Annotated in this window: 48 protein-coding genes (1 of these 48 running past the window's edge); 20 read left to right on the forward strand and 28 right to left on the reverse strand. The window is 62.5% G+C overall.

Annotated elements, in window-relative coordinates:
• Window positions 1-127: 127 nt before the first annotated feature.
• A complete protein-coding gene (clpB, locus tag V2B23_RS15490) occupies window positions 128-2,680 on the reverse strand; it encodes an ATP-dependent chaperone ClpB (protein ID WP_430951167.1) in 2,553 nt (850 codons plus the stop codon).
• A 238-nt stretch (window positions 2,681-2,918) separates the two neighbouring features.
• On the opposite strand from clpB, the gene V2B23_RS15495 reads away from it, so the two are divergent.
• Together V2B23_RS15495 and V2B23_RS15500 are read left to right on the forward strand one after the other, a co-directional pair.
• Entirely contained in the window at window positions 2,919-4,085 is a 1,167-nt protein-coding gene (locus tag V2B23_RS15495) for an FAD-binding oxidoreductase (RefSeq protein WP_092802481.1), read from the forward strand.
• Window positions 4,086-4,101: 16 nt separating this feature from the next.
• Window positions 4,102-4,848, forward strand: coding sequence for an FAD-binding oxidoreductase (locus V2B23_RS15500; protein WP_430951168.1), 747 nt, complete (start codon window positions 4,102-4,104; stop codon window positions 4,846-4,848).
• A gap of 3 nt (window positions 4,849-4,851) precedes the next feature.
• Here V2B23_RS15500 and V2B23_RS15505 read toward each other — a convergent pair whose 3' ends face one another.
• Window positions 4,852-6,012: a globin domain-containing protein gene (locus tag V2B23_RS15505; protein WP_430951169.1), complete on the reverse strand. Its 1,161-nt coding sequence runs from the start codon at window positions 6,010-6,012 to the stop codon at window positions 4,852-4,854.
• A gap of 237 nt (window positions 6,013-6,249) precedes the next feature.
• On the opposite strand from V2B23_RS15505, the gene V2B23_RS15510 reads away from it, so the two are divergent.
• Window positions 6,250-7,434 carry a nitric oxide synthase oxygenase gene (locus V2B23_RS15510; RefSeq protein ID WP_430951170.1) on the forward strand — a complete coding sequence of 395 codons (1,185 nt, stop codon included), beginning with the start codon at window positions 6,250-6,252 and terminating at the stop codon, window positions 7,432-7,434.
• A gap of 6 nt (window positions 7,435-7,440) precedes the next feature.
• On the opposite strand, the gene V2B23_RS15515 is transcribed toward V2B23_RS15510, so the two are convergent.
• A complete protein-coding gene (locus tag V2B23_RS15515) occupies window positions 7,441-8,823 on the reverse strand; it encodes a CitMHS family transporter (protein WP_430951171.1) in 1,383 nt (460 codons plus the stop codon).
• 95 nt (window positions 8,824-8,918) lie between these two features.
• On the reverse strand, window positions 8,919-9,914 hold the full coding sequence (locus V2B23_RS15520) for a tripartite tricarboxylate transporter substrate binding protein (RefSeq protein WP_430951172.1): 996 nt from the start codon (window positions 9,912-9,914) through the stop codon (window positions 8,919-8,921).
• Window positions 9,915-10,072: 158 nt separating this feature from the next.
• Here V2B23_RS15520 and V2B23_RS15525 point away from each other — a divergent pair, with 158 nt between their 5' ends.
• A complete protein-coding gene (locus V2B23_RS15525) occupies window positions 10,073-11,716 on the forward strand; it encodes an ATP-binding protein (RefSeq protein ID WP_430951173.1) in 1,644 nt (547 codons plus the stop codon).
• Entirely contained in the window at window positions 11,713-12,381 is a 669-nt protein-coding gene (locus tag V2B23_RS15530) for a response regulator (protein WP_430951174.1), read from the forward strand. Before V2B23_RS15525 ends, V2B23_RS15530 begins: the two co-directional genes overlap by 4 nt.
• A gap of 134 nt (window positions 12,382-12,515) precedes the next feature.
• Here V2B23_RS15530 and V2B23_RS15535 read toward each other — a convergent pair whose 3' ends face one another.
• The 3 genes from V2B23_RS15535 to V2B23_RS15545 all read right to left on the reverse strand — a co-directional run bounded on the left by V2B23_RS15535 (window position 12,516) and on the right by V2B23_RS15545 (window position 17,248).
• Window positions 12,516-14,090 carry an AMP-binding protein gene (locus tag V2B23_RS15535; protein ID WP_430951175.1) on the reverse strand — a complete coding sequence of 525 codons (1,575 nt, stop codon included), beginning with the start codon at window positions 14,088-14,090 and terminating at the stop codon, window positions 12,516-12,518.
• A 108-nt stretch (window positions 14,091-14,198) separates the two neighbouring features.
• Window positions 14,199-16,412 (reverse strand): arylsulfatase, encoded by a 2,214-nt coding sequence (locus V2B23_RS15540; protein ID WP_430951176.1) that lies wholly within the window; start codon window positions 16,410-16,412, stop codon window positions 14,199-14,201.
• 11 nt (window positions 16,413-16,423) lie between these two features.
• Window positions 16,424-17,248 (reverse strand): SDR family NAD(P)-dependent oxidoreductase, encoded by an 825-nt coding sequence (locus V2B23_RS15545; protein WP_430951177.1) that lies wholly within the window; start codon window positions 17,246-17,248, stop codon window positions 16,424-16,426.
• Window positions 17,249-17,539: 291 nt separating this feature from the next.
• Here V2B23_RS15545 and V2B23_RS15550 point away from each other — a divergent pair, with 291 nt between their 5' ends.
• The 5 genes from V2B23_RS15550 (at window position 17,540) to bphC (ending at window position 22,802) form a co-directional block, all read left to right on the forward strand.
• On the forward strand, window positions 17,540-18,094 hold the full coding sequence (locus V2B23_RS15550) for a hypothetical protein (protein WP_430951178.1): 555 nt from the start codon (window positions 17,540-17,542) through the stop codon (window positions 18,092-18,094).
• Window positions 18,095-18,152: 58 nt separating this feature from the next.
• The gene (locus V2B23_RS15555; RefSeq protein WP_430951179.1) at window positions 18,153-19,340 is read left to right on the forward strand and encodes an alpha-hydroxy acid oxidase; all 1,188 of its coding nucleotides are present in this window, start codon (window positions 18,153-18,155) and stop codon (window positions 19,338-19,340) included.
• Between the two features lie 125 nt (window positions 19,341-19,465).
• The gene (locus V2B23_RS15560) at window positions 19,466-20,638 is read left to right on the forward strand and encodes a Rieske 2Fe-2S domain-containing protein (protein ID WP_430951180.1); all 1,173 of its coding nucleotides are present in this window, start codon (window positions 19,466-19,468) and stop codon (window positions 20,636-20,638) included.
• A 52-nt stretch (window positions 20,639-20,690) separates the two neighbouring features.
• On the forward strand, window positions 20,691-21,872 hold the full coding sequence (locus V2B23_RS15565) for an acyl-CoA dehydrogenase family protein (protein WP_430951181.1): 1,182 nt from the start codon (window positions 20,691-20,693) through the stop codon (window positions 21,870-21,872).
• A gap of 18 nt (window positions 21,873-21,890) precedes the next feature.
• Window positions 21,891-22,802, forward strand: a complete 912-nt coding sequence (bphC, locus tag V2B23_RS15570) for a biphenyl-2,3-diol 1,2-dioxygenase (RefSeq protein ID WP_430951182.1) — start codon at window positions 21,891-21,893, stop codon at window positions 22,800-22,802.
• 144 nt (window positions 22,803-22,946) lie between these two features.
• Here bphC and V2B23_RS15575 read toward each other — a convergent pair whose 3' ends face one another.
• The gene (locus V2B23_RS15575) at window positions 22,947-24,293 is read right to left on the reverse strand and encodes a DUF222 domain-containing protein (RefSeq protein WP_430951183.1); all 1,347 of its coding nucleotides are present in this window, start codon (window positions 24,291-24,293) and stop codon (window positions 22,947-22,949) included.
• Between the two features lie 271 nt (window positions 24,294-24,564).
• On the opposite strand from V2B23_RS15575, the gene V2B23_RS15580 reads away from it, so the two are divergent.
• The gene (locus V2B23_RS15580; protein WP_430951184.1) at window positions 24,565-25,371 is read left to right on the forward strand and encodes an IclR family transcriptional regulator; all 807 of its coding nucleotides are present in this window, start codon (window positions 24,565-24,567) and stop codon (window positions 25,369-25,371) included.
• A gap of 33 nt (window positions 25,372-25,404) precedes the next feature.
• On the opposite strand, the gene V2B23_RS15585 is transcribed toward V2B23_RS15580, so the two are convergent.
• Together V2B23_RS15585 and V2B23_RS15590 are read right to left on the reverse strand one after the other, a co-directional pair.
• The gene (locus tag V2B23_RS15585; protein ID WP_430951185.1) at window positions 25,405-26,091 is read right to left on the reverse strand and encodes a PadR family transcriptional regulator; all 687 of its coding nucleotides are present in this window, start codon (window positions 26,089-26,091) and stop codon (window positions 25,405-25,407) included.
• Window positions 26,092-26,164: 73 nt separating this feature from the next.
• Window positions 26,165-26,776 (reverse strand): TetR/AcrR family transcriptional regulator, encoded by a 612-nt coding sequence (locus V2B23_RS15590; RefSeq protein ID WP_430951186.1) that lies wholly within the window; start codon window positions 26,774-26,776, stop codon window positions 26,165-26,167.
• A gap of 44 nt (window positions 26,777-26,820) precedes the next feature.
• Here V2B23_RS15590 and V2B23_RS15595 point away from each other — a divergent pair, with 44 nt between their 5' ends.
• From V2B23_RS15595 to V2B23_RS15615, 5 genes are all read left to right on the forward strand, one after another.
• The gene (locus V2B23_RS15595) at window positions 26,821-28,422 is read left to right on the forward strand and encodes a PQQ-binding-like beta-propeller repeat protein (RefSeq protein WP_430951187.1); all 1,602 of its coding nucleotides are present in this window, start codon (window positions 26,821-26,823) and stop codon (window positions 28,420-28,422) included.
• 168 nt (window positions 28,423-28,590) lie between these two features.
• Window positions 28,591-29,091, forward strand: a complete 501-nt coding sequence (locus tag V2B23_RS15600; protein ID WP_430951188.1) for a flavin reductase family protein — start codon at window positions 28,591-28,593, stop codon at window positions 29,089-29,091.
• Window positions 29,092-29,240: 149 nt separating this feature from the next.
• A complete protein-coding gene (locus V2B23_RS15605; RefSeq protein WP_430951189.1) occupies window positions 29,241-29,627 on the forward strand; it encodes a nuclear transport factor 2 family protein in 387 nt (128 codons plus the stop codon).
• The gene (locus V2B23_RS15610) at window positions 29,627-29,872 is read left to right on the forward strand and encodes a hypothetical protein (protein WP_430951190.1); all 246 of its coding nucleotides are present in this window, start codon (window positions 29,627-29,629) and stop codon (window positions 29,870-29,872) included. Before V2B23_RS15605 ends, V2B23_RS15610 begins: the two co-directional genes overlap by 1 nt.
• A gap of 67 nt (window positions 29,873-29,939) precedes the next feature.
• Window positions 29,940-31,382: an FAD-dependent oxidoreductase gene (locus V2B23_RS15615; protein ID WP_430951191.1), complete on the forward strand. Its 1,443-nt coding sequence runs from the start codon at window positions 29,940-29,942 to the stop codon at window positions 31,380-31,382.
• A 1-nt stretch (window position 31,383) separates the two neighbouring features.
• Here V2B23_RS15615 and V2B23_RS15620 read toward each other — a convergent pair whose 3' ends face one another.
• From V2B23_RS15620 to V2B23_RS15635, 4 genes are read right to left on the reverse strand one after another with little or no spacing between them, the layout of a single operon-like run.
• Window positions 31,384-31,686 (reverse strand): hypothetical protein, encoded by a 303-nt coding sequence (locus V2B23_RS15620; protein WP_430951192.1) that lies wholly within the window; start codon window positions 31,684-31,686, stop codon window positions 31,384-31,386.
• 51 nt (window positions 31,687-31,737) lie between these two features.
• Entirely contained in the window at window positions 31,738-32,562 is an 825-nt protein-coding gene (locus V2B23_RS15625; protein WP_430951193.1) for a mycofactocin-coupled SDR family oxidoreductase, read from the reverse strand.
• Between the two features lie 4 nt (window positions 32,563-32,566).
• Window positions 32,567-33,358: a mycofactocin-coupled SDR family oxidoreductase gene (locus tag V2B23_RS15630; protein WP_430951194.1), complete on the reverse strand. Its 792-nt coding sequence runs from the start codon at window positions 33,356-33,358 to the stop codon at window positions 32,567-32,569.
• Window positions 33,355-34,980 carry a flavin-containing monooxygenase gene (locus V2B23_RS15635; protein WP_430951195.1) on the reverse strand — a complete coding sequence of 542 codons (1,626 nt, stop codon included), beginning with the start codon at window positions 34,978-34,980 and terminating at the stop codon, window positions 33,355-33,357. The genes V2B23_RS15630 and V2B23_RS15635 overlap by 4 nt, the downstream gene beginning before the upstream one ends.
• A gap of 418 nt (window positions 34,981-35,398) precedes the next feature.
• Between V2B23_RS15635 and V2B23_RS15640 the strand changes: the two genes are divergently transcribed.
• Window positions 35,399-36,352 (forward strand): serine hydrolase domain-containing protein, encoded by a 954-nt coding sequence (locus V2B23_RS15640; protein ID WP_430951196.1) that lies wholly within the window; start codon window positions 35,399-35,401, stop codon window positions 36,350-36,352.
• Between the two features lie 66 nt (window positions 36,353-36,418).
• Here the strand turns inward: V2B23_RS15640 and V2B23_RS15645 are convergent, their stop codons facing one another.
• The 9 genes from V2B23_RS15645 to dnaK form a co-directional block, all read right to left on the reverse strand.
• Window positions 36,419-37,591 carry an NADH:flavin oxidoreductase gene (locus V2B23_RS15645; protein WP_033235702.1) on the reverse strand — a complete coding sequence of 391 codons (1,173 nt, stop codon included), beginning with the start codon at window positions 37,589-37,591 and terminating at the stop codon, window positions 36,419-36,421.
• Between the two features lie 135 nt (window positions 37,592-37,726).
• Window positions 37,727-38,446 (reverse strand): ABC transporter ATP-binding protein, encoded by a 720-nt coding sequence (locus V2B23_RS15650; RefSeq protein ID WP_430951197.1) that lies wholly within the window; start codon window positions 38,444-38,446, stop codon window positions 37,727-37,729.
• The gene (locus tag V2B23_RS15655; RefSeq protein ID WP_430951557.1) at window positions 38,446-40,296 is read right to left on the reverse strand and encodes an ABC transporter permease subunit; all 1,851 of its coding nucleotides are present in this window, start codon (window positions 40,294-40,296) and stop codon (window positions 38,446-38,448) included. The genes V2B23_RS15650 and V2B23_RS15655 overlap by 1 nt, the downstream gene beginning before the upstream one ends.
• Before the next feature lies 1 nt (window position 40,297).
• Window positions 40,298-41,155 carry a branched-chain amino acid ABC transporter permease gene (locus V2B23_RS15660; RefSeq protein WP_033235705.1) on the reverse strand — a complete coding sequence of 286 codons (858 nt, stop codon included), beginning with the start codon at window positions 41,153-41,155 and terminating at the stop codon, window positions 40,298-40,300.
• The gene (locus V2B23_RS15665) at window positions 41,152-42,369 is read right to left on the reverse strand and encodes an ABC transporter substrate-binding protein (protein ID WP_430951198.1); all 1,218 of its coding nucleotides are present in this window, start codon (window positions 42,367-42,369) and stop codon (window positions 41,152-41,154) included. The genes V2B23_RS15660 and V2B23_RS15665 overlap by 4 nt, the downstream gene beginning before the upstream one ends.
• A gap of 343 nt (window positions 42,370-42,712) precedes the next feature.
• Complete coding sequence (locus V2B23_RS15670) at window positions 42,713-43,120, reverse strand: heat shock protein transcriptional repressor HspR (RefSeq protein ID WP_430951199.1); 408 nt, start codon at window positions 43,118-43,120, stop codon at window positions 42,713-42,715.
• Window positions 43,120-44,295: a molecular chaperone DnaJ gene (dnaJ, locus tag V2B23_RS15675; RefSeq protein WP_317540956.1), complete on the reverse strand. Its 1,176-nt coding sequence runs from the start codon at window positions 44,293-44,295 to the stop codon at window positions 43,120-43,122. The genes V2B23_RS15670 and dnaJ overlap by 1 nt, the downstream gene beginning before the upstream one ends.
• Before the next feature lie 22 nt (window positions 44,296-44,317).
• Window positions 44,318-44,923: a nucleotide exchange factor GrpE gene (gene grpE / locus V2B23_RS15680; RefSeq protein WP_430951200.1), complete on the reverse strand. Its 606-nt coding sequence runs from the start codon at window positions 44,921-44,923 to the stop codon at window positions 44,318-44,320.
• Window positions 44,920-46,773: a molecular chaperone DnaK gene (gene dnaK / locus V2B23_RS15685; protein WP_430951201.1), complete on the reverse strand. Its 1,854-nt coding sequence runs from the start codon at window positions 46,771-46,773 to the stop codon at window positions 44,920-44,922. Before dnaK ends, grpE begins: the two co-directional genes overlap by 4 nt.
• 251 nt (window positions 46,774-47,024) lie before the next feature.
• Between dnaK and V2B23_RS15690 the strand changes: the two genes are divergently transcribed.
• Both V2B23_RS15690 and V2B23_RS15695 read left to right on the forward strand, forming a co-directional pair.
• Entirely contained in the window at window positions 47,025-47,558 is a 534-nt protein-coding gene (locus tag V2B23_RS15690; RefSeq protein ID WP_430951202.1) for a hypothetical protein, read from the forward strand.
• Entirely contained in the window at window positions 47,555-48,565 is a 1,011-nt protein-coding gene (locus V2B23_RS15695) for a TIGR03617 family F420-dependent LLM class oxidoreductase (protein ID WP_430951203.1), read from the forward strand. The genes V2B23_RS15690 and V2B23_RS15695 overlap by 4 nt, the downstream gene beginning before the upstream one ends.
• A gap of 13 nt (window positions 48,566-48,578) precedes the next feature.
• Here V2B23_RS15695 and V2B23_RS15700 read toward each other — a convergent pair whose 3' ends face one another.
• The 5 genes from V2B23_RS15700 to V2B23_RS15720 form a co-directional block, all read right to left on the reverse strand.
• Window positions 48,579-49,238, reverse strand: coding sequence for an FMN-dependent NADH-azoreductase (locus V2B23_RS15700; protein WP_430951204.1), 660 nt, complete (start codon window positions 49,236-49,238; stop codon window positions 48,579-48,581).
• Between the two features lie 23 nt (window positions 49,239-49,261).
• Complete coding sequence (locus V2B23_RS15705) at window positions 49,262-50,845, reverse strand: MFS transporter (protein WP_430951205.1); 1,584 nt, start codon at window positions 50,843-50,845, stop codon at window positions 49,262-49,264.
• A gap of 104 nt (window positions 50,846-50,949) precedes the next feature.
• Window positions 50,950-52,422 carry a dynamin family protein gene (locus tag V2B23_RS15710; RefSeq protein WP_430951206.1) on the reverse strand — a complete coding sequence of 491 codons (1,473 nt, stop codon included), beginning with the start codon at window positions 52,420-52,422 and terminating at the stop codon, window positions 50,950-50,952.
• Window positions 52,419-54,293 carry a dynamin family protein gene (locus tag V2B23_RS15715; RefSeq protein ID WP_430951207.1) on the reverse strand — a complete coding sequence of 625 codons (1,875 nt, stop codon included), beginning with the start codon at window positions 54,291-54,293 and terminating at the stop codon, window positions 52,419-52,421. Before V2B23_RS15715 ends, V2B23_RS15710 begins: the two co-directional genes overlap by 4 nt.
• Before the next feature lie 106 nt (window positions 54,294-54,399).
• Entirely contained in the window at window positions 54,400-56,637 is a 2,238-nt protein-coding gene (locus V2B23_RS15720) for an IniB N-terminal domain-containing protein (RefSeq protein ID WP_430951208.1), read from the reverse strand.
• Window positions 56,638-56,943: 306 nt separating this feature from the next.
• Here V2B23_RS15720 and V2B23_RS15725 point away from each other — a divergent pair, with 306 nt between their 5' ends.
• Window positions 56,944-57,671, forward strand: the start of a protein-coding gene (locus V2B23_RS15725; protein ID WP_430951209.1) for an Hsp70 family protein. It continues 892 nt past the right edge of the window; only the first 728 of its 1,620 coding nucleotides appear in the window; the start codon lies at window positions 56,944-56,946; its stop codon lies off the right edge, out of view.

The following is a 57,671-nucleotide window of genomic DNA, read 5'->3' on the forward strand; positions in this document are numbered from 1 at the left end:
CCCGGTGCAATACCGAGCCCAGGCCCTCGCGGCTTAAGCTGCAAGCCGGCCAGTCCAACTATCGGGGACCAGTTCAGATCCGCACGGATCGACGGGGCATTTCGCTTACCGCATCAGGACAGAACCGTCAGGACAGAACCAATTGGTCCGCGTCCTCGCTGACACCGACGTGCACGGTGTCTCCGTCCTGGACCTTGCCGGCCAAGAGCAGTTTGGCGAGCTGGTCGCCGATCGACTGCTGGACGAGTCGACGCAGTGGCCGAGCGCCGTACAGCGGGTCGTAACCGCGCACCGCGAGCCACATCCGAGCCGCACCGTTCACCTCGAGGGTGAGTCGACGGGCAGCCAGACGCTTCTGCAACTGCTCGAGCTGGATGTCCACGATGTGCTCCAACTGCTCTTCGGAGAGCGAGTCGAAGATGACCACGTCGTCGAGACGGTTGATGAACTCGGGCTTGAACGCGTGGCGTACCGCGTCCATGACCTGCTCCCGTGTTCCACCGGATCCCAGGTTGGAGGTCAGGATCAGGATGGTGTTGCGGAAGTCCACCGTGCGGCCTTGACCGTCGGTGAGTCGGCCTTCGTCGAGCACTGCAAGCAGGACGTCGAACACGTCGGGGTGTGCCTTCTCGACCTCGTCGAAGAGGACCACCGAGTACGGGCGTCGCCGGACTGCTTCGGTGAGCTGGCCGCCGGCTTCGTAGCCGACATATCCCGGAGGGGCACCGACGAGTCGGGCCACCGAGTGCTTCTCACCGTATTCGCTCATGTCGATGCGGATCATCGCGCGCTCGTCGTCGAAGAGGAAGTCCGCCAAGCCTTTGGCGAGCTCCGTCTTACCGACACCGGTCGGGCCCAGGAACAGGAACGAACCGGTGGGCCGATTGGGGTCGGCAACACCTGCTCGGGCGCGGCGGACCGCATCCGAGACGGCGACGACGGCATCGGTCTGTCCGACGACGCGCTTGCCGAGTTCGGACTCCATACGGAGCAGCTTCTCGGTTTCGCCTTCCATCATGCGGCCGGCCGGAATGCCGGTCCAGGCTGCGACCACGTCTGCGACGTCGTCCGGCCCGACCTCTTCCTTGAGCATCACGTCGCCGTCGGAGGCAGCTCCGGAAGCCTCTGCTGCGGCTTCGAGTTCCTTCTCCAACGCGGGGATGCGGCCGTAGCGCAGCTCGGCTGCCTTGCCCAGATCGCCGTCACGCTCAGCGCGTTCGGACTCTCCTCGCAGGGATTCGAGCTGTTCCTTGAGCACGCGCACCGAGTCGATGGCCTGCTTCTCGTTCTGCCAGCGAGTGCTGAGCTGGCTGAGCTTTTCGCGGTCGTCGGCAAGTTCTTGACGCAACTTTTCGAGCCGCGCCTTCGACGCGTCGTCGGTTTCCTTCTCGAGTGCCACTTCCTCGATCTCGAGGCGGCGGACGGTACGTTCCACCTCGTCGATCTCGACGGGACGCGAGTCGATCTCCATGCGCAGGCGCGATGCGGCTTCGTCGACGAGGTCGATGGCCTTGTCCGGGAGGAACCGCGACGTGATGTAGCGGTCGGACAGCGAAGCTGCTGCTACCAGCGCGGAGTCGGTGATGCGCACGCCGTGGTGCACTTCGTAGCGCTCCTTGAGGCCGCGCAGGATGCCGACGGTGTCCTCGACCGAGGGCTCACCGACAAGTACCTGCTGGAAGCGACGCTCGAGTGCGGCGTCCTTCTCGATGTACTTGCGGTATTCCTCGAGCGTGGTGGCACCGACCATCCGCAGCTCACCGCGGGCGAGCATCGGCTTGATCATGTTGCCTGCGTCCATCGCGGATTCGCCGGTGGCTCCGGCGCCGACGATGGTGTGCAGCTCGTCGATGAAGGTGATGACCTGTCCGGCACTGTTCTTGATGTCGTCGAGAACCGCCTTGAGGCGCTCTTCGAATTCACCGCGATACTTGGCACCGGCCACCATGGACCCGAGGTCCAGGGAGATGACGGTCTTTCCGCGCAGCGATTCCGGGACGTCACCCGCGACGATGCGTTGGGCAAGGCCCTCCACGATCGCGGTCTTGCCGACGCCGGGTTCACCGATGAGTACCGGGTTGTTCTTGGTACGACGCGAGAGCACCTGCACAACGCGTCGAATCTCCGTGTCGCGACCGATCACCGGGTCGAGCTTGCCGCTGCGTGCGGCTTCGGTGAGGTCGGTGGAGTACTTTTCCAGCGCCTGGTAGGTGCCTTCCGGCTCAGGGCTGGTGACACGCGCGCTACCGCGAACTGTGGTGAATGCCTCACGCAGCGCGATTGGTGTCGCACCGTGATTCTTCAGCAGGGTCGCGACGTCGGAATCACCGTCGGCAAGTCCGTACAGCACATGCTCGGTGGAGACGTACTCGTCGTCCATCTCGGTGGCGAGGTGCTGGGCGGAGGTCAGCGCCGCGAGTGCTTCACGCCCGAGCTGGGGCGTGGAGCTGGCACCGGTGGTTTTCGGCAGGCGATCCACCATGCTCTGAGCTTCGCGATGCACGACGGTGGGGTCGACGCCCACTGCTTTGAGCAGCGGGCCGGCGATGCCGTCGGTTTGGTCGAGGAGTGCGACCAGCAGGTGTGCCGGTCGAATGTCGGGGTTACCCGCCGACGACGCCGACTGCAGTGCAGCCGTCATCGCAGCCTGGGTCTTGGTTGTTGGTGTGAACGAGTCCACTTGTCACCTTTCTGGCCGGGCTCCGGTCGCCACAAGCGCGTCGAAGTCGAAGTTGTGGGCCGCTCCGGGTGGTGGTGCGGCCGTGTCAATATGCTCAACGCGGACAAACTTGAGTCTATTCCGCTCAAGTTTGATTTGGCCAGGCGGGTTCGCCATCGTTTGTAACAATTCGAGCCGTACTAGAATTGGGACGAGAGTTGCTGCTGTTGCGAGAGGGGGGTGTCGATTGGATCCGACGGTGATCGCCCGCCTGCAATCCAGCCTCGACGCTCTGGCCGACGACGACGACTCTCGCGCCCACTTTTCAGCACTGTTCTATACGGCCCTCTTTGCCGAACATCCTCTGTACCGCTCATTGTTCCCGGCCGGGATGGAATCCCAAGGCCACCGGTTTGTCACCGCTATCGAATTTGTCGTGAAGAATCTGCCGCAGCAGCGCAGGATCCGGAAATTCCTGACTCAACTCGGACTCGATCACCGCCGGTACGGTGTCGAACGCGAGCACTACCGGGCTGCCGGCGTTGCGATGAGGCGCGCTGTGAAGTCGATGCACGGAACCAGCGCCCACAGCCGGTACAAGTGGACACCCGAACTCGAAGAGGCCTGGTCCGAGTTCACCGAGTTCGTCGTGAGCACGATGGCGGAAGGCGCCGAGTCCGATACCACCCCGGCACTGTGGGGCGGAACCGTCGTGAGCCACGAACGGGTCCTCGACGATCTTGCGATAGTGCGCCTCGAAACCGATCCGCCCATTCCGTACGGTGCCGGTCAGTACGTCGGTGTGCAGGTTCCTCAACGCCCCCGAATGTGGCGGTACTACTCCCCCGCGATCCCGACCAATCCTTTCGGCCAACTCGAGTTCCACGTCCGCAAGGTCTCCGGCGGCTGGGTGAGCCCGGCAATCGTCACTGAGACCAATGTCGGTGACCAGTGGGTCATGTCCACTCCGCTCGGCGGCCTCGAGGTGGACTTCACGCACGACCGGGACGTCCTGATGATCGGCTCGGGCACCGGGATCGCGCCGCTGCGAGCTCAGGTGATGGAAATGTCCCAGCGAGCGCAGAATCCACGTGTTCATCTTTTTGTCGGCGGGCGCTACCCGTGTGATCTCTACGATCTCGAGACCCTGTGGCACATTTCGCTCAGCAACCCGTGGCTGACCGTCGTACCGGTGTCCGAGGAAGCCGAGAATCCGTGGTGGCACAGCGGGCCGGCACTCGAGCCGCCGTTCGGTATGCATTCGCGACTGACCGGCCCCATCGGTCGGGTCGTTGCGCGGTTCGGTTCGTGGGCGGACCGTCAGATCCAGATCTCGGGGTCGCCGTCGATGATCAAGACCACGATCTACGCGTTGCGGGCCGGTGGCACCCCGATCGACCAGATCCTGCACGACCCGCTCTACTGACTTTCAGGAGACATCCATGAGTTCACGATCCTGGACCAGCACTGTCGTCGAACATCACCGCTTGCGTGAGGATCTGGCCGTGATTCGCCTGATCGGCGACGTCGTGCCGTTCCGGCCGGGTCAGTACGTGGATGTGAGTGTGCCGCAGAATGCCCGCTTGCTTCGCCGGCTGTCTCCAGCGCTGCCACCGTCGCAGGACGGGAAGCTCGAGTTCCACGTCAAGACCGTTCCCGGCGGTTGGGTGAGCGGTGCGATAGTCAAGGACACCCAACCCGGCGACACGTGGACGATCGTCGATCCGCGCGGTTCACTTTCCGTCGACGAGAACGGACCGCCCGTCATCATGATCGCGGGCGGAACCGGTTTGGCGCCGATGCGATCGATCATCCTCGATCTGGCCCAATCGCCGAATCCGCCGCTGGTCTACCTGTTTTTCGGCGGTCGAACGCTTCGCGATCTGTACGCGGCGGACATGCTGTGGATACTCGCCCACGAACTGCCCTGGCTGCAACCGATTCCTGTCGTCGAAGATCTCACGGACGCCGGTCCACCCGACGGCTGGGCCGAAAGACTCGGCGTCGACATCGGTTTCGGTGAGGATCATCTGGTGGAGGGAACGCTTGCCGACGTCGTCTCGTCGTACGGGGCCTTCACCGAGCACCAGGTATTGGTGTGTGGGTCGGCTGCGATGGTGCGTTCGACGCGGGATCGTCTGATTGCAACGGGAACTCCGGCCGAGGCTATTAGCTTCGACCCTTACTGACGGTCAGTACGTGGGATCATTGCGAACGGTCGCGGCGTCGATGCCGACGGCCCGGAGCCGGAATTTGGTGCTGTTCACGACGGATTCGTTGCCGACGACTTGAATGTCGCATCCCGCCCAGTTCCCGAACGATGTGACAACCTTGCCGACTTTTCCGGTCATGCGCTTCGGCATACCGATCGGTGACAGCGGTTCGGTCTCGGTGTGCCACCACGGATTGGTGTCGTCTTCCGAGACCGGGACGACGGTGAGCCAGGGATGTCGCTCGGCGAGGGCCCACAGATGCGGGAGGTCGTACAGATCGCACGGATGCGCACCGGAGTAGAACAAGTGAACTTTGCGAGTGTTGCCACGGCGGATCAGTTCCAAGATCTGTGCGCGCAGCGGCGCAACGCCAGTTCCCGACGCGATCATCAGGAGGTCTTTGGTGTTCTCCGGAATTCCGAGGCCGCCGATCGGTGACCCGATCACCCAGATGTCTCCGACGGTGGTCTGGGTGACCATTGCGGGGCTGACCCAACCGCCGGTTACCTGCCGGATGTGGAACTCGATGATTCCCGATCCGTCCGGCGGATTGGCCGGGGAGAGGTATCGCCACATCCGGGGCCGCGCCCCAACCTGCACACTGACGTATTGACCGGGTCGGTAGTCCATGGGCTGATCGAGTTGGAGTCGCACGATCGCGACGCCTTTGATCGCGGTGCGCGTCTCGATCACCGTGGCGCCCCAGGCGGGCGGTCCGTCTTCTGCGTTTGCCGCGTCCATCATGGCTGCGGAGATGACAGCCAAGGCGTTGCGCCAGGCGCTGTCGACCTCGTCGGTCCACATCTCGGCGCCGCCGAACATCTCGAAGGCTTCGATCATCGAATTGCCGACGGCTTGGTAATGCTCGTCCGTTACACCGTATTTGCGATGATCGCGGCCCAATTGCGCGAGGTATTCGAGAATTTCGTCTGTCTCGCCGAGTCGTTCGACCACGTAAGCTATCGCCGTGAACAGACGGTCACGCTGCACGTCCATTGCAGCCGGAAAGAACTCGCGCGTCTCCGGTGAGCGCGCGAACAGCAGCGAATAGAAGGTCCGGGCAAGCCGCTCCGGGCCGCCCTCTTCAGCGACGATGGACTTGAAGCTCGACCGGACCAGAGAAATTGCTTGCGAATCCACGCTTATCCTCGTCCCGATTTTTCGCGGCAGAACCAGCCGCAAACTTTCCGAGGGGAGCTTATGTCACAAATGTCCCACTCGTAAATGTTTGGCCGTATATGTCACACGTCACGCCGATTTTTTCGGTACGCCCGTCCCTTTTTCGTTGGGGGGTGCAAAATAAGCAAGGGTTTCGACACGCTCGACAGTTGAGCTAACGTCCAGCGAAATCCGAACCAGCCAAACAGGAGTCGTGCCGTGGATATTGTTCGACCGGATGCGTTGCCAACAGGTAGCGCTCCATCAACTCCGCTCGTATCACATCCGCCGGTGCCTACCGATCTTCAACGCCGCGAACTCGAGTGCGTCGAGTTTTTCGACTCCCCGGAATTGAGCCACCTGCCGACGTCGAGAAGACGCAAAGCGCTGCGGGAACTACATCGGACCGGAACGTACACCCACACCGCCGAAGAACTTCTGGTCGGAGCCAAACTCGCGTGGCGCAACCACGCACGGTGCGTCGGACGCGCACATTGGCGCACCCTCAAACTCATCGACGCACGCGATGCCGTCACCGCATCCGCACTGGCGGAAGCCTGTTGGGAACACCTGCGGCTCTCGACCAACGGCGGCGCACTCCAGTCCGTCGTCACCGTCGGACCGCTTCCCCGCGAGGACGGCCAGGAGTACCGCATCCTCAGCCCGCAACTGATCCGCTATGCCGGCTACCGGCAGTCGGACGGCACAATTCTGGGCGACCCGTGGCACGTCGACCTGACAGAACAGGTTACGTCGATGGGCTGGAAGGGCGCCGGAACGCCGTTCGACGTTCTACCCCTGCTCATTTCGGTTCCGGACGAACCACTGCAGTACTTCGACGTGCCTGCCGACCTTGTCCTCGAGGTACCCATCGAGCATCCCGACTACCCGTGGTTCGCTGACCTGGGCCTTAAGTGGCACGCCGTTCCGGCGGTCTCGGACATGAATCTCGATATCGGCGGAATCGTCTACCCCTGCACTCCGTTCAGCGGTTGGTACGTCAGTACCGAAGTGGGCGCCCGCAACTTCAGCGACACCGATCGCTACAACATGCTTCCCGCCGTCGCAGCGCATCTGGAGCTCGACACCAGCACCGATCGAACGCTGTGGAAAGACCGTGCGCTGGTCGAATTGAACCGCGCAGTTATTCACAGCTATCGCAAGGCCGGCGTCATCATGGTCGACCACCACACTGTCGCAAAACAATTCATCGATCACATCGAGCGCGAAGAGAAGGCTGGACGCAAGTGCCCGACGGACTGGTCCTGGGTGAACCCGCCGATGTCCAGTTCGCTCACTCCGACGTTCCATCGCCTCTACGACGAGCCCGATCTCTCCATTCGCCCCAACTTCGTGACGAAGAAAAAAGGCACCGACCAAGGTCGGTGCCCCTTCCACACGTGATCACGCTCAGAACGGGATCTGCCCCAACGCAACTCCGACCACGAGCATCGTGATCGAGATGAGGCCGGCGCGCCACAGGACCTTCTTGTGGTGATCCGCCAAAGACACACCGGCTAACGTCACGAGCAGCAGAATCGCCGGGACCAGCGGGCTCTGCATGTGCACGGCCTGCCCGGTGATCGACGCCCGGGCCATCTCCACCGGCTCGATCCCATACTGCGCCGCCGTCTCCGACAGCACCGGCAATACGCCGAAGTAGAAGGCGTCGTTGGTCATGAAGAACGTGAGCGGAATGCTCAGGACGCCGGTGATGACGGCAAGGTGGGAGCCCATCGCGTCGGGAATGACCTGCAGGAGCCATTCGGCCATCGCCTCGACCATGCCGGTGCCCTGGAAAACGCCGGTCAGCACTGCTGCCGCCAACACCATCGCGACAACGGACACGATGCTCGCCGAGTGCCTGGCAATCGCCTCACCCTGATCCTTGACGGCAGGGAAGTTCACCGCGAGAGCGATCGACGACGCGATCATGAACAGCACCGGGATGGGCAGCACATCCATGACGAGAACAACCAGAAGTACGGTCGTCAGCGCGGCGTTGAACCACAGGAGCTTCGGCCGCAGAGTATCCCGCTTGGGGTCGAGGCCGTCGATGAAGCGTCCGGTATCGCCGCCGTCGTCACTGTCGTCGGCATTACCGCTGTTGTCACTGCCGGCGCTGGAAGTCCCTCCGTTTCCGACCTTTTCGAGGATGCGTTCAGAAGTGAGGACCAAAGTCCCGATCCGACGACGCTCCATGATCCCGAGATGAACCGAAAACGCGAGCACCATGATCAATCCGACGATCAGCGACGGCACCATCGGAACAAAGACATCGGACGGCGAAAGTCCCAAGGCGCTTGCTGCCCGGACGGTGGGACCGCCCCACGGAATAATGTTCATCGTCGCGTTGGACAGCCCGGCGACCACTGTCAGCACCACCGGACTTACTCCGAGTTTGAGGTAGAGCGGCAACATCGCGGACGTCACGATAATGAACGTCGTAGAACCGTCGCCGTCGAGGGAGACCACCATCGCCAGTACTGCCGTGCCGACCACCAATCGCATCGGATCGTCGCGCACCAACCGGAGGATGAACTTCACGAGCGGATCGAACAGCCCGACGTCGATCATGATGCCGAAGAAGATGATCGCGAAGAACAAGAGCGCCGCGGTGGGAGCAAGCGATTTGATGCCGTCGGTGATCATGTCGCCGATCCCGAGGCCCGCTCCGGCGAGTAATCCGAAGGCCACGGGAACCAGTGTCAGTCCCACCACCGGTGTTGCACGCTTGGTGAGGATGAGGAACATGAACACCGCAACCATGAGGAAGCCGAGTGTGACGAGCATGGTGAGCTCCTTTGCGTATGGAACGAGGAGAAGAAGGCACAGCACATCGAGCTGATGTCTTGGTGAGGGTGAAACGAAACTTCTGTGGTGACGCTCTACCGGTCCAAAGTCACAGCGACAAACCGGGATTGATCTTGCAGGAACTCGGAGAACTCGGGTTCGATGAGAACTGCACTGTTCCAACCGTTTCGGCGGGAAAGCTCGTTCCATCGCGGGCTGGCCGCCAAGTCCGTCACCAGTGCCTGCAGACGCAGTCGCTGATCGTCGGTCAGCCCCGGCGGTGCCATGAGGCCTCGCCAGTTCGTAAAGGTGACGTCGACGCCCAGTTCAGCCAAGGTGGGCGCGTCCACCGCCGGCGAGCGCTGGGGTGAACTGACCGCAAGAACCCGAACCGTTCCTGCCGCAATCTGATCCAGGTATTCGCCGAGACCGGTTGCCGCGACATCGACCTGCCCCGTCAGTAGCGCTGGGAGCAGTTCACCGCCGCCGTCGTACGTGCGTGACGGCGACAGCGCAGGATCGACGCCGACGGCCCGCGCCAGGAGTAGCCGGAACAGCCCGTCCGGTCCGCCCTCGCTCGAACCCCCGCCTCTCGAGATCGACGACGGGTCTTGCGTCCACGCCGATGTCAGATCCGCCAGGGTTGTGAACGGTGAATCCGACGGAACCAGAACAGCTTCCGGTTCTTCCATCAACCGCGCGATCGGGGTCGCATCGGCAAGCGTGTGCTGGGACGGCAGAATTTCCACGGATCCGAGCACGCCGAGCCCCATCACCATCAGGAGATCGGGGTTACCCCGTTCGAGAACCAACCGGTTGAGTCCGACGATGCCACCCGATCCGGGCAGAACCAGAACGTCGGCGGTGGCGGTCCCCTCGTCGGCAAAGGCTTGCACCATGGTTCGGGCGGTCAGGTCGTAACCACCACCGGCAACCGACGGCACCAGGATGCGCAATTCCTCGGAACTGCCTCCGGCCTGACCACCCGCGAGGAAGGACTCGACCGGAGTGCATCCGATCGCCGCCGCGAGAGCTGTCGCGCAAGCAGCCAGCAGGGCAATGTACCTGCTCCGCCGCGTCGATGCACTCATGATGTTGTCCATTCCTGCCTGGTTCGATGTGTGAACAGATTTCATACTGGCGCACTTTGTGACTGGAGTCACCATTGGGAACGCAAAGTGCTTTGTGCTCATTGTGCTCACGAACAGCCACTTTCCCGGTGCCCGACTACCGCGCTATGGTCTGGCAGGTGTCCACAGGAAGCGCGCAGGCCGAACGCATACCGCTGCGCGCCCGTTTCCGTCGTCGGCGACAGACCTTGGCGACACAACTTCTCGAACTGCAACTCCTGATCGTCGTGGCGGTTCTTCTCTGCGTGACCGCGCTCTCGCTTGCGCAGTCGTCGGCGAGTTTCCAGCGCGAGGAGGGGCGCCGCGCACTCTCGGCAGCAGAGTCGCTTGCCGCCAATCCGGCAGTGCGAGAGCTACTCCCCGGGGCTCAGACCCGTATCCGCTCAGGACTGCAGGGATCTGTCGACTCGGTGCGCGCAATCTCCGGCGTCACGTACGTGTCCCTTGCAGATCAAGACTCCGTCGTTGTGATCTCCACGCGTCCCGGCGATGTCGGCACTGCCGTACCGCAGACTCAGGGCCGGTCCGAGACGGGATTGGTCGACACGTCCTCCGGCAAGGCCGTCGAAGCACAGGTTCCGATTCTGGGCAACGACGGTTCGATCACCGGCAGCGCGATAGTCGGGATCGAGTACCCGTCGATCTGGACCCGCCTACTGCAGTCGGCACCGAACCTCCTGGTGTATCTCGCAGTTGCTTCGGTGATCGGCGCAGTCGGCTCGATCCTGTTGGCCCGCAGGGTCAAACGTCAGACACTCGGGATGGAACCCGGCGAGATCCTCGATCTTGTCCGCCACCGCGAGGCAATGCTGCGCGGACTCAAGGAGGGAGTCATCGCCTTCGACGCGCAGGGGCGCGTGGTGCTCATGAGCGAGAGCGCCCACCAACTTCTCGACATCGCCTACGGCAGCGCGGGCGAATCCGTCCGAGATCTGGGACTCGACGATCGGTTGCAGAGCGTTCTGACCTCCGGGACAACAGAATCCGATCAGTTGGTTCTGGTCGGCGATCGACTCCTTGTTCTCAATACCGTGCTCATCGAGTCCAAGGGCCGCACCATCGGGTCGGTCACCACGTTCCGCGATCGCACCGAATTGCGGGCCGTGGAGGAAGAACTCGACGTCACCAAAACCAGCACCGACGCTCTGCGCGCCCATATTCACGAGTTCGACAATCAACTGCACACTATTTCCGGTCTCATCCAACTCGGCGAATACGACGAAGTTGTCGGCTACGTCGAAGGGTTGACCATGGAGCGAGCGCAGATCAGCGCGGCGGTCACCGACAAGATTGCCGATGTGGGCACCGCCGCCCTCGTCATTGCCAAGATCGGTGCGGCGGCACAGGGATTGGTGACTGTCGAACTGTCGGCCGATTCGCATCTGGGCACTCTCGAACGCGCGCTCGGGCGCGATGTGGCGACGGTGGTCGGAAACCTCGTCGACAATGCCGTCGATGCCGTGGCCGAAATGTCTGAGACGGAGCGGCGGACGGTTCGATTGTCGATTCGCGGTCTGGGCGGCTCCGTCGAAGTGCGTGTCGAGGACGCCGGTCCCGGCGTCGCCCCCGAAAATCGAGAGCGGGTGTTCAGCCAGGGCTGGAGCACCAAGGGACAATCGAGTGACGGGCACGGATTCGGGTTGGCGTTGGTGCGCCTGACATGTCGGCGGCGCGGCGGTGACGTCTCCGTGAGCACCCGCGCCGCGGACGGTCTCGAGTGGACGGTTTTCACCGCAGTCCTACATGACGGAGAGAGCGCATGATCCGAGTTCTGGTAGTCGACGACGACTTCATGGTCGCGCGTGTGCACAGCGGATTTGTTTCGCGGATAGACGGTTTCGAGGTGTGCGGTGTTGCCCACTCTGCGGAGGCTGCACTTGCTGCGGTCGGAGAACTGGTTCCCGATCTGGTGCTTCTCGACGTCCACCTGCCCGGAACAACCGGACTCGATCTCATCGCTCCGTTCCGGGAGCTGGTTCCCGAACTCGACGTTCTGGTGATCACCAGCGAGCGCGAGGCAGGCTCGGTGAAGAAGGCACTACGCAGCGGGGTCGTGCATTATCTGATGAAACCCTTCACGTTCGACGTTCTCCGCGACCGCCTCGAGCGGTACCGATCGACGTACGCCAACCTCGACAGTGCGGGTGAAGCCGAGCAGACCGCCGTCGACGAAGCGTTCGGTGTAGCCGGCGTTGTGGCAGCACCCTTGCCGAAGGGCCTGAGTCCCGAGACCCTGCAGTTGGTCGAGAACGCGCTGCGGGGTGAAGCCGAACCCGCCTCGGCGACAGACATTTCCGAACGCGTCGGTATCTCGCGGGCAAGCGCGCGTCGTTATCTCGAGCACCTGTGCGCGAGCGGGCAGTCCACCACGTCCCTGAAGTACGGAGTGGTGGGCCGCCCGGAACGGCGCTATGCCTGGAAACGCTGAGAGCAAGCAACGCTGAGACCTGGAAACGCTGCGAGCTAGCACCCTTTTTACGAAGTGAGCAGCCCTTGCATCCTGCTGCAGGGGCTGCTCACTCGAGGAAAACTATGCTCACACTTACCACTACACAGCGCGGTCTACACAGCGCGGTCGCTGGTCTCCCAGTACTGCGCGCGCAGAGCCTTCTTGTCGAGCTTGCCGAGCGGTGTCAGCGGCAGGCTGTCCACGAAGTCGATGCTCTTGGGTGCGTGCACTGATCCCTTGGCTGCCTTCACCCGCTCGACCAGCTCTTCGGTGGCGACGGTGAGTCCGCCGCGCAAGACGACACAAGCCTTGACGGCTTCGCCCCACTTGTCGTCCGGTACGCCCACCACTGCCACGGAGGCGACGGACGGGTGCGCGGAGATCACGTCCTCGATCTCGCGCGGGAACACGTTGAAGCCGCCGGTCACGATCATGTCCTTCTTGCGATCGACGATGGACAGGAAGCCGTCGACGTCCTTGCGCGCGATGTCGCCGGTGTGCAGCCAGCCGCCACGGAAGGCTTCTGCAGTCTCGGCGGGCTTCTTCCAGTACCCCTTCATGACCAAGGGACCTCGGACGCAGATCTCACCGAGCTCGCCCTGCGGCACCTCGTTCAGGTCGTCGTCGAGCAGCCGGACGTCGAGCCACGGCACCGGGCGGCCACACGTGGCAAGTCGAACCGGGTCGTCGGCGAGGTGCTCTTCCTTGCGGAGCACCGAGATGGTCATGCCGCACTCACTCTGACCGTAGAACTGGAAGAAGATCTGACCGAACTTCTTGATGCCTTCCTGCAAGCGGGCCGGTGACATCGCGGATGCTCCGTAGAAGAGCGTCTGCAGACTCGAGACGTCCCGCTTCTCGAAATCCGGATGGTCCATGAGCATGTAGATCATGGTGGGCACCAACATGGTTGCCGTGATCTTGTACTTTTCGATCGCTTCGAGAACTGCTCCGGGCTCGAAGGCGGGCAGCACGATCAGCGCGCCGCCGCGCAGGAGCGTCGGAGTGAAGAACGCGGCACCGGCATGGGACAGCGGCGTGCAGATGAGGAAGCGATTCTCCTCGGGCCACTGCCATTCCGACATCTGGATCTGGTTGAGCGCCGCACCCGAACGGAACGACCCGATAACGCCTTTGGGTTTGCCGGTGGTGCCACCGGTGTACACCATGCTGCTGGCGTCCTCGGCGTCGACGTGCGCTGCTTTGAGCGGCGCAGGCTCGAAAGTTGCCGCGAGAGCCAGAATGTCGATGCCGATCTCCGACGGGCCCATCGACAGGATCGTGGTCAAGGACGGCGACGACGCCTTCAACTCTGCCGCCCTTGCCTCGAAAGCGTTGGGGTCGAAGATGAGAGTCTCGATCTCGGCGTCGTCGACGATGTACTTGTGGTCGTCGAGTGAGCCCATCGGATTGAGAGCACTGGCGCGACAACCGGTGATCATGGTGGCACCCATGCTGATGAGTACTTCGGGACGATTCTTGGACAGCATCGCCGTGCTGGTGCCCTGGGTGATTCCGAGCGACGCGAGTGCCTGGGCGAAGCAGCTGATCTGATCGCGCATCTGTCCGCCGGTGAGAACAACGTCGCCGATGTACAGCGCCGGCTTGTCGTGGTTCCGTTCGAGGGCAGTGATGAGCAGGTCCGGACCGTAAATCGGTCGGTGGAGGTCAGCAAACTCGTCTGTCATCTGGTCTTCCTTCTGCTTGGCCTGCCGTCATCGAGATGTGCTCCCGGTCACGAATACGTTATCCAGAATCGCACAAAACTGGAACAGGTTCCAGAGGGGCCTCCGGCCCTACTGCACCGCAAACGCAATCCGCGCCAGATCCGCTTCCGTTTCACGCGGCGGCAGATCATCGAGATCGACCCGGACGGATCGCACGGTCCCCACAAAACGATCCCGGTCGGTGTAATCGGAACTGATTGCGACGCCGTGGCATCGCCCGATGGTCAGCAGGCCGGTTCCACCGATGTAGAACGGTGTCGTCCGCTCGATCCGCTCCGACGCAACAACGACGCTGTCCACCAGAAGCACGATCTGCGCGCCGCAGCCCAAACCGTCGCCCTCGTAGTGCAGTTCCATCCGCAGGTCGTGACGGCCGGGTTCGATCACCACCCGGCTACGAACGTGCTGCACATGCAGATCGGCGACGTTGTTGCAGTACGTCAGGGCGCCGTCGTGCACATACAGACTCCATCCGCCGTCGGCGCGCGCACCTTGAGCCACGACAACGCCGGTCCGGCCTGCCTCCGACAGTTCGACGTTCGCAGTGATCGCGTGCGAACGATTGAACAGTTTGGGTGCCGCGTCCGGCAGTAAGGGTGGCATCGACCCGGGGTAGGTGTGCGAACTCGGCGCCGGCTTCACCGACCCCTTGCGCATTCTCTGCATGCGAGTGTTGTCGAGTAGTACCTGGTTTCGGACCGCCTCGCGTTCGAACACCGCTTGAAGCTCGGCAAGTTTGTCCGGCCGGGTCGACGCCAGGTCGGCGGCTTCGGTCCAGTCGGTATTCGTGTCGTACAACTCCCACACATCGTCTTCGAATGGCTTGTCACCGGATGCCGCCTGCATCGGGACGCGGTGAGCGGTACACGCCACCCACCCCTCGTGGTAGATCCCGCGGTTGCCGAATATTTCGAAATACTGCGTGGTTCGCCGATCAGGCGCCTGCGGGGCGTCGAAGCTGTAGAGCATCGACACTCCATCCATCGGCTGCTGCGCCACGCCGCCGACAATCTCCGGTTGTTCGATTCCCGCAGCTTCGAGAACTGTGGGAACGACGTCGGACACAAAGTGCCATTGCTCGCGAATCTCGCCGCCCGAGCCGATTCCGGACGGCCAGTGCACGATCAACGGATTTCGGGTGCCGCCGTAATGCGACGCAACCTGCTTCACCCACTGGTAGGGCGTATCCATCGCCAGCGCCCACCCGATCGGATATTGCGGAGCAGTGGTCGGTCCACCCAATTCCGCACTCTTGTCGATGATCCGCGCCGACGTGTCCTTCAGACCGTTGAACAGGATGCCCTCGTTGGCGGTGCCGAGCATGCCGCCTTCCCCGGCCGCGCCGTTGTCGCCGAGAATATAGAAAACCAAGGTGTTTTCGAGCGTGCCCATGTCTTCGAGTGCGTCGATCACCCGCCCGACTTGAGCGTCGGTGTGCTCGGCAAAACCTGCGTACAACTCCATGAGCAATTCCGCCGCGCGACGGTCTTCGTCGCTCATCGAATCCCACTGAGGAATGAAATCCAGCCACGCCGTCAGCTGTCCGTCTTCCGGTACGACGCCCAACTCGTGCTGGCGTGCCACGGTGATGTCGCGCTGGCGGTTCCACCCGTGCGCGAACTTCCCGGCGTATTTATCCCGCCACTGCGCCGGTACCTGAAGGGGTGAATGTGTCGCTCCCAGAGCCAGATACGTGAAGAAGGGTTTGTCCGGCGCGGCCGCCTGCTGGTGGCGCACCCAGTCGATCAGGCGATCGGCGAGATCTTCGGAGAGGTGGTAGCCCTCCTCCGGACCTGCTGGGGCGTCCACAGGAGTGATGCCGTTGTGGAGAGCCGGGTAGTACTGATCGGTGGATCCGCCGAGAAATCCGTAGAAGTGCTCGAACCCCTCCCCTGTCGGCCACCGATCGAACGGTCCGGCCGGCCCCGTCTCGACACCCGGAGTCTGGTGCCACTTTCCGAATGCTGCTGTGTTGTAGCCGTTCTCACGCAGGGTCATCGCGAGCGTTGCGGCACTATCCGGCCTTGTGCAGTTGTATCCGGGGTCTGTGCTCTCGAAGTTGGTGACGGTACCGAACCCCACCGCGTGCGGATTTCGGCCGGTCAACAGCGATGCTCTGGTCGGCGAACACAGCGCCGTGGTGTGAAACCTGTTGTACTTCAAACCGTGGTCGGCGAGTCGCTGCGCCGTGGGCATGTCGATCGGTCCACCGAACGGCGAGGTGGCGCCAAATCCCATGTCATCAACCAAGACGATCAGTACGTTAGGTGCCTTGTCCTTCATAGCAGTACCTTTCAGTTCCGGCCGTCGAAAAGTGCGTCCGGACGTAGTTTTCCGGTCAGAACTTGGGCCCGTTTTCCGGCCAGACGGTCGAACGAATCGGGATGAGTGAGTATCCAGAACTCTTCCTGCGCAACACCGTCGAAGTAGATTTTGGCCGCAGCGGCCGGCGACATACCTTCTCTGATGTTCTCTCGCCAGAACTCGGTGTCCGACCCGGATTCGGGGCGCACTGCGACGTCCTCGAAAATCCTGGTGGCAACCTGCCCCGGGCTGAACACCGATACGCGGATCTGCGGAAACTGTTCGGCGCATTCGAGATACAGGCTTTCGGTGAGCGCCTGCACGCCGTGCTTCGAGGCCGCGTACGCCGTCATTTTCGGTGTGATCGCCACACCGCCGACCGAGACGGTGTTGACGACGTGGGCGGGCCCCGGGTCGGCGCCCATTCTGGGAACGAACGAGCGGATACCGTGAAAGACGCCGTTCAGGTTGACGTCGATGACCCGGCGCCACTCGTCCGCCGGTATGTCCCACGTGAACCCGACGGATTCGAGGCCGGCATTGTTTGCCAGGAGAGTCACAGCACCGAACTCTGCGTAGGTCGCATCCGCCAGTGCGTCCACATCTGTGGCAACGGTGACATCGGTCGGCACCGTCAGCACATGGGCTCCGTCTGCCCGAAGATCGGCCGCCACCGCCTCGAGGCGCTCGGCGGAGATGTCCGCCAGGACAACATTCATTCCGAGAGTGGCAGCTTCGCGGGCCAGGCCCTCGCCGATTCCACTTCCGGCTCCGGTGATCACTGCTGTTCCGCCGCGTAATTCTTCGAGTTTCATCGCATTCCCTCCGTGACCTGCAGTGACACGTCGCCCTGTCGGATTTCTGGTCACACTATTCGGCCTCGCGGGCCGCTCGACAGGGGATCTCCCGCACGGTGGAACAACGGGATTGCCGTCGACACTGGTGTCTCGCCTACCGAAACCACGGCCACGTCCCACCTGCATTGCAGGGCACTTCCGCACACATTCCCGATGAGCGGGAGCAAATGGTGTAACGGCGGTGATCGTCACTAGCGTTGCCATCACCCACTCGAACGGCCGACTGGCCGGGAGAAAACGGAGGTTATCGTGACTGCAATTCTTGTCGACGAGAATCCCTTGGCGCACGCGGTGTTGCCGACATTTTCGACGCTGTACGACGCATCCGCCGGCTTGATCGACGCGTCGACAGACGAACAGGACGTGGTGTTCTTCGGCCCGCCACGCCCCACGGACACTGTTGTGGGGAGCATCCGTTCACTCGAACGAATCCCGTCCACCGACGGCGGCCCGTCGCGGATCGCCCGGACAACCGACTACCGCGACGTGTACGGGCACTTGGTTGCCGAGGTATATGCGTCGGGAATCGCCTGCGACATCAAAGGTCCTGTCGCCGCGGGCACTTCGTCCGCACTTTCCGCACACGTCGGCGCCGCGTTCGATGCCGACAGCATCCGTCGATTCCGTACCCGGATCTTCGTCTCCGATGCCGCGCAGCTCACGTTTACCTGCACTGCCGTCGCCCGGTATCGCAAGGATTCGGAGTATGTTTCCGATTTCATCGTCAGTGCAACCGATGACACAGGCGTTACCGCGGGCAGGGCATGGGTCACCGTGGCGGAGACCGCGCTCTCGGATCGGTAAGTTCCACCGAGCGGGATCACGCGGTCACCGGGCAAATCTCCGGTGATTGAGTGGCTCCATGTCGGCCATTGCATTCACTCTGTCCTCACGTACGTCACCGATCACCGTCGCTGACTACCGCGAACGTGCCCGCAAGGCACTCCCCGCGATGATTTGGGCGTACGTCGACGGCGGCGCCGAGGACGAAGTTACGCTGCGCGCCAACGTCGACGATTTCGACAAGTGGGCGCTTCGCTCACGGGTTTTGACCGGAAACGAAGGTCAAGGGCTGACCGCCAAAGTGGGGAACACAGCGCTTGATCTCCCGGTTTTCCTCTCTCCCACCGGAATGACCGGGCTGATCCAATGGACCGGTGAGCGCGCTGCGGCTCGGGCAGCCGAACGCGTCGGCACCCGCGCGGTTATCTCCACCGCATCGAGTTACACGGTGGAAGAGATCGCGGACGCCACCTCCGAGAACCATTTCTTCCAGCTCTACCCGTGGACCAGTGTCCGCACCGGGAAATCGTTGGCGAAGAAGTTCATCGACCGCGCACATCATGCCGGCTACAGCGCGTTGTTCGTGACGGTTGACGTTCCGGTGACCGGAAACCGGGAAGGCGAACGTAAGCGAGGCATGGGGATCCCGCCCACCCTCTCGCCATCGCGCATGCTCGACGCGGCCCGCAAACCGCGGTGGGCCTACAACTTTCTCAAGCACCAGCGAATCTCGTCGCGCATGCTGGTCGACGAGCGCGGCGCCGCTGCCGCAGTGCGATCAGCACAGAAGCAGGTGAGTCTCCTGCGCCCGGAACTGTGCTGGGACGACTTGGCGAAGATTCGCGATCTGTGGGACGGTCCGATGTACGTCAAGGGCATTCTCGATCCGGACGATGCCGCTGCTGCGGTCCGTCTGGGTGCTGACGGAATTGTGGTGTCGAATCACGGGGGACGCCAACTCGACAGCGCGCTCTCGAGTATCGAGGCGCTGCCGGCGGTGGTTGATCGAGTGGGCGGATCCGGCGGTGTTCCCGTCTACCTGGACGGTGGCATTCGTCGTGGCAGCGACGTGGTGAAAGCTCTTGCACTCGGAGCGACCGCGGTCGGAATCGGCCGACCGTACGTGTACGGATTGGCGGTCGGCGGTGAGGACGGCGTCGCGCACGTTCTCGAGATCTTCCGCGAGGAGATTGCTCGGACTCTGACCCTCATGGGCGTACGTGACGTTGCCGAACTCGATCGCTCCCACATCATGAGACGAGTCTGAGTTTCCGGTCCCGAGAGTAAGTGTTCCATCCAGCGGGAATGCCCGTATCCGGGAGGACCACGCCAACGGTTCTATGGGGTGGATCACATTACTGACAGCGTCGTCAGGCGCGGCTCGGAGGAAACATGTCGCTCAGCACGGACTCACCCACAACGGCAGACGAGGAAATTCGAGAAATCGAGGCGGCGGCTCCCCCGACGCGATTTGCTCGGGGGTGGCATTGCCTCGGACTCAGCGAGACGTATCGCGACGGAACGCCCCATCAGATCGAAATCTTCGGCACCAGTCTGGTTGTTTTCGCCGACAGCAAGGGCAACATCAAGATCCTCGACGCCTACTGCCGCCACATGGGCGGCAACCTGGCGCAGGGCACGGTCAAGGGCGATTCGATCGCGTGCCCGTTCCACGACTGGCGTTGGGGCGGCAACGGAAAATGTACGGATATTCCCTACGCACGACGCGTTCCGCCGCTGGCGAAGACCCGCGCCTGGACGACACTCGAGCGCAACGGCCAGCTGTTCGTCTGGAACGATCCGCAGGGCAATCCCCCGCCTGCCGAGGTCACCATCCCCGAGATCGAGGGGTTCGGAAGCGACGAGTGGTCCGACTGGAGTTGGAACACGCTCACCATCGAAGGCTCGCATTGCCGCGAGATCGTGGACAACGTCGTGGACATGGCTCACTTCTTCTACATCCACTACTCCTTCCCGCGGTATTTCAAGAACATCTTCGAAGGTCACGTCGCGAGCCAGTACATGGAATCGGTGGGACGTGAAGATGTCATCAGCGGCACGAACTACGGCGATCCCAACGCTGTTCTCCGTTCGGACGCATCGTATTTCGGTCCGTCGTACATGATCGACTGGCTCAAGAGCGAGGCCAACGGTCAGATCATCGAGACCGTGCTGATCAACTGCCACTACCCGATCTCGAACAACGCCTTCGTGCTGCAGTACGGCGCCATGGTCAAGAAGCTTCCCGGGATGAGCGACGAGGACACGGCGGCGATGGCCGCGCAGTTCACCGAGGGCGTCGAGACGGGATTCCTTCAGGACGTGGAGATCTGGAAGAACAAGGCTCCCATCGACAATCCACTGCTCTCCGAAGAAGACGGCCCGGTATATCAGTTGCGACGTTGGTACAACCAGTTCTACACCGACATCGAGGACGTCACCGAGGACATGACCAAGCGCTTCGAGTTCGAAATCGACACCACCCGAGCGGTGGCGAGCTGGAAACAGGAAGTTGCCGACAACGTCGCAGCCCGCGAAACCCAGGCACCTCAGACCACGTCCTGATCAGAGCCCGTCCTGACCGAGACCACACGACACAACACAACATAGGGTGACCATGAGTTACGAAGTGCTCGAACAGATCAACTTGATGGCCGACGACATCTTCCAAGAAGGTGTCGAGGCCGAGAAAATCGGGCGGTTGGCAGACGACACCGCCAAGAAGATGAAGGCCGCCGGGTCGATCCGGATGCTGCAGCCCAAGGAATACGGCGGCATGGAAGCGCATCCGCGCGAGTTCGCAGAAACCGTGATGCGCATGGCGTCGCTCAATCCGTCGGCCGGATGGGTCCACGGAATTGTCGGAGTTCACCCGTGGCAGTTGGCGTTTGCCGATCCGAAGGTTCAGCAGGAAATCTGGGGTTCCGATCCCGATACCTGGATGGCCTCTCCCTACATGCCCGGCGGCATGTGCATTCCCACTGACGGTGGGTACAAGTTCTCCGGCCGCTGGCAGTTCTCCTCCGGCACCGACCATTGCGATTGGGCATTCCTCGGCGCCATGGCCTGTGACAAGGACGGCAACATGGAGATGCCGCCCAGAATGCTGCACGTGATCATTCCGCGCACCAACTACGAGATCATCGAAGACTCGTGGGACGTCATGGGTTTGCGCGGCACCGGGTCGAAAGATCTTGTGGTCAAGGACGCGTACGTTCCCGATTACCGCGTCATGGATTGCGACGAGGTCATCGACGGTACCGCTGTACGCAAGTACGGACGCACCGAGACGCTGTACTTGATGCCGTGGTCGAACATGTTCCCCCTCGGGATCACAGCCGCGACCATCGGCATCTGCGAGGGAATGCTGTTCCACGCCAACGAATACCAGGCTGATCGCATCAATGCCCAGGGCACAGCGATCAAAGACGATCCCTACACACTGTTCGCAATCGGCCAGGCAACGGCCGATATTCGCGCAGCGAGAGATACCCTGCTGGCCAATGTCGATCGCATGTGGGATCGCGTGGACGCCGGCAAGGAAGTGACCTTCGAACAGCGCGCTGAAGGTCGACAGACCCAGGTCCAGGCTGCATGGCGCGCCATCAATGCCATCGACCAGGTCTACCCGCGCTGCGGCGGTAACGCCCTTCGCATGGACAAGCCACTGCAGCGCTTCTGGCGCGACGCCCATGCCGGTCAGCATCACGCAATCCACGTCCCCGGCACCGTATTCCACGCTGCCTCACTCAGCCGCCTCGGCGCCGATCCGCAGGGCCCGCTGCGGGCAATGATCTGACATAAGGAACGACACACGATGACGCACACCGACATCAAGGGACTTGGCTACGTCAAGATCTCCACCAACGACATGGACCGTTGGCGCACTTTTGCATTCGACGTTCTGGGCTTCGCCAAGGGCAGTGGCCCGGACGAGAACGCGCTGTACCTGCGTCTCGACGAGCGCGCCGCACGCATCGTCGTCGTCGAGGGCGAGCGCGACGAGATCGTCAGCATCGGCTGGGAGGTCGCCGACCGCAACGCATTACGACGCGTTCAGGCCGCACTGGAGAAGTTCGGCACCGAGGTCGAGCAACTTCCCCTGGCCGAGGCCGACGCACGCCGGGTCGAAGAGGTCATCACCTTCACCGATCCCGGCGGCGCAACTGTGGAAATCTTCCACGGCGCGATCCTCGATCACAGCCCGGTGGTTACACCGTTCGGCGCGCGATTTGTCACCGGCTCACAGGGCCTTGGCCACGTTGTTCTTCCGGTCATGGACAGCGCGGCGAGCTTCGATTTCTACACCGACGTTCTCGGCTTCTATCCGCGCGGCGCATTCCGCCTGCCCGCCCCGCCGGAGTTCGGACCCCTGCGCATCCGCTTCCTCGGGGTCAACGAGCGCCATCACAGCTTGGCGCTGTGCCCCGCCCCGCACGGCGGCGCACCCGGTTTGATCCACATCATGGTCGAGGTGGATACCCTCGACGCCGTCGGGCAGGCTCTCGATCGGGTTGTGAAGGACGGTTTCTCGGTGTCCTCGACCCTTGGCCGGCACACCAACGACAAGATGGTCTCGTTCTACGTCCGGGCACCCGGCGGCTGGGACATCGAGTTCGGCACCGAGGGGTCGAAGGTGGATCAGGACTCCTACTCGGCAGAAGAGATCACCGCCGACAGTTACTGGGGCCATGACTGGTCGGGCAGCGAACCGCTGGCAGCGATGTAGATTTCCACTGGGAAAGGGCTTGCGCACGTTTGTGCGCAAGCCCTTTTCTTGTGCCCGGATCTGCAGACAGACGTGTGAGCCTCGCATCGTCTTGACGGGTGATGCGAAGCTCTCACGCGGTATGTAGTTCCGGCGCAGCCGGGTTCAGTCTCGGTGGACTGGGCCTTGGCGGGTGGTGGAGCGGCGGCGTCGTTGTTTCGGGTCGATCGCGACTGGTGGGATGAACCACGGTTTGTGATCGGTGCCCATTTTGATTTCCCAGATGCCGCGGAACCCGCTGGTGCTGTGGATCAATCGGTGGTGGTTGCGGCAGAGGAGGGTGAGGTTGTCCATCACCGTCAGACCGCCGGTTGACCAGGGTTGTATGTGGTGGGCGTCGCACCAGGCGGGGACGGCATCGCAGTTGGGGAAGGCGCAGCCTTTGTCCCGGGCGATCAGTGCCGTCCGCTGTTCTGCTGTGACGAGGCGTTTGTGTGGCGTTGCATCGAGCGGTGCGCCGTTGCCGTCCATCAGGACGGTGGAGAGCATGCAGTCGCACGCGAGCATGCGGGTCAGGCTCACGCTGAGTGGTCCCATCCAGGGCATGTAGCCGACGTCAAGATCTTCGAAATCAGGCTCGTCGTCGTCCGATGCGACATCGCTGTCAGCTCGCATGGTGGCGCATTCCCGATGCTCGGCAAGATCTTTCGCGGTGATATGCACATTCACATGCGGACGCTGACCACCATCGACACCGGTGACAGCATTATCGAGATACCGTCGGATCAGTTCGGTGAAGGCGTCGGCGGTGCGCTTGGCTGCCGAGCGCTGATCCGGAGTTCCGTCAGCAGCCGGTTTCGGCATCGACAACTTCGAGAGCGCCGACAACAACATTTCACCGGTCAACGCATCGAAATCACCCTTGATGGCAACCCGACCGTTGAGCGTCGGCGAAATCCGCAAGACGTTGAGATCATCGTCCTCACCAGGCGGGATCTCATCCGATTCGAAGATCCGCTCCAGAACCGCGATCGCATAGCGCAGTTTTATGGTTGTGGCCTCCACCCCGGATGCGGCAGCGAGAAGGGTTTTCATGCAGGACGGTAAAGCAGTCGTAGGCATACCTTTTGGTGGTGATTCGCAGAACGCGGCGATTATTGCTGCATGATCGAACGAGAGGTCACCGGCCTCGAATTGAGCGGCAATGTCCGGAAACCCTCGCAGTGCGGCACCGAGGGCTGCGATCTTGTTGCCGGCTGCGTTCTGCAGCATCGTGTTTGCCGCCAACCAGCGCCCCACACCGCGGTAGCAGAGCACCTGCTCGTCCGGGTTGAGTGCCAGTTCGTCGACCGCGGCAACCCGAATCGCTTCCAACCGAAGGATTTCCGCAGATACAGTGACTGCAACGTCCCGAACCTCGGCCGGGCGCAAGCGCCACAACCTTCCGCGCACACCCGCCGCCGAACCGGCTACAACATCCCCCACCGAAACGAAATCGCTCAACGTCGTCATCAAGGCCTCCCCACCCTTGACCCAACTTTACTCGAACATCTATTCGAATCAAGGGGCATATCGGACACATCTGAAATGGAACCGACTCGTGCCGCAATGCACCGCCCGCTCGAGATCGACAGCACCCATAAAAACCTGAGTACACCCCGCCACCATGCCCAGACGCAGGGCATTTGCGTGATTCACTTCACAAATCATGAGTCGTATGACACTATTTCTAATTGAAATAGCCAGTTCACAGATTTTTCATCGAAGAGGAGTAGTGGACGCGATGACAATGACACTGGAGTCCGAAGTAGCGGCCCTGAAGCCAGCATCGGTTGACCTGGGAGTCGACTCGACACCCACTGCCGTTCTCGATCGCGTCTCACTTGTCCTCGACACCTTCGACGGTCCCGGCCGCCTCACGCTCGCCCAGATTGTTCGTCGCACCGGGCTTCCTCGATCGTCCGCCCACCGCCTGCTCGAGCGGCTGGTCTCGATGCGATGGCTACGACGCGACGGCCGCGACTACGAGCTCGGTATGCGTCTGGTCGAGCTGGGCTCTCTCGCCGTGCACCAGGATCGTCTGCACACCGCGGCATTGCCCTTGCTGCACGAGCTGTACCGCGTCACTGGATTTGTTGTCCACCTCGGCATTCTCGACGGCTCCGATGTGGTGTACCTCGAGAAGATCGGCGGACGCCTGGCCGCGGCCGTCCCGACGCGCGTCGGTGAACGGCGTGATGCTCCCACGACTGCTCTCGGACAGGCACTGCTTGCTTTTGCCTCGCCGCAGTCCACAACACATCCCCAGCGTGCCCGGATTCGGGAGGCCGGTGTGGCCTTCGAAAGTGGAAGTGGGTTGGCCGGCTTCAGCTGTCTGGCAGCACCGATCGGATTGCCCGGACGGGCGGTTGCGGCAGTCTCGATTTGTGGGCCGACAACGGCGCTGCGTAATGATCACATCAGCGCAGCACCCGTCCGGATGGCCGCGTCCGCGATCTGGCGCGCCATCGACGGTGGATCTCACACTGTCACACCAACTTTGCAGCGTCGCCAGCTGCTGCGAAATCTGCCCACCGCCGCCAGGGCGTGAGTAACGCGTTGGTTACCGAGGGCAGCTCTTTACTCAGATATCGCGCTGACCCTGGTTGAGTGAGAGGACATAATCTTCGACGTTCTTCCATCGTCCGGGCGTCGTCGGTAGCGGCGATCCGAGGAGATCATGTTCGGAGACCTTCGCATACTCCGTAGATGCTCGGTCGATATCGTCGAGTAGTCCACGCGCGAGATCGATTTCAGCGTGGAAGTAGCGCACCGACCACCGCAATGTCATGACAGGGTAGGACCATGCGGGCTCGTTGTCTGCGTGCTCAGCGTGAAGTTCCGCACGCCGCAGTTGCTCTTCGACGTTGGCGATGTGTGCGCCGACGAGAGCCTTGAGCCTCGCGGGATCGTTGAGATGCCCCATCCAAAGCCGAAGCATGACACCGTGTTTGAGAACGGGAACCTCCACGGGCGCTTCGCGCGACCACGTGCGAACGGCCTCGGTTCCGGATTCGGTAATTGCGTACAGGCGTCGACCCCGCACTCCCGGCTCCGACACCACGCGCGATTCCACGAACCCGATTCCCTCGAGTTTCTTGAGCTCGGCGTAGACCTGACTGATGGAAGGGCTCCAGTAAAAGAACCCGAGGCTCCAGTCGGCCCATTTCTTGAGATCGTTTCCGGTCAGTTCCTCACCGAACGTAAGCATGCCGAGGACCGCCCAGCTTGTTGCGGGAAGCCCTCTGGATACATCTTCGGGTGCGGACATGGACCAAAGTCTAACAATCGGTGACATGGCGCTGGTGCGCCACAAACCACGGCGCCCGCCTACCGGGAGAGTTTCACGAATTGGCGGTCAGTGCTGCCGTTGTCATGTCGATGAGGTTCACTTGAAAGTCCGCCGCCGACAGGGGCAATCGACGGCGTCCGGCCAGGTCACGTGCACGGACTGCAAGCATTGCGGTGGCAAGCAGAATTGCGCCGCGCACACGCTCGTCCACCAGCGGGGCGGCCAGGTGACCGATGGATTCGCGCAGCAACTCGATGGATCGGACGAGGCTGGGATAGTTCGGCGGAACCTGATCGATCTGCTCGGGTTCGAGCTGGTAGATGGTCTGGCCGAGAATGCGCAGGTATCTGCGTCCCGCTTCGCCGGTGAGCATCTCCCCCAGCGGCACCACGATCAGTTCGACGCACGCGCGCGGGGTGGCGTCTCCTTGCCAGCGCGCGAGCATCGCGGTTCGTCGAGCCTCCAACTGCACCAGATACTTCTCGCGAATCGCCTGGAGTATTCCTTCGCGGGAGCCGAAGTGATACCGCAACGCCGACGGATTGCGTTGGCCTGCACCCGAAACGATGTCACCGACCAGCGTCGCCTCAATCCCTTTCGTGGCAAAGAGTTCTTCAGCCACTTCGAGAAGTTTTTGTTTTGTCGAGAGCTCTCCCGTACTCATGGCGCTTAGTGTACCTTTCCGATTACTACTAATAAGGAGTATTAATGAGTCCATTGAGATCAATGACCCCGGCCAGGTTCGGATCCCTACTCGTTGCCGCCACAACGATCCTCGCTACCGGGTTCGGAAGCAGCACCGGAAGTATCGACGGAAGCCTCGACCCGGACACGTCCGTCTACGCAGACACAGGTTGGGTTACCCTGCACGGCGATTCGGGCAATCGTCGTCAGCAACTGGGGGTTCAACCCGCGCAGAGTTACACCCGGTGGACAGCTCTGCAGGGTGCGTCGATTCTTACCGCTCCCACAATGCTGCCCAACGGAAACCTGGCCATCACCACCGGCAAGGCCGAGGGCAGCGCCAACCTCCACGTGCTCGACAAGTTCGGCACCATCGTCTGGGAAACGCCGGCTTGGAGCGGCAAGACCGGCGTCGACTCGGCCGCGATCATCTCCTCGCCCATCATCGACGTGGACGGCAACATCTTTGTCAGCGACGCAGATCAACTGTGGTCGTATACCAGTGGCGGAGCCCTGCGCTGGGTCATCGACCTACCGGCAGCGCCCAACCCCAACCCCTTTGCCGACGGATCACGGGCGGTCAACCCCTTTGTCACAGCCGCTTTCACCAAGGACGGTGCAGTTTTCGGCACCACCGTGTTCGGTCAGGTAATGGTCGTCGACCGGGCAACCGGAGAGCTGCGCGCACCCGTGTTCCAGCTTCCCGGCTCAATAGCCAAGCGGCACACAAAAACTCCGATGTCACCGAACATGTGGGCCGGCGGAATGATGGATCCTGCCATCAAGGATCCCATCTTCCAGATCATCATGGGCGGCATAGTCCAGAGCGCAAACACTCCGGCGGTGGACTCGGTGACCGGACGCGTCTACGTCGCGGCAACCGACAAGGAACAAGACAAGGGCGCGCTCTACGGCCTCGACATCACCCCGCCGAAGAACGGTGCTCCCGGCTCGATTTCCATTGCCTTCGCGGCACAGATGGGCCCAGGCAGCGGTTCGAGCCCCGTTATCTCACCCGACGGCAAAACCGTCTACACGTGTGACGACGAGGGACTCCTCTATGCGTTCGATGCTGCATCCGGCAAGGAACTCTGGAACGCTCCGTCCGGCGCTGCTGCTGCCGCGGTGGCCGTCGACGCCCAAGGATCTATCTACGCGCTCACCAATCCCGGCGTCCTCTCTGCATACAGTGCCGCAGGCGCAAAGCTCTGGGACGCCGATCTCAGCGAGCTGACAAACGCAACGCTCCCGGTCAGCGACGTATACGGCGCACCCATCGTGCGTGGCAACGGCAACCCGACGGTGGTCAACGGCTCGATTCTCATCGAAGTCTTCTACGGCTACGACGTCCCGATTCAGGGTTACCCCGTCTCGGTGCCGGTGAAGTCCGCCATCGTCGACATCGATCCAGCTACCGGAAAGGGCATGCGCAACATCGGCTTCGCCACCGACACCACGGAAGGCATCCTGGCCGTCACTCCGGACGGCCGAATCTTCTCGACCTTGGGCGTCATGACGTCGACGGCCGTTGCACCACTCGCGCCGATGATCAACCCGACGCTGCCAGACGGACTCGAATTGATTGCACCGTCCGGCGGACTCGACGGCTTCATCCCGAACCCGTAGGACAGCGCTTCTACTCACCGGGAGTGCGGAGTCGACCGGGTGGAGCAGGATCCTGGACAGAAGAGTTCTTGCTGCCATTGAGTGGGACTGGCGCTGGATTACCGCGCCGTTGCCCCACATCGTAGGGACTCACACCCTGTTTGCAGAGCTTTGATCGAGGAGAAACACATGTCCGTAGAAAATGCCGCACCGCTGGCGCTGGACGGGCGCACACTGCGCGACGTGATGAGCAACTTCTGCACCGGCGTCACGGTGATCACCGCCCACGACGGTGATTCCCCACTCGGATTCACGTGCCAGTCCTTGGTCTCGGTTTCTCTCGATCCTCCGCTGCTGTCCTTCTGCCCCGCCAAGACGTCGACAAGTTGGCCGAAGCTGCGTGAAGCGGGGTCCATCTGCATCAACGTTCTTGCGCACGATCAGAAGGACATGTGTTCGGCTTTCGCTCGCGGCGGCACTGACAAGTTCAGCGGTGTCGACTGGGAAGCCGGCTCCAACGGCGCACCTGCCCTCGAAGGCGCCTTGGCCCGGATCGAAGCCACCATCGAAAACGAGCACGATGCAGGCGACCACACGATCGTCGTTGCCCGCATCACGGATCTGACCGTGTTGCGCCACGACGGCCCGCTGCTCTTCTACCGTGGCGGTTTCGGCCGCTTCGACGCGTAATCTTCCGACATATAAGCCCCCGGCGCCTGAATCTGGGCGTCCCGCTGCGTGGGAGAACCCGACGATAGTGGCGATCACAAGCGATAACGTCCGGTGAAGTCGGCATTTACAGTCGACTTCACCGGGACACAACTGATCGGATTACGTCGATGACTACTGTCGAACCAGATACCGCCGCTGCGATCACCGCGACCGTCACCGCGTACCTCGACGCGGTTTCTCGCGGATCGAGCGCAGACATCGCAGCCCTGTACGCCGAAAACGGAACTCTCGAGGATCCCGTGGGTAGCGAACCCGTTGTCGGCCGCGAGGCGATTGCCGCATTCTTCGGTGCTCTCGAAGGTCGCACGCAGGAGATCGAACTCCTGACCCTGCGTGTCAGCGGTTCCAGCGCAGCGTTCCATTTCCGCGTCGTCACACCGATGGGTGACAAGATCTACGAGGTCTCCCCCATCGACGTGATGACGTTCGACGAGAACGCCAAGATCACCAGCACACGCGCTTTCTGGGCGCTGTCGGACATGATTTCACGCTGATGCGTCAGGTCAGCTGCCGCCATTGCGGTAACCGGGTTCTCATCGAGAAGTACAGCAACGCGCACACCAGCGTGCAGTGGCTCGAGGATTCCGAGCAGGTCTGCCCGGAACTCGCGCGCCCGTCCGACAATCCGTACGCACAGCGCTCCTGCTCGTCGTTGCGTCAAACCATCAACGACCTTGCCGACGCCGGTGCCGTCGAAATGAGCGAACGTAGCTACCCAGTTCCCGGTTCCCTGTACTGAACAGGACTTCTCTCGCTCACTGGGAAGCTACATGTACGACGCAATTCGGCCGCCCTAACGTTGTGACATGGATAACAATGTCGACGTAATTGTCATCGGTTCGGGGGCAGCAGGTTCGGCTGCAGCATTGCAAGCACACGCTGACGGCGCATCGGTGGTGATCCTGGAGAAGTGCGGGCCTGACACCGCCGGCGGTAACACACGACTGTCCGGCGGTGGATGGTTCGTCAACCAGGACCCCGCCGCAGCCCGAACGTTCTTGCGCGCCTTGAACGGACCGTTCACCGTCGCCGACGACGTGATCGACGCCTGGGCCGAGAACACACACGCACTTTCGGACTGGCTGCGTGAGCTGGATGCACCGGTGTCGATGTCTGCCGAATACCATTCCACCGCGGAGTACGCAGAACTCGACGGAAGTTCTTGCTACGCAGGGATGGACACCATCGGCGGGGCGATGGGGAACGAGCTGCTCTACCGCTTCCTCGTCTCCGCCCTCGCAGAACGCGGCATCACAACACTCTTCGACACCGAGGCGACCACGCTGCTGACGGACAAGTCCGGAGCAGTGATCGGAGTTGAAACCGTCTCGGGTGGAACAACTTCGCAGATGTACGCTCGTCGAGGTGTCATCCTGGCGACCGGCGGCTTCGAGGCAAACCCGGCTATGGTCCGCGATTACCTCCGCCTCGAGAACCCGAAAATCTGGGGATCACCGTCGGCAACCGGCGACGGGCATCGCATGGCGCAGGCAGTTGGTGCCGATCTGTGGCACATGAACAACATGATGACCATCACCGGAATCTCCGGCGACGCAGACGATCCGTCGGGGCACTACCTCGCGTTGTGGAACGCACACAACTTCGTGTTCCTCAGCAAGGAGGGACGCCGATTCACCGACGAGTCGGTCGAACTGCGCCACGGCCATGCGTTCAAAGAAGGTTCCTACCAGCATTTTCCGGTGCATTCGATGAACATCGTCTTCGACGAGACTATGAGGTTGGCCGGGCCGCTGAGCCCCGGCCGCGACGTACTGCCTGTCGGACGTCAGATTCTCGACGAGGGCTACAAGTGGAGCGCCGACAACCAAACCGAGATCGACAAGGGGTGGATCGTCAAGGCGGACACACTGACCGAACTCGCAAACAAGCTGGGCCTGGACCCGACGGTCGTCGAAACGAGCGTGCGCCGCTACAACGAAGCGTGTGCCAATGGTGTGGACGATTCATTCGGCCGAAACCCCGAGACCTTGGCTCCCGTTGCCACTGCGCCGTTCTACGCCGTATCCGGTCCGCCGCTACTGGGGTGGAGCAACGGCGGCCCGCGCCGCGACGGTCACTCACGGGTACTGGACACTGCCGGTAATCCAATTCCCGGACTCTATGCGGCAGGCATCGTCAGTTCCACGTACAGCGCAGCCAAGGACGGCGGATTCCACATCGCCGACGCCCTCGCATTCGGTCGTGTTGCCGGCGCCCACGCCGCGAGCAGGCCCGGCGCGGACACCTGAGCTACGAGCGGGTGGCCTTGACCGCGTCGAAAAACGCGATCACGGCCGCCTCCTCGTCGGGCGGAACCGTCAGAGAGGCACGCGCGCCGGCGACGGCAATGGAGTCGTCGGCGAGTCGGTTGCCGATCGTCAGTTTGAGGCCCGACTTCGTCGGCTTTGCCTTCACCCCAATGTGTTCGACGTGCCAGCGGCATACCTCGCTGGTGCTTGCCGCGGTCCGATCGAATACCTCGACGGTGCGGTGGTCGAGCACCAGGATGATGTTCGTGCCGACTGTCACTTCGAGATAGCGTCGTTCTGTCACGGTGTGCGCCTTTCGGTTAGGTGGAACCGACGCTACACACCGTGACGGATCTCAACGGGACGAGCTACCCGCGTCCACGGGCAATGCGACGGACGTGATGTAGCGGGCCTCGTCGGAGGAAAGGAACAGGGCGGCGTTTGCGACGTCCACCGGTTCGATCCACGGTATCGCGAGCATGTTCATCGTCATCGCTGCTTCAGCGAACTCTTCACGCGTCGGATTCTCCAGATCAGGGCGAAACTTCCTGCTCACCGCCGGGTTCTGAATCATCGGAGTGTCGACGTTGGTGGGGTGCACCGTATTGACGCGCACATTGTGCGGCGCCAATTCCTTTGCCAGCGACCGCATCAAGCCCACGACGCCGTGCTTCGCTGCCGTGTAGTGCGCAACACCGACGAGCCCTCTGAGCCCGGCGATGGAACTGGTGAGCGTCATCGATCCCCCACCTCGCGCGATCAGATGCGGCGCTGCGACGGAAGTTGTGTGCCACACACCCGTCAGGTTCACATCCAGCATTGTCTGCCACATGTCTTCCGACATTGTCAGAGCCCCGTCCGAGGACGTGATACCCGCTGTTGCGCAGACGATGTCGAGTCCACCGAGTGTTGCGACCGCTGAGTCGACAGCATTTCGCAGCGCCTCGAGATCACGAACGTCCACCACCGCTGATTCGATCCGTCTTCCCAGGGCCCGAACCTGCGCGACGGTATCCTCGAGATCAGCTTCCGTCGACGGCGGCGTGAGCGTGGTGTTCACCGAAGTACACACGTCGACCGCAATGATATCTGCGCCCTCTTCGGCAAAACGCACGGCCTGGGCCCGCCCGATTCCCCGTGCCGCACCGGTGACCAGCGCGATCTTTCCCTCGAGTCTCATCAGTTCACACCTTCTGGGTCAAGCCGGCGTCGACCACCAACTGGCAGCCGGTCATGTAGCGGGACTCCTCGGACGCAAGAAACAGAACAGCGTTACTCACATCCACCGGATCGACCCACGGCACGGGCAACAGGTTTCGGGCACTCAGGACGGCCGCGGCGTCGGATTCCGTGGGATTCTCGACGTCCGGGCACAGGTTCGCAAATACGCGTTCGTTGATGATCATCGGTGTTCGCACCGAACCCGGATGCACTGAGTTGACGCGGATACTCTGCGCTCCCAACTCGTTGGCCAGGGTTCGGGCCAGACCGACGACGGCGTGCTTGGCGGAACTGTAATGACTAGCTCCGGCAATGCCTTTGATGCCTGCGGTCGAACTGACGAGAACAACAGATCCGCCGTTGCCGAAGTGCGGAACGCACGCTTTCACGGTGTGCCACGTTCCGGTCAGATTGACGTCGAGCGAACGATTCCACACGGACGGATCGATGGTCCACGAAGGTCCGGGAGTGTCGTAGACCCCCGCGTTGGCAACAACGACGTCCAGTCCGCCGATTTCGGCGACGCAGTCCCCCACCACCCCGGCAAGTTCCTCGTAGTTGCAGATGTCTGCCGTGCCCGTAACCGCCACGCCGCCGAGATCACGCACGGCCGACGCGGTTTCATCGAGACCGGACGCCGACACATCCAACGCGATCACCGACGCACCCTCCTCGGCGAGCCGAACGCAGTGCGCGCGCCCCATGCCACCGGCCGCACCGGTCACGAGCACCCGCATGCCCTCGAGCCGCCTCATGCGTGGACCACACTGTTCAGTTCGAATCCCCGATATCCCTGCGCCGCAACGTCCGCGCAGATATCGCTGTAGACGCCGAACCCGCCGATGAAGGGCATGAAGATCCGCGTCTTGCCGGGAATGTTTGCACCCATGTACCAGGAGTTGGCTGACGGAAACAGGGTGGCCGATGCTCGGCGTGAGCACTCGTCGAGCCATCCGTCGACTGCCTCGGCGGTCGGTTCGATGGTGGTCAGATCGTTCGCGTCGAGATGGGCAATTGCGTCCGCAATCCAGTCGATGTGCTGTTCTGCCGCGAGGATCATGTTCGACAGCACACTCGGGCTGCCCGGTCCGGTTACGACAAAGAGGTTCGGGAATCCGTTGACCCCCAGTCCCAGATACGTTCTCGGCCCGGCATGCCAGTTCTCACGCAGGGTTTCCCCGCCGCGCCCACGGATGTCGATTCGGTCGAGTGCACCGGTCATCGCGTCGAATCCGGTGGCGAACACCAGCGCATCCAGGTCGTAGTGAGATTCGGTGGTCTTGATCCCCGCCGCATCGATCGCTTCGATCGGGGCCTTCTTCAGGTCGACCAGACTGACGTTGTCCCGGTTGTACGTCTGGTAGTAGTTCGTATCCGTCACAATGCGTTTGGTTCCGATCGGGTGGTCGTTCGGGATCAGAACATCCGCGATCGACTGGTCTTCCACAACGGATCGGATCTTGGTTTCGGCAAACTTGCGTGCCGTGTCGTTGGCTTCGAGGTTGCTGGTCTGATCGGCAAATGTCTTGCCGAACAGCACTCCTCCGAGGCGCCATCGCTCCTCGTACGCTGCAGTCCGCTCGTCTTCGGGAACTTCGAGCGCGCTTCGCGAGTCCGAAACGAACGGCGAACCGCCGCCACTGCGCTTGCTGAGTGCACGACGCTCCGCATAGTTTGCCTTGATCTCGGCGCGGCGCGCGTCGTCAAGCGGCGTGTTTCCAGCCGGGACACTGTAATTCGCCGATCGCTGGAACACGTACAGATGATCGGCTTGCTCGGCAATCAGCGGTACCGACTGAATGCCCGACGATCCGGTGCCGATGACACCCACTCGCTTCCCGGTGAAGTCGACGCCCTCGTGCGGCCAGAATCCGGTGTGAAAAACATCCCCCGCGAAGGAATCTCGCCCTTCGATGTTCGGCATGTTCGCTGTCGAGAGACTGCCGGTGGCACACACGACAAAACGGGAGGTGACGTCGTGCCCGGCGTTCGTGTGCACCCGCCACAGCGCAGATTCCTCGTCGAAGTGCGCGCTCTTCACTCGCGTGTCGAATGTGAAGCCACTGCGCAGGTCGAACCGATCCGCTACGTGGTCCAGGTACTCGAGAATCTCAGGCTGCGCAGCGTACTTCTCACTCCAGTCCCAATCCTGTTGTAGTTCTTCGGAAAATGAGAAGGAATAATCGAAGCTCTCCACGTCACAGCGAGCCCCCGGGTAACGGTTGAAGTACCACGTTCCACCAACTCCGGAGCCGGCTTCGAAGCCGTGGACACGCAATCCCTGCTTGCGGAGTCGGTACATGGCGTACAGGCCTGCGACGCCGGCGCCGATGACTACGACGTCGAGTGGTGCGGTGGAGATATCAGGATCGGTCATGGTGAAAACGGTACGAGGTGCTCCATCAGTTCCGGAACGGCTTCTCCCGGTGGATGGACAGTCGCCATCAGGCCTGCTTGCCTGTTTCAATCACGTTGAGAGTTGATGAACCCGCAATTACACCTGGGGAAACGGACAAACAGGTCTCCTAGTATTCGGGAGCCCCATCAGCCCCGCATTCGAAGAAGGTTTTGTGAAGTCCGTTCAACGCAAGGTTTTGCTACCTGCACTTTCCGCAACATTTTCCGTAGCAATAATGATCTCGACCGCAGTCGGAGCCGGGGCTCAGCCGATCAATTTCCCCACCACCGGATCTGCTTTCATCGATACCGGTTCCCTGGGCGGAAGCACGGATCCCGCGCTGGCGCAGCGAATCAACGCAGCTTTTTCCGCGCACGGCATTCCCGGTGCGCAGGTTGTGTACACGGACGCCAAGGGACGCCAGGAGTTCAACTACGGTGTCTCGAGCGTCGAGACCGGCAACGCCGTCACGTCGGATACCGTCTTCGAGGCAGCCTCGCTGACCAAGGTGGTGGCGTCGTACGTTGTCCTGCAACTGGCGGACGAGGGTGTCATCGACCTCGATCGGCCGCTGTCCGAGTATTTTGACTACCCACGCATCGCGGCCGATCCCGCAGCCCACAAGATCACCGCCAGAATGGCGCTGACACACACAACGGGCCTGCCCAACTGGGCGACCGGTCCGTCGAGTGCAGAGTTCGAGACCACTCCGGTCAGTACTACTTTCGAACCCGGAACCCAGTGGTCCTACTCGGGTGAAGGTTTCTACTACCTGCAAAAGACCGTCGAATCGCTCACCGGCACAACGTTTGCCGAACTTGCCTCGCAGCGCGTCTTCCAGCGTTTCGGAATGACAAGCAGTGACTTGCTGACCAATCCGGCCTTCGAGGCCGTCAGCGCGGTCGGTCATACCGCCGACGGCACGGCAAAGGCCCTGCGCAATTTTCCCCGGGCAAACGTCGCGTACACCCTGAAGACGACGGCCGGCGACTACTCGAAGTTCCTGCGCGGCGCACTTCTCGCGGGTGAGGGACTTGAACCTGCCACTCGGGACATGATGTTCACCGCTGCCGGCAGCGCTGACCACGGCGGCAGCAACAAAGACGCGATCGACCACATCAAGTGGGGCCTCGGCATCGGTCTGCAGGAAAATGAACTCGGAAAGGCGGTCTGGCACTGGGGCGACAACGGCCCGTTCAAAGCCTTCTTCATTGCCTACCCCGAGACTGGCCGCAGTGTTGTGATCATGACAAACAGCGAAAGCGGACTCGAAGCGGTCAACGACATCGTTCACGAGTTCTTCGGTCCCATGACGATGTATGCCACGGACTGGATCAAGGAAGCCGAGTAAATTCACCAATCGGACGGTTGCGGCCCGACATCACAAAGATGTCGGGCCGCAGCCGTTCTTGGGCGTTCAGGCGCGCTCGACCAGCACGCAGCGCGCACCGCTGAAGATAGTCGGCATGCACTTGTTGCAGTGGATGCACAGTGATCGCGTATCAGATTCTGCCGCAATGCGATTCACCAGGTCGGGTTCGCGGAGCAAGGCGCGAGCCATCGCGACGAACTCGAATCCTTCCGCCATTGCGGTGTCCATCCCGGCTTTGTCTGTGACACCGCCGAGCAGCACCAACGGCAACTTCACCGCTGCACGGATCTGCCGAGCCTCTTCCAGCATGAACAACGGCTTGTAGGGATACGCATGCAACATGCTCTTACCCACAAGATGCACACCCAGTCGAACCGGTTGCGGCATCGCGGCAGCGAACTCACGGATCGGCGCGTCACCTTTGAACAGGTACATCGGATTGAGCAGCGAACTGCCCATCGTCAATTCCAACGCGTCAACGCTGCCGGACGCCTCCAGCCACTGCGCCACCTGGATCGCTTCGTCCACCCAGAATCCACCTGGCACACCGTCATCCATGTTCAGCTTGGCCAAGATCGCAATCTTGTCGCCGACGGCGTCGCGAACGCTGCGCGCGGTCTCGAGGACAACCCGGGCCCTGTTCTCGAGCGATCCACCGTAGGAATCCTTGCGACGGTTCAGTTTCGGGCTCAGGAACGAGCTCGCGAAGTAGTTGTGGCCGAAGTGGATTTCGACTGCGTCGAATCCTGCCTCGACGGCAAGTTGTGCGGCGCTGCCGTGTGCGGCAGCGATACGGGTGATGTCCGCGGTGGTGGCGGTACGAATCATCCTCATGCTCAACGGATTGAACGAGCTCGACGGTGCAAGCGCTGGCAGCCCTGTCGACTTCTGATTCGCGACCGGGCCGGCGTGTCCGAGCTGAGCGGACGCGGCTGCACCTTCGCTGTGAATCGCGTCGGTGAGCCGCCGCAGGCCCGGTAGCGCATCGGGCCGCATCCACAGCTGGCCGTATTCGGTGCGTCCTTCGGGCGCGACGGCGCAGTACGCGACGGTGGACATCCCGACTCCGCCCGCCGCCGGGCGGCGATGAAATTCGATCAAGTCATCCGTGACCAGCGCGTCGGGGGTCTTACCTTCGAATGTCGCGGATTTGATGATGCGGTTTCGCAGGGTCACCGGACCCAGCTTTGCCGGGGCGAGCACGTCGGGAGCAGTCATCGAGTTGCCTCTCGCAAAGGTTGTTTCGAGGACGGTAGATCCATGCTCGGCGGCTGGCTATGGCCCGTGCCACGGAGCGGGAGACAACTTCAGCCCGGCCGAGGTGGCCGGGCTGAAGTACGTGGTCACTGCTGTTCAGACTCGTCCGAAGTACGCGTCCTTGAGCACTGCCAGGTCGTCGATGTCCTTGGCGTCGGCGTCGAGAACCACCTTGCCGATATCGAGGACCGTCACATGATCGGCGACGCTCATCGCCGCCTCGACGGCCTGCTCCACCAGCAGGACCGCCAACCCGGTTTCCTTCAGTTGCTGAACGCGGTCCATCACCTCGCCCACAATGACGGGAGCGAGCCCACCGGACGGCTCGTCGAGCAGCAGCAACCGGGGCTGCGCCATCAACGCCGCACCGATCGCGAGCATCTGCTGCTGGCCACCGGACATGGAACCGGCCGGCAGTGAACGCTTCTCCCCCAGGATCGGGAACATCTCGTACATGGATTCCACCGATTCCATGAGCTCGCCGCGTTTGACTTTGCGGGTGTACCCACCGAGCAGAAGGTTCTGCTCGACGGTCTGCTTGTGGAAGACCCGCTTACCCTCCTGCACGTACGCCATTCCCTGGCGCACCCTTTTGTGTGCGGGAACTCCGGTGATGTCGGCGCCGTCCATTTCGACGGTCCCCGACGCAACCTTGTTGAGCCCCGACAGAGCGCGCAACGTGCTGGTCTTACCGGCGCCGTTGCGGCCGAGCAGAGCGGTCACCTGGCCGGGATAGACGTCGAACGAAACGTCCCAGACGACCCGCAGATCGCCGTACCCGGTTTGCAGGTTGCGGACCTTGAGAATCGGTTCCATCACTTCACCTCACTGCTCTGATGGTCGACGGCACCGATTTCTTCGAGAAGTGCTTCCTCGTCACCGGATTTCACTCCGAGGTACTCACTGAGCACCCGGGGGTGGCGTTCGATGGCCGCCGCATCACCGGTGGCAATCACCTGCCCCTGCGCCAGCACCACGATTTCGTCCGCGAGAGAGAGCACGAGCCGGAAGTTGTGCTCCACCAACACCACTGTCGCTCCGGCGTCACGCAGTACCCGGATCAGATCGGCCAGACGTTCGAGTTCGTCCTCGTCGAGTCCCGACGCTACCTCGTCGAAGAGGACGACTCTCGGCTCGGCGACGACGGCGCGGGCAACTTCGAGCATACGACGCATACCCAGTGGCAACGACGTCGCAATCTCGTTGCGTAGGTGCGACATCCCGACCAACTCGAGCACCCGCTCGGCTTCGACGATGTCAGCTTTCGCGACCTTGCGGAAGCTGGGTAGCCGCAGCACAGCCGACGCCATCGAGGCGCGGTGCACCGAATAGCGTCCGGAAGCAACAGCTTCCAGGACCGTGATGTTCTCGGGAATCGTCGGAGTCTGGAAGGTACGGGCGACACCGACACGCGCCACCGTGTGCGGTGAGGATTGGGAGACCACCGTGTCGCCGATGGTGATCACGCCGGCATCTGCGGTGTAGAACCCGCAGATCATGTTGAGCATGGTCGTCTTGCCCGAACCGTTGGGCCCGATCAACGCGGTGACCTTGCCTGCCTCTGCTGTCAGAGTTGCGGCGTTGAGTGCCTGGTTGCCACCGAACGCCTTCGATACCCCGTCGACCACCAACCGGGCACCGTTGATCGGCGCCAGTTCGACTGCGGCGCTGCCGTCCTCCTTCGGAAGTACGGCTCCCAGTCCGGCCTTGCGATCGAGTTTCGCCACCATCGAGCGGCCGACTTTCGTCAATCCACCCGAGAGCAGCACACCGCCGATGATCAGGAAGCCGCCGTAGAAGATCAGCGAATACTCCTGGAACGCCGTCGACTGATTCGGCCCGAGCTGCATGATCGCGGCACCGAGAACGGCGCCGTACACACTAGCCGCACCGCCCAGGATCGACGCCGCCAGAACTGCTGTGGCAAAGGTGAACCCGAACGCTTCCGGCGAGATGAACAGGTCGGTGTTGGCGAACAACGCACCAGCCAGACCGGCCGGGAACGCGCCGATCGCATACCCGAGCAGTTTCATCCGGAACACCGACACACCCTGCGAGGACGCCAGAACCGGCGACTGCTTGAGGGTGCGGAACGCGATGCCGTGGCGCGAGACCACCAGGTTGCGCATCACCGCGAACCAGAGAACGGTGACGACAACGACCACCATGTAGTACTGCTGGGTGTCGAGTTCGGAACCGAAGAGCGTCGGCGGCTCCATACCGGTGAGGCCGTTTCGGCCACCGGTCTTGCCGCCGAAGATCGCCAGTACGTCCGGCACGAGCAGCACCAGGAAGAACGACGTCATCGCCAGAGACCAATTGCCCAGTCGCAGACCGGGAACACCGGTCAAGATGCCGACGCCCAATGCCACGGCACCGGAGGCAGCGAGCTGCACCAGGATGTCGGTGTGACCGGCCTGGGACATCAGACCCGCGGTGTAGGCGCCGGCCGCGTACATTGCGGCCTGCCCGAGTGCCAGTTCACCGGCAAAGCCGAGGCTCAGATTCAGGCCACTGACCACCAGGGCCAGGATGCAGGCCAACTGAATCTGCCGCGATGTCGACAGGTCGAGCCCCATCACGGGCAGCAGCAAGATCACCACGGCCAGGACCAGCGGGAGGATCCAGCTCGGAAGGGACCGGAAAGTCCGCCACGCGCTTACCATTTCACACCACCCGTTCTCGGACATTGCCGAACAATCCGGCAGGTTTGACCATCAAGATGACGATCAGCACCGTGAAGACGGCGATATTGCTGTACTGACTGCCCGCCCACAGTGCGGTGAACGATTCGACCAGACCGACGGTCAGCCCACCGATCAATGCGCCTGGCAGAGAGCCGAACCCGCCGATCGCCAACGCGACAAAGCCTTTGAGCGCCAGTGCGGCACCCAAGGTCGCGACCGCAAACGTCTTGGGACCGACCAGGAGTCCGAGGACACCTGCCAAGGCACCCGAGAAGGCAAACGCACCGAGCGCCAACCGTCGTACGTTGACGCCGCGCAGCATCGCCGCTTCCCTGTCTTCGGAGATTCCGATCAGTGCCAGGCCCGTCATCGTCTTCTTCGAGACGTAGCTCAAGCCGATGACCAGTGCGATCGCCGCAACCAGCAGGGCGATCTCCACCGGGTAGGTTCGGCCGCCGAGCAAGGTGATGGGATCGTTCGATCCGAAAAACGGAACCGTGAGAGGTTCACTGCCCCAGATCAACTGCGTCGCACCGTTGAGCAGGGTGGCAACACCGAGCGTTGTCACCAATTGATTCTGATGATCGGCGACCGGTCTGATCGCGATAATTTCCTCTACTGCTGCCAACAGCATCACCGTCACCGTCGCCATAACTGCCACCACGAGAACGGGAAGTTTCAGAGTCACCAGACCCGTGTAGGCGACAAACGTGCCCACCATCATCAACTGAGCTTGAGCGAAGTTGAACGTGTTGGAGGAAACAAAAACGATGTTGTATCCGATGGCGACGAGCACGTAGACCGCGCCGAGCGCCAACCCGGACCACAGAATTGTCATGAGGCGGCCGGGTTTCCGAACTGGCCGTTGAGGATCTTCGTGGGGCTGATGAACTGCAGCTCACTGGTATTCGGGTTCGGTCCGTGGCTGTCGGCACTGAAGTTGTAGCGGGAGAGGAACGCCGTCTTGGCATTTTCCTGGACCTCTGCGGTTTCCAGGGCTTCGGCAAGCTTCTTCGGGTCGGTCGAACTTCCGACCTTGGTTGCAGCGGCAGCGACCAACGGGAACGCGTCGTAGTTGTCCGCGAGGATCAGTGTGGACGGGATGGAACCCAGCGATGCCATGGTATCGACCATCGTGGTGACAAGCTCGTTGTTCGGATCGAACACCGTGCTGGTGAAAACCTGTGTCACAAGGTTCTTCACCTGCGGGGTACCTAGGACACCGGCGGGCGGATCATTGGCGATGAGGTTGGTGGCGGACACCGACGTGTTACCGATCAACGGCACGTCCCAACCGAGACGCTCGAGGCTCTGCAGGACATATCCGAGCGGGGCGCCGTACGCGTCCAACGCAATGGCCGTGGCACCGGAGTTCTTGAGCGACTGCAACTGCGCCGTCATATCCAGCGCTGCAGCGTCGTACTCTTCGTTTCCGGCTGCCTTCAGCCCGACTTTGCCGAGCTCGGTTGTCATCTCCTCACCGAAGAGTTCGCCATAGGCGGTGCTGCCGTGGAGAACTCCGACACTGGTGTAACCCTTGGTCTTTGCATACTCCGAGATTCCGCGAGCGGTATCCGTCGCGCCGGGCGCAAGATCGAAGTTGAGCGGGAACTTCGCCGGATCCGTCGAATCGGGCGAAGGCGCCATGCTCATCGACAGGATGTTGTTCTGCTTGAGAATCGGCAGAACTGCAGCGGCGATCGACGACGGGCCCGAGTTGAGGTAGAGATCCGGCTTGTTGCCCGAATTGATGGCTTCACGCAGCTTCGTGACGGCAATGGTGGCGTCGCCCGCATCGTCCACCGTCGTCAATTCGATCTGACGACCATCGATACCACCCGCCGCGTTCTGGACCTGAACACCAGCTTTCGTCGCGAGCAGCGACGTCTGCGAATTCGCTGCCAGGACGCCCTGAGCACTGATGCCGCCGGTCAGCAGAACCCGATAGGGCGAGTCTGCGCCACCTTCCGACTCCGATGAACCGCTACACCCCGCAAGAGCAAGAGCCGCCGTCGCAGCAACTGCCGCCACAAGAATAGGCCGACGTTTCATGTCCGCACTCCTAGAACCCATTTGTATCGAACGACAGGCGAATACCTGACGTGGAACAGCCCCGACCGATGGACACACCCCGTTTTGGGCACCAGCCGACCAAGCGTGCGCTTGATAATCCAGCAAGCGGTTGCTTGGGATGGAAGCATAGGATGTGATCTGGCTAACGTCAAACGGGCCATCCAGGCGAACGCTATGCACATTCAGGTCGCCTGGACAGCAGGATTCCCGCTGGGTGGACACACCTGAAAATCCTTGGCAGATCACAGCAAAACGGCCCGGTGGCCTTTGCGAATCCTGTGATTCGAAAGGCCACCGGGCCGTAAATTCATTGCGCTAGGTGCTACCGCTGATGACGCGGTTTCCACACCACCAACGCGTTGTTGCGCGGTATCGGCACCAGTTCTCGGCGGTAGCCGGCATTGATCTTGGCGATCTCTTCAGCCATTTCCCGAACTCGATGCTGCAGAGCCTCGACCTGATTTGTCAGCTCGATGATCCGCTTGATTCCGGCTAGGTTGACGCCTTCGTCCTGCGAAAGACGTTGCACCTCACGAAGAAGTGCAACATCTCGCGGCGAGTAACGGCGCCCGCCACCGGTGGTGCGGTGCGGGGTCACCAAACCGAGACGGTCGTAGTTGCGCAAGGTCTGCGCATGCATGCCCGCCAGTTCGGCGGCCACCGAAATTACGAAGATCTGAGCGTCGGGGTCAAGCGAGTTGTCCCTCTGATTCTTCGGTTGCTCGGTCATCACACACCGGCCCACCCGGCCCGTGGATCAAATCCGCTCGCCTTCTCTGCTTCGAGATAGGTCTCGAGCGCTTCGATCGCCGCGTCGTCCAGCTTCTGCGGGACAGACACTTTCACCGTGACCAGCAGATCGCCGGCTCCTTCAGGCCGCTTCGGGATGCCGCGTCCGCGAACCCGCAGAACACGCCCGTCCACAGTTCCTGGTGGAACCTTGACTCCGACACGGCCTTCCAGCGTCGGCACCGACAGCGTGGTACCGAGAACCAGTTCGCCGTAGCTCACCGGCACGGTGACCGTGAGGTCGTCGCCGTTGCGTCCGAACACGGAGTCGGGACGCACCCGGATGTTGACGAACAGGTCGCCGGCGGGAGCGCCGCGGAGTCCCGCTTCACCCTTGCCCTTGAGCCTGATCTTCTGACCGTCACTGACACCGGACGGCACGCGCACCGTGATGGTGCGGGTGCGGTTGGTGACGCCGCTACCGTGGCAGTCCTCGCAGGGCGAGTCGATGATGGAACCGGTTCCCCGGCAATCGTCACACGGCTCGCTGAATCCGAAGGCGCCCTGGTTGCGGTTGATGACACCGGTTCCGTTGCAGTGCGGGCACACTCGCGGGCTGGTACCCGGCTTTGCGCCGCTGCCGTGGCAGGTGGTGCACGATGCCGGGCTGGTGATGCGCAGCGGAACCGTGACGCCGAGCGCCGCTTCGCGGAACCCGAGCGTGGTTTCGGTTTCGAGATCCTTGCCCCGGCGCGGACGGTTTGCCGACGCGGTTCGCTGACCAGCGCCGCCGCGGTTGAACAAACCACCGAAGATGTCGCCGAGACCCGAATCCTGACCGCCGGCACCGCCACCGAACAGGTCGTTGATGTCGAAGCCGCCGGCGCCGGGGTTGAATCCGCCACCGCCGCCTTGCGCCCGGGGACCGAAGCCGCCACTGGCAAAGAGCCTTCGGGCTTCGTCGTATTCCTTGCGCTTTTCCGGATCCGACAGGATCGTGTTCGCTTCACTGACAGCCTTGAAGCGCTCTTCGGCCTTCGGATCGTCAGGGTTGGCATCGGGATGCAGATCCCGAGCCAGCTTGCGATACGCCTTCTTGATCTCGTCGGCCGAAGCTGAGGACGAGACGCCCAGCTCCTTGTAGAAGTCCTTCTCGATCCACTCCCGTTGACTCACTGGGCGTCTCCTCCTCTCGCTGTTACTTTGATTCTTCTTCTGCGCCTGCGCTGTCGTCGGTGGGCTGCTCGCCCACTCGATCGGCAACGCCTACCATCGCATGTCGCAGAACGCGGTCACCGAACTTGTAGCCCTTACGCATGACCACACTCAGGACCGGGTCGGCTCCTTCACCTTCGTGCTGCACAGCTTCGTGCAGCTCAGGATCGAAAGCGTCTCCCACGGTGCCGAACTCGCTCAAACCGAGACCCGTGAGGGTGGTGTTGAGCTTGTCCGCGAGGGCTCGCAGCGGACCCTCTTCGAGGTCTCCGTGTGCGCGAGCGCGATCCAGATCGTCGAGGATCGGGACGAGCACTCCCACTACGGAAGCCTTCGCGTTGGCGATGTCGACCTGCTTGTCACGGTCGACGCGGCGCTTGTAGTTCATGAACTGTGCCTGCAAGCTCTGCAGGTCTGCAGTGCGTTCTGCCAACTGATCAGCCAACGTCGCTTCTTCCACGATGGCCTCGGCTTCCTGCACTACCCCTGTGTCTTCCGAGTCGAGCGGCGGCCGGCCTTCACCGGCCGCCTCTCCCTGTGCACCGGTCTCGGGGTCGACCGGGTTGTTCTCGGAGTTGTCCGAGGTCACTTCTTGTCCGAGTCGGAAGGCTCGTCGACAACCTCGGCGTCGACGACGTCGTCGTCATTGCCTGAGCCGTCGGTGTTTCCGGCTTCGCTGGCTGCGGAGGCCTCGTAGATTGCCTGGCCAAGAGCCTGCGACTCGGTGCCCAGCTTCTCCACGGCGGTCTTCACTGCCGAGATGTCGGTGCCTGCGAGGGCGTCGTTGACGTCCTTGATGGCTGCCTCGACCTTGGTCAGGATCTCCTCGGAGACCTTGCCCGCGTTCTCGCCGTCACGCTGCTCCTTGACGAACTTCTCCGTCTGGTGGACCAGCGACTCGGCCTGGTTGCGGACCTCTGCCTCTTCGCGGCGAGCCTTGTCTTCCTCGGCGTGAGCCTCGGCGTCCTTGACCATGCGCTCGATCTCTTCCTTGGACAGACCGGAGCCGTCCTGGATCTTGATCGTGTTTTCCTTGCCGGTGCCCTTGTCCTTCGCGGTCACGTGCACGATGCCGTTGGCATCGATGTCGAAGGTGACCTCGATCTGCGGGACGCCACGCGGTGCGGGCGGCAAATCCGTGAGCTCGAAGGAGCCGAGAAGCTTGTTGTGCGAAGCGATCTCGCGCTCACCCTGGAACACCTGGATCTGCACCGAAGGCTGGTTGTCGTCAGCCGTGGTGAAGGTTTCGCTGCGCTTGGTCGGGATGGTGGTGTTGCGCTCGATGAGCTTGGTCATCACGCCACCCTTGGTCTCGATACCGAGCGAGAGCGGTGTGACGTCGAGGAGCAGAACGTCCTTGACCTCACCCTTGAGGACACCGGCCTGCAGAGCAGCGCCGACGGCCACAACCTCGTCCGGGTTGACGCCCTTGTTGGGCTCACGGCCACCGGTCATCTCGCGAACCAGGTCGGAGACAGCCGGCATACGGGTGGAGCCACCGACGAGAACAACGTGGTCGATGTCCTTTACGGAGATGCCACTGTCCTTGATCACGGCCTGGAACGGCGCGCGGGTGCGGTCGAGGAGATCAGAGGTGATCTTCTGGAACTCGCTACGCGAGAGCTGCTCGTCGAGGAACAAGGGGTTCTTGTCCGCGTCGACCGTGATGTAAGGGAGGTTGATGGAGGTGCTCTGCGAACTGGAGAGCTCGATCTTCGCCTTCTCCGCAGCCTCACGCAGACGCTGCAGGGCCATCTTGTCCTTGGTCAGATCGATGCCGTTCTGAGCCTTGAACTTGTCGACGAGCCAGGAGACGATGCGCTCGTCCCAGTCGTCGCCACCGAGGTGGTTGTCACCGGAGGTTGCGCGAACCTCGACGACGCCGTCGCCGATTTCCAGCAGGGAGACGTCGAAGGTGCCGCCACCGAGGTCGAAGACCAGAATGGTCTGCTCGGTGTCACCCTTGTCCAGGCCGTATGCCAGTGCAGCCGCGGTGGGCTCGTTGACGATACGCAGGACGTTGAGTCCGGCGATCTGGCCGGCTTCCTTGGTGGCCTGACGCTGTGCGTCCTCGAAGTATGCGGGGACGGTGATCACGGCATCCGTGATTTCTTCGCCGAGGTAAGCCTCTGCGTCACGCTTGAGCTTCATGAGCGTGCGAGCGCTGATTTCCTGCGGCGTGTACTTCTTGCCGTCAATCTCGACATTCCAGTCGGTGCCGATGTGGCGCTTGACGGAGCGGAGGGTGCGATCGACGTTGGTGACCGCCTGGTTCTTCGCAGGCTGGCCGACGAGGACCTCGCCGTTCTTTGCGAATGCGACGACGGACGGCGTGGTGCGCGAGCCTTCGGAGTTGGCGACCACTACGGGCTCGCCGCCCTCCAGCACTGCTACTACCGAGTTGGTCGTACCGAGGTCGATACCGACTGCACGAGCCATAGTGTTCCTACCTTTCGTTCTGCGGCGCTGTGTCCGAGTGCTTGATCTCGGGCATGACCGCGCGTTTTTCGCTTGGTGAGCGTCCTCCGCTCAAGTTTGCCCTCAACCGAGGCTGAGAGTCAACTTGAAGTTGAGCCGAGGGCGCTCAAGCTTGTCGAAATGGTCAACTACAACACCGGTAAATTTGTTCCCAGCCTCCGAGAAATTTCCGAAATGTGCTTCGGATCACTAGAACTGGTTACGATCGGCCCGTGACGGATCCCGACAATTCTCCCAGCGCCGGTACGCGACCCAGTCCCGCGAGGCCTGCAGTGTCGATCCGTCCCCTGCACCAGCAATCTCAGCACCAGCAATCGCACCACCCGGCGCCGAAAGTCTCGATGGCGGTCTGGGCGGGGTCCGTCGTTGTACTCCTGGCAATAGCCGCGATCATGGTCGTGAACCTGACCGACATCCGAAGCGCACTAGAGGCGTCGATCGCGCTGGACAATCCCGATTACTCGGCCTCCGACATCTCCGACGCGGTCACCGTCGTCCTGATCGGCAGTGGCGCCGCTGCTGTCCTGCTCCTGCTGCTCACTCTGCTGACTGTGCAACTCTTGTCTGCCCGGAAACCTTCCGCGTGGATTGTGGGCGCGGTGGTGGGCGTGCTCGGAATCGCCGCCGGCCTGGGATTCCGGTCCTTGGTCTCGGGCGCCGACGACGTGAGCGCTGTACTCGGCTGGGGGCCACTGCTGTACTGCGCGCTCGTAGCGGTAGCGGCGATCGCGGCGGTGCGCCGATGAAAGTTCACATTCAGCTCGACTCCGCCCCCGGCAACGGGGCCGCCCGCAGTCGCGAACTTGCCCAGACGGGCGCCGGTGGGCTCTTCACGTTCGAAGGCCCGCACGACGTCTTCTTCCCTCTCGTGGAAGCCGCGTCGTCGGTGGAGTTGGACCTCATGACCAACGTCGCCATTGCGCTCCCCCGCAGCCCGATGCACCTGGCGCATTCCGCGAACGACCTCCAACTTCTCAGCCGGGGACGGTTCCGCCTAGGCCTCGGTTCGCAGATCAAACCGCACATCGAGAAGCGCTACAGCGCAACGTGGTCGCGTCCGGCGGCGCGCATGCGGGAAACCGTCAGCGCGATCACCGCCATCTTCGACGCGTGGGAACACGGAACCCCGTTGAACTTCCGCGGCGAATTCTTCACGCATACCCTGATGCCGCCGACCTTCAACCCCGGCCCCAACCCGTTCGGCCGCCCACCCATTCTGATGGGCGCACTCGGACCGATCATGACGCGAACTGCTGCGGCCGTGGCCGACGGTCTGCTGGTCATGCCGTTCCACTCCGAGCGCCACTTCCTCGAGCGGACCCTGCCGGCCGTCGACGCCGGCCTCCGTGAATCCGGCCGCCCCCGAGACGAATTCACGATCATTCCGCAAGTGATCGTGGGCGTCGGACGCGGCGGCGAGCAACTGGAAGCAGCTGCCCGCGGAGTCCGCAGCCTGCTCTCCTTCTACGGCTCGACCCCCGCCTACCGGCCGGTGCTCGACGTCGAAGGGTGGGGCGACGTACAGCCCCAGCTCAACGCGCTGTCCAAACGAGGCGGGTACGCCGAAATGGCTTCGCTCATCACCGATCCCATGCTGACAACTCTTGCCGTCGTCGGCACGCCGGAAGAATGCGCTACCGAAATCCGGCAACGATTCGGTGGTCATGCCACCGAAGTATGTTGCTATTTCCCCGGTTACGACGCCGACCCCGCAGACGTGGCGTCGATGATCTCGGCGCTCGCCCAGCCCTGATCAAGCCGCCTGATCACGCCCCCAGCGTGCGGGCAAGCTCGATCAACGAATCACGGGCAGCGGCGTGGCTTATCCTGCCCTGCTCGATCAGCGGCGCCATCGGTGGAATGCGCTGCGCCAAAGTCAGTTCCGCGGTGATAACGCTGACGTTCATCCCCATCGAAACACCCAGCACCTGCACCAGTGGCGGCACGGTGTGGTCGTCGCCTTCGTTCCCGGAACCCGGCGCATAGGTGTTTCCGCGACTGGACACGATCACCACCGGCTTACCTGCCATGGGCTGCGCAGAAGTTCCAGCAGGCGGCGTATCGAACGGCACAGTCGTTCCCAGGACATGCACGTAGTCGATCCACGCCTTCAACGTGGACGGGATCGACCAGTTGTACATCGGCGCACCGATCACGACGACGTCCGCAGCAGCGAGTTGCTCGATGATGCGAGCCTGCAGTGCTTCTGCGTCGGCATCCGGCTGCTCTCCAGCCACGCGCAGGCGGGGTGCGTAGTGCAGGGCCGCGTCGGAGAGGTGTGGCAGCGGATCCCGGTGCAGATCCAATCCGACTACCTCGTGTGCAGGGCTGATCTGCGCCCACGTCTGAGCGAACAACGCGGTGAGTTCACGGGACGTCGACGCGTGGAGGTCGGCTGACGAATCGATGTGCAGTAGCTGTGGCATCCTTCATCTGTACCAGAGCACGCTCAACTCTTCTCCTCTGCGAGATCGGATTCCGCCGCGTACTGCGCCAGCAGTGCACGCTCGCGCTCGCGGTGCGGGTAGAAGAACGTCACCACCACGCCGCCGACGCACACGATGATGATGGCCGCGATGTAGGCCTTGGTATCCCCATCCAGGAAGGCACTTTTGGCGGCGGTCATGATTTGATCCGCGTATTGCGGGTACCGCTGCGCCAGAACTTCGGCGCTGGAGAACGATTTGGTGAGCGCCGCCTGAGTTTCCGGGGTCACCTGGGATGCATCCGGTGATGACGAGATCGCATTCCCCAACGATTTTGCGTAACCGGCCGTGAGAATTCCACCGAGAATCGACTGCATGATGGCGCCGCCCAGATCGCGTTGCAGATCCGAGGTACCCGACGCCATACCCGCGCGGTGCACGGGCACGGATCCGGTGAGGGAACGAGAGGCTGGAGTGCCGGCCAGGCCGACGCCGATGCCGACAAACGCGTAGGCCAGCGCGACCTGCCAGTATTGTGTGCTTTCGTTCCACATGGTCAGCGCGACGAGCAATCCGAGAACCACAAACAGGTAACCGGAAAGCAGAGTGACTCGGGCACCGTACCTTTCGATCATCGTGGCCGACTGCGGCGCAACGATCACCATCGCGAGAGCGGCCGGAATGATGGCCGCACCCGCTGCCAGCGTCGAGTAATCGAGCACGTTCTGCAGGAACTGCTGGCCGATGAACATTGCACCCATGAGCGATCCGAACACGACCAAGCCGCCGACGGCCGCCACCCAGAAGGTGGGGCGAGCGGCTACGTGAAGGTCGAACAGTGGATTGACCGCGCGTCGTTGTTGCAGGAAAAACCCGATACCCGCGACCAGTGCGATCGCACCCAGGACCAACGCCATCGTTCCGGAACCCTTGACGGGTGCGAAGTTGATGGACAGCACCAGCGCCCCGATGAAGACAACGGACACGATTCCGCCGAGATGATCAACCGGATCGGTGGTCTCGTTGACATGAGCGGGAACCAGAATCACGGCGCACACCAAGGCCAGGAGAGCCAACGGCAGCGTTACGAAAAAGACCGAGCCCCAATCGAACTTCTCGAGCAACGCCCCGGACACGATCGGACCGAGAGCGGAAATCGCGCCACCGATCGCAGACCACATCGCAATCGCCTTTGTCCGCGCCGGCCCCGCCCACAGCGCTGTGATGATCGCGAGCGTCGTCGGAAACGCCAAGCCCGCCGAGATACCACCGACGATGCGGGCCGCGAACAACACTTCGAAGCCGCTCGCAAACCCTGCGACGAGTGACGCCGGAATCGACAACGCCATACCCGTCACCAGGAGCATCTTGCGTCCGTAGCGGTCACCGACCGCACCGAGATACAGAACCGTGCCCGCCAATCCCAGTGAATACCCGACGGCTATCAGATTGAGTTGCGTCTGACTCGCGTCGAACGCTTTACCGATGTCAGGCAGGGCGACATTGGCCACCGACAGATTGAGGTTTGCCACCGCCGCAACCAGAATGAGCGTGCCGAGGACGTACGTGGCACGATCCGGAGACTTCGACGTGATGTCGTTCGACATAGGGCTGCTCCCAACGAGGCCGAATCCGAACCGGGCGTTTTGTCCGGATCATTCCGAACTCAACATAGATCCGTCAGCTCGCTCGCGCAGGACTAATGGCATCCCTATTCGGCCACGATTTCCGCGAGCACCCCTTCTGCACTGCGCGCGGCAACCTGACACGCTCTCGCCGTGAACTGATCGAACAGTGGGTGCGACGACAATGCGCGCCACCGCGCTGCTGCGTCCGCGGCCTGGGCGCGCTGAGCATCCAGGCTCTCCCCTTCTGCCGCCCCCAAGCGCTCGTGCGTTCTGATTCCGTGGCCGCCGATCAATCGCTGCAACGCAGCAAGATCTTCCGGCGACAGATCGGTGTGAACCGATCCGAGTCGCCCGAGCAGTCGTAGTTCACGAAAACCGTGCACGTCGGCGAGGAGTCGCGCCGCCGCAGCTGCGATGGGTGCGGTGTTCTCGCGCGGGTTGCGTTCGAGCAGGCGGCTCAGTGTTACCAGCGCTGTATGGGATTTGAGTTGGTCGGCGCGCTGGCCGAACTGAACATCGATCACCCGGCGCAACTCGTCCAATCCACTGCGTCGGAGCAATTCCGCTGCCAGCGTGGGCGAATCGCCGACGCCCAACTTGACCGACGTCACCGCGAGCCGAATCCCGAACAGCCCGAACCGTTCCACCAGCTGAGCCCGCATCGCCGCATCCACCGGCAGCGAACTGTCCTCGCGGCCAAAACGATCTGCCGAGAGCATCGCCGAGCTCAGATCGGCTGCAGGTACCTCGGCAAGCGCCGCGAACGCGGCAAACTCGCTCTGCCGCAAAGTTCGGGCAGCCAGGGCCAACAGGCCGGCAACCGGCACCACCGACTGGCACAGGCCCGAGCGGCCGAGTTCCTCGGCAAACCGTCCCGCCACATCGTCGGCCGACGCCATCGCGTCCATTCGGCCCGCACCCACTTCGTCTGCGCGCGAGAGCACCCCGATCACACCGAGCGGACCTGATTCACCACCGACATGTTCGGCAACCTTCGTCAAGAACTGCAGGTCAGTCGCATTCAGCGCCCGCAGCAAGTACACGACGGCATCTGCGCCCGGCACCCCGTCGTCGGGAACAAGGGCTTTCCACGTCCGGGCTGATACGTCGGTGGACAGCGACGAGGTTCCTGGGGTATCGATGATCGTCATGCGCGCCAGCGCCGACGACGGCCACTCCACGTCGATTCGATCGACGATCTCGGATGTGCGCTCGCCCAGATCGAACGTCAGCCGGCCACTGTTGCGTGCCACCGGTATGTGGAACTCGGTGCCGCTGGAGTCCGTCGCGCTCACCTTGGGCGTCGTGCCGTTTCGATACCAGGTGACAACTCGTGTGCATTCGGTTGCATCTGTCGGTGCAATATCCTGCCCGACAAGAGAATTGAGAAGTGTCGACTTGCCGGCCTTGAGCGAACCTGCCAGAGCTACGCGCAGAGGCTCGTCCAACCGCGCGGCACATTCGTCCAGTTGAGCGCACAGGTCCGGGTTGTCGACGTAAAATCCTCGTGCCTGTTCGATCAACCCGCGCGCCGACTCCGTGCCTGTGACGTTCATGCTCCGACCTCAGCCTTCCGAGACCTGCCCGCTTGCACTCGCTCGCCCACCAATGATCCGGCACGCGTGGTCAATTCCTCTGCCGCACGCAGATTCGCCTCGAGCTGCGCGATGCGGCCTGCTCGTTCACTCGATTCCAATTTTGCCGCCTCCTGCGTCGCCCGCAACGATTCGTTGATCGAGCGCAAAGCCTGCTCGGCAATATCGGTGAAATGATCACGCAGGAGCCGCTGCACCAGGCGGAGCCGGTCCTTCGATTCCTTGCCCACCTGGAAACTCACGTCGTCCGCGTACCGCCTGATCGCCGATTTTGCATCGGCCCGACGCTTCAGCACTTGAGTTTGCTTGTCTTCACGATAAGCCTTGGTGCCCAACAGAACTCCGGCACCGATCGAGATCGGATTCACCAACGCCATACCCATCATCGTGGTGATCAGTCCGAACATCAGGACGCCGCCGTACGAACCGCGCATACCCACCAGAACTTTCTGCGTGATTCCGATCCGGCCGGATTCGAGATCTGACAGCGCGGCAACAGGTTCGAGGAAGGCATCGGTGTCGGCAAGGTCGATCTGCGGCAGTGCCACGTCGCCGGTTTCGGCGAAGTGTTCGGCCACTACCTCCGCCAACCACTGCGCGCGATCGTGCGCCCAGACGAAGTTGTCGCCGATGGCTGTGGCGATCTCTTGCTCGAGCCAGGCCCCGACGGCGTCCCAATCCTTACCCGGGTCACACTCGTCGACGGTTTCCTCGGCCGCTCGGGTGACGCGGCGCAGACGGTCACGCAGGTCGTGATCGATATCTGCCGCGAGATCGGCGATTCCGTCGCCGAGGCTCTGCTGCCAGCGGGAGGTCTTCTTGTGCAGTTCTTCTGCCACTTCCCTGGCCCGATGCAACCCGGCCACTGCTGCCTGCGCCGTCGACGGATCACGCAGCGCCGCAAGCTCACTGCCCATTTCCAGCGACAAGTGGGCGGCAATGGACTGCACGTCCATCACCACCGCACGCCGCGTATTTGCCTCGGCACGGGCAACAACCTTGTCCCGCAAGAACTGATAGAGGTCGGGAAATCCGGATTCCGCATCGAGTTCGCGGTCGTCCAAGCGCAGCGCATGCGATCGCAGGACCGAAGATATCGGAATCAGCGGAAGCTCGAGGCCGGCGCGTTGCAGGTGACCATGATTTGCGTCGACAATCCGACGCCAGTGTGGGTACAGATCCGTCTTGCTGACAAGACCGGCAACAACGGGGCACAGATTGAGGACCTGCCGGATGAACGCAACTTCAGGCTCGGTGAACTCCGCACTGGAATCCGAGAGCACCAGCACCGCATCAGCGGACGTAATCAATCCCAAAGTTCCAGCAGCATGTGGGTTTCCGTGACCTCCGACGCCTGGGGTGTCGATGAAGACCAGCCCGTCGGCCAACAGCGGGCTCGGAACGGAGACGTCGATGCGGAGGACTTCCCGTCCGTCGGCCCGCGGTGTTGTCGGCGTAATGCCGAGCAACTCGTCGAGCGGAAGCGGAACTCTCCGAGGTTCACTACCAGGTTCGGCCAGAACCAGCTCTGCGCCAGCGGTTTCCCCGTACTGAACTACCGTCGCCACGGCCGTTGTCTCGTCGTCACCGACGGAACACACGTCGCAACCGAGCAGCGAATTCACGAACTGGCTTTTGCCCTGATTGAGCGGGCCTACAACAACGATGCGAATCCGGGGATCGGTGACGCGCACCTGCGCGCTCTCGGCGCGTGCGACCAGATCGGATCGATCGATATCTCGCGCAAGTACCGCTGTTCGATCGAGCAACGACGCCGCCGCCGACGCGACGCGTGCCTTGCGACTGCTGACCTGATCCGCTGCAGTTTCCATGTGTTCCGTCGACTCGCAGTTCTTCCGATTCGGCAATTCCGGCCCTGCACGCTTAGCGCACGCAGGGCCGGAATTGTTACATCAGTCCGTTTTCGTACCCGCTGTCTCAGGGGTGCAGGTTGTCGAGCACTGCCAGCGGATCGACATGCTCGACAACGTCGGCAACCGAGTCCGGTGCGAACAACGACTCCGAGGAGTCAGCGGCCAGCGAACCGCTTGATCCGTTTCCGAATGCGTCGCTGGCGTCGATCGACGACCAGGGGTTTGTCGAGCCACCCAGGCCACCGTCGAACGAACCGCCAAGACCACCGTCGAACGAACCACCGAGCGAACTATCGAGACCACCCTGAAGCGATCCACCGATCTGCGTCGCCGCATCAGTGACCGCGTCGAGACCGGCTGTCGCGTCGAGACCCGCACCTGCGTCGAGCACAGCGCCAACCGTCGAGTTCAGTCCGGCGCTGACTCCGCCGATGTCCAGCCCTTCGGCGGAGAAGCCGCCGAGATCGAGTTCCGGCAGATCCGCGCTGACGGAACCGAGGTTCACTGCCCCCAGATCGAGGCTGGGCAGGGTTGCGCCGATCGAACCGGTGTCGAAGCCGCCGGCGTTCAGTGCTGCATCCAACGACGCACCTAGCCCTGCGACGGCGTCGCCGCCGATTACCGAGCCTGTGGATCCGTTCAACACGCCGCCGAGTGCACCACCGAGGTCTGCTCCGACCGATCCTCCGCCGCCCAGAGCGCCGGACAACACCGTGGAAAGCTCGGTTCCGAGATCCGCGCTCCCGCCGAGCACGGCGTCGAGGTCGAGTCCGCCGCCGAGAGCCAGAGCTGAATCCAGAGCGCCTGCCAATGCAGCTTCCACCCCGGTGTCGAGACTGCCGCCCACTCCCAGTGCGCTTGTCAGCGCTCCGCTGAGCACGGCGCCGAGATCCAGATCGCCGGCCAGCCCGGTCAATGCGCTGACGTCCGTCAAGGCCCCCAGAGTGCCGCCGAGGGACGCTCCGAGGTCGGTGCCGATCGATCCACCGGCCGCGAGGGCAGTGGACAACGCGGCGCTCAGATCGCCGCCGAGATCGATCCCGCCGCCCAGTGCCAACGCCGATTCCAGTGCGCCCGACAGGTCTGCGCCCAACCCACCGCCGAGAGCGAGGAGCCCGTCGAGGCTCCCTGCGCCGTCGAGCACTCCGCCGAGTGCCAGTCCGAGGTCTGCGCCGATATCTCCACCGACCGCGAACACCGGCGCCAACGCTCCGGAAAGCCCGGCCGCCAGGTCCAGCCCACCGGCCGCGGCAATCGCAGCATCCAGGGCCGCACCCAACTCGGTCGTCAGAGAACCGCCCACATCCAGTGCCCCACTCAGTGCCGCGCTGAGCTGAGCTCCCACGTCGAGGGCTCCTCCCAGATCAACCACGGAACCGAGACCCAGGCCAGCTTCGAGGACTCCGCCAAAAGCGGCTCCGAGCTGCGCACTGATGTCACCACCGAATCCGAGAGCCGCGCCCAGAGCGCCAGCAAGATCTCCGGCGACGTCGATGCCACCACCGAGTGCCAACGCCGATTCCAGTGCGCCGGACAGGCCGGCACCCAAGCCACCGCCGAGAGCGAGGAGTCCGTCGAGGCTAGCGGCACCGTCGAGCACCCCGCCGAGCGCAAGACCGAGGCCCGCGCCGATATCCCCACCGACCGCGAACACCGGCGCCAAGGCCCCGGAAAGCCCGGCCGCCAAGTCCAGCCCACCCGCAGCGGCAATCGCAGCATCCAGGGCCGCACCCAACTCAGCGGTGAGAGAGCCACCAACGCCGAGCGCCCCGCTCAGAGCCGCACTGAGCTGTGCTCCGATATCGAGAACGCCCTCCAGGTCAACAGCCGAGCCAAGCCCTAGACCAGCTTCGATGACGCCACCAAAAGCGGCTCCGAGCTGCGCACTGATGTCACCACCGATTGCGAGGGCAGCGCTCAGTGCCGCGGCAAAATCACCGGCGACGTCTATGCCACCACCGAACTCACCACCGAGCGCGCCGCCGAGACCCAATCCGGCTCCCGCACCGAGTCCGACGCTGCCTCCCAATCCGAGGCCTGCGCCCAATCCGCCGCCCAGGGTGCCGCCGATTGCTCCGGCTGCCTGGGTTCCGGCGTTGACGATCGCGGACAGGTCGGCGCCCGCTCCGGCAAAAAGTCCGGACTCGGCGACAAGAGGTGCAACAGCAACGATGTCGGCAGGACTCACTTCGCACAGGCCGGCTGCGTTGAGTGCTGCGACGGGATTTGCGCAGTACTGAGCGGCGGCCTCGTCGTCACGCAACAGACCGAGAATGAATTCGAGTACGGCATTGGTAGCCATGATGGGTTCTCCTGAATCTTGGTGAGTATCGCGGTTCGAGCGGATGATGCTTCGCTGCATGCGAATCGACTGCCGTTAACGCTAAGTCGATCGAGCGCCGACCCCAACGGGGAACGCCCCCACTCCTGCTCCAGACCGCGCAGAGAATCCCCCGGTATCGGCGTTAGGGGATTTGCCCCCGATAGGGGATCGCTCCCCTACTTCGCGTCGAGGAGCCTCGCGGGCGTAACAAACCCGTCCTACATCCCGACATTGCAGACAACTGCGACGGGCGTTCGACAATCCACTACCGAGGAGTTCACTTTCATGGAGGCAGGGCTCGGCATCGGTATCGGCTCGACAACTCTGGTGGCCGTCGTCGACAAACTCGACGACGCTCCCGCAAGCTCCCGACGTACCGTGCGGAGCGACAGTGTCGTTCAACTGGACCCGAGCAGCGTCTTCACCGATTTAGTGGAACGCGTGGGCGACCCGGTTCCGCTGTACTCCGCCGACGGAACCCCACATCGCGGCGAGGACCTCACTGCGGTAGCGATTACGACGCTGATGCGCGACGCTGTCGCCGATCACGACCAGCCGAGCCACGTTGTCATCGCCCATCCCGCCTGGTGGAGCCGCCATGCCGTATCGGCTTTGGAAGACGCCTTGTCTACCAAGATGATTCACGACGCCACCCCGGTAAATGCAACGCTGGTCGCGGAGCCGATCGCCGTGGTGGACTGGTTGCGCAATTCCGGTCACCCAGATTCGGATGGGCTCACCGCTGTCTTCGATCTCGGTGCCCGATCGCTCGACATCACGTTGCTGTCTACCACTAGTGGAACAACCACGATCGTCGGCAAGTCCCTGCACTCCGACGATATCGGCGGAGACGAGTTCGATCATCTTGTCACCATGCATCTGCTCGCCGAATTCGATCACATCGATATGTCCACGCCGGAAACTCTCGAGGCGTTGACAGCGCTTCGTGGCCACGCGCGCGAAGCCAAGGAGATACTGTCGTTCGACACCGAAACAGTTGTCCACGTTGATCT

Origin of the sequence: Rhodococcus sp. 24CO, assembly GCF_050586165.1 — a bacterium.
Lineage (GTDB): Bacteria > Actinomycetota > Actinomycetes > Mycobacteriales > Mycobacteriaceae > Rhodococcus_F.

Excerpts from the sequence above, each read along its gene's own strand:
- V2B23_RS15600 (WP_430951188.1), top strand. The coding sequence starts at position 28,591 with ATGTCCGTAGAAAATGCCGCACCGCTGGCGCTGGACGGGCGCACACTG.
- bphC (WP_430951182.1), top strand. The coding sequence starts at position 21,891 with ATGACGCACACCGACATCAAGGGACTTGGCTACGTCAAGATCTCCACC.
- V2B23_RS15575 (WP_430951183.1), bottom strand. The coding sequence starts at position 24,293 with ATGACGACGTTGAGCGATTTCGTTTCGGTGGGGGATGTTGTAGCCGGT.
- V2B23_RS15585 (WP_430951185.1), bottom strand. The coding sequence starts at position 26,091 with ATGTCCGCACCCGAAGATGTATCCAGAGGGCTTCCCGCAACAAGCTGG.
- V2B23_RS15515 (WP_430951171.1), bottom strand. The coding sequence starts at position 8,823 with ATGCTCGTCACACTCGGCTTCCTCATGGTTGCGGTGTTCATGTTCCTC.
- V2B23_RS15710 (WP_430951206.1), bottom strand. The coding sequence starts at position 52,422 with ATGAACGTCACAGGCACGGAGTCGGCGCGCGGGTTGATCGAACAGGCA.
- V2B23_RS15595 (WP_430951187.1), top strand. The coding sequence starts at position 26,821 with ATGAGTCCATTGAGATCAATGACCCCGGCCAGGTTCGGATCCCTACTC.
- V2B23_RS15590 (WP_430951186.1), bottom strand. The coding sequence starts at position 26,776 with ATGAGTACGGGAGAGCTCTCGACAAAACAAAAACTTCTCGAAGTGGCT.
- V2B23_RS15535 (WP_430951175.1), bottom strand. The coding sequence starts at position 14,090 with ATGACAGACGAGTTTGCTGACCTCCACCGACCGATTTACGGTCCGGAC.
- V2B23_RS15580 (WP_430951184.1), top strand. The coding sequence starts at position 24,565 with ATGACAATGACACTGGAGTCCGAAGTAGCGGCCCTGAAGCCAGCATCG.
- V2B23_RS15720 (WP_430951208.1), bottom strand. The coding sequence starts at position 56,637 with ATGGCTACCAATGCCGTACTCGAATTCATTCTCGGTCTGTTGCGTGAC.
- V2B23_RS15705 (WP_430951205.1), bottom strand. The coding sequence starts at position 50,845 with ATGTCGAACGACATCACGTCGAAGTCTCCGGATCGTGCCACGTACGTC.
- V2B23_RS15545 (WP_430951177.1), bottom strand. The coding sequence starts at position 17,248 with ATGAAACTCGAAGAATTACGCGGCGGAACAGCAGTGATCACCGGAGCC.
- V2B23_RS15520 (WP_430951172.1), bottom strand. The coding sequence starts at position 9,914 with ATGAGTGCATCGACGCGGCGGAGCAGGTACATTGCCCTGCTGGCTGCT.
- V2B23_RS15605 (WP_430951189.1), top strand. The coding sequence starts at position 29,241 with ATGACTACTGTCGAACCAGATACCGCCGCTGCGATCACCGCGACCGTC.
- V2B23_RS15645 (WP_033235702.1), bottom strand. The coding sequence starts at position 37,591 with ATGACTGCTCCCGACGTGCTCGCCCCGGCAAAGCTGGGTCCGGTGACC.
- V2B23_RS15630 (WP_430951194.1), bottom strand. The coding sequence starts at position 33,358 with ATGAGGCGGCTCGAGGGCATGCGGGTGCTCGTGACCGGTGCGGCCGGT.
- V2B23_RS15615 (WP_430951191.1), top strand. The coding sequence starts at position 29,940 with ATGGATAACAATGTCGACGTAATTGTCATCGGTTCGGGGGCAGCAGGT.
- V2B23_RS15555 (WP_430951179.1), top strand. The coding sequence starts at position 18,153 with ATGTCGGCCATTGCATTCACTCTGTCCTCACGTACGTCACCGATCACC.
- V2B23_RS15565 (WP_430951181.1), top strand. The coding sequence starts at position 20,691 with ATGAGTTACGAAGTGCTCGAACAGATCAACTTGATGGCCGACGACATC.
- V2B23_RS15625 (WP_430951193.1), bottom strand. The coding sequence starts at position 32,562 with ATGAGACTCGAGGGAAAGATCGCGCTGGTCACCGGTGCGGCACGGGGA.
- V2B23_RS15655 (WP_430951557.1), bottom strand. The coding sequence starts at position 40,296 with ATGGTAAGCGCGTGGCGGACTTTCCGGTCCCTTCCGAGCTGGATCCTC.
- V2B23_RS15670 (WP_430951199.1), bottom strand. The coding sequence starts at position 43,120 with ATGACCGAGCAACCGAAGAATCAGAGGGACAACTCGCTTGACCCCGAC.
- V2B23_RS15500 (WP_430951168.1), top strand. The coding sequence starts at position 4,102 with ATGAGTTCACGATCCTGGACCAGCACTGTCGTCGAACATCACCGCTTG.
- V2B23_RS15560 (WP_430951180.1), top strand. The coding sequence starts at position 19,466 with ATGTCGCTCAGCACGGACTCACCCACAACGGCAGACGAGGAAATTCGA.
- V2B23_RS15635 (WP_430951195.1), bottom strand. The coding sequence starts at position 34,980 with ATGACCGATCCTGATATCTCCACCGCACCACTCGACGTCGTAGTCATC.
- V2B23_RS15715 (WP_430951207.1), bottom strand. The coding sequence starts at position 54,293 with ATGGAAACTGCAGCGGATCAGGTCAGCAGTCGCAAGGCACGCGTCGCG.
- V2B23_RS15695 (WP_430951203.1), top strand. The coding sequence starts at position 47,555 with ATGAAAGTTCACATTCAGCTCGACTCCGCCCCCGGCAACGGGGCCGCC.
- V2B23_RS15610 (WP_430951190.1), top strand. The coding sequence starts at position 29,627 with ATGCGTCAGGTCAGCTGCCGCCATTGCGGTAACCGGGTTCTCATCGAG.
- V2B23_RS15530 (WP_430951174.1), top strand. The coding sequence starts at position 11,713 with ATGATCCGAGTTCTGGTAGTCGACGACGACTTCATGGTCGCGCGTGTG.
- V2B23_RS15660 (WP_033235705.1), bottom strand. The coding sequence starts at position 41,155 with ATGACAATTCTGTGGTCCGGGTTGGCGCTCGGCGCGGTCTACGTGCTC.
- V2B23_RS15540 (WP_430951176.1), bottom strand. The coding sequence starts at position 16,412 with ATGAAGGACAAGGCACCTAACGTACTGATCGTCTTGGTTGATGACATG.
- V2B23_RS15650 (WP_430951197.1), bottom strand. The coding sequence starts at position 38,446 with ATGGAACCGATTCTCAAGGTCCGCAACCTGCAAACCGGGTACGGCGAT.
- V2B23_RS15665 (WP_430951198.1), bottom strand. The coding sequence starts at position 42,369 with ATGAAACGTCGGCCTATTCTTGTGGCGGCAGTTGCTGCGACGGCGGCT.
- dnaK (WP_430951201.1), bottom strand. The coding sequence starts at position 46,773 with ATGGCTCGTGCAGTCGGTATCGACCTCGGTACGACCAACTCGGTAGTA.
- V2B23_RS15700 (WP_430951204.1), bottom strand. The coding sequence starts at position 49,238 with ATGCCACAGCTACTGCACATCGATTCGTCAGCCGACCTCCACGCGTCG.